This is a genomic window from Pseudomonas japonica, assembly GCF_013522925.1.
GTDB classification, from domain to species: Bacteria; Pseudomonadota; Gammaproteobacteria; order Pseudomonadales; family Pseudomonadaceae; genus Aquipseudomonas; species Aquipseudomonas japonica_A.
The window spans coordinates 57,384-115,054 of sequence record NZ_JAAMQU010000014.1; the positions used below are offsets into that span (position 1 = coordinate 57,384).

The following is a 57,671-nucleotide window of genomic DNA, read 5'->3' on the forward strand; positions in this document are numbered from 1 at the left end:
AGAGATCGAAGCGGCCTACCTCGATGCCGGCGCGGACATCCTGGAAACCAACACCTTCAACGCCACGCGCGTCTCCCAGGCCGATTACGGCATGGAGACCCTGGTGTATGAATTGAACGTGGAAGGCGCCCGTGTCGCACGGCGCGTCGCGGATGCCAAAACCCTGCAAACGCCCGACAAGCCGCGCTTCGTTGCTGGCGTACTGGGCCCTACCAGCCGTACTTGCTCGCTGTCCCCGGACGTGAACAACCCTGGCTACCGCAACGTTACCTTCGACGGACTGGTGGAAAACTACACCGAGGCCACGCGCGGGCTGATCGAGGGCGGCGCGGACCTGATCCTGATCGAAACTATCTTCGACACGCTGAACGCCAAGGCGGCAATCTTCGCAGTGCAAGTCGTATTCGATGAGCTCGGCTTCGAGTTGCCGATCATGCTGTCGGGGACCATCACCGACGCTTCCGGCCGCACGCTCTCGGGGCAAACCACCGAGGCGTTCTGGAACTCTGTGCGACATGCCAACCCCATCTCCGTGGGCCTGAACTGCGCACTGGGCGCTCGCGAGCTGCGCCCGTATCTGGAAGAACTGTCCAACAAGGCCGATACGCACGTATCCGCGCACCCCAACGCCGGCCTGCCCAACGCCTTCGGTGAATACGACGAAACCCCGGAGCAAATGGCCGAAACGGTCGAGGAATTTGCCCGCAGCGGCTTCCTCAATATCGTCGGCGGCTGCTGCGGCACCACCCCTGCCCATATCGCCGCCATTGCCAAGGCCGTGGCCGCGCACCCACCACGGGCCATTCCGGACATTCCACGAGCCTGCAGGCTGTCGGGCCTGGAGCCGTTCACCATCGATCGGCAGTCACTGTTCGTGAACGTGGGCGAGCGTACCAACATCACCGGCTCGGCACGTTTCGCCCGCCTGATCCGCGAGGAGAACTACACCGAAGCGCTGGAAGTGGCCCTGCAACAGGTGGAAGCCGGCGCCCAGGTGATCGACATCAACATGGATGAGGGCATGCTGGACTCCCAGAAAGCCATGGTGACGTTCCTCAACCTGATCGCAGGCGAGCCGGACATCTCCCGGGTGCCAATCATGATCGACTCCTCCAAATGGGACGTGATCGAAGCAGGCCTCAAGTGCATCCAGGGCAAGGGGATCGTCAACTCCATCAGCATGAAGGAAGGCGTGGATGCCTTCATCCACCATGCGCGCCTGTGCAAGCGCTACGGCGCGGCGGTCGTGGTAATGGCGTTTGATGAAGACGGCCAGGCGGATACCGAGAAGCGCAAGGTGGAAATCTGCACGCGTTCCTATGACATCCTGGTGAACCAGGTAGGCTTCCCGCCGGAAGACATTATTTTTGACCCGAACATATTCGCGGTCGCCACGGGCATCGAAGAACACAACAACTATGCCGTGGACTTCATCAACGCCTGCGGCTGGATACGCGACAACCTGCCGTACGCGCTCACTTCCGGCGGCGTGTCGAACGTATCTTTCTCGTTCCGTGGCAATAACCCGGTGCGCGAAGCCATCCACTCGGTGTTCCTGCTGCATGCGATCCGCAATGGCCTGACCATGGGTATCGTCAACGCAGGCCAGTTGGAAATCTACGACGAAATCCCCGCTGCCCTGCGCGACCGGGTGGAAGACGTGGTGCTCAACCGCAGCAGCGAAGCCACCGAGGCCTTGCTGGCCGTTGCCGATCAGTACCGCGGAGATGGCAGCACCAAGGAAGCGGAAACCGAAGAGTGGCGTGGCTGGGACGTGAACAAGCGGCTCGAACATGCCCTGGTCAAAGGCATCACCACCTACATCGTGGAAGACACCGAGCTGTCTCGTCAGGGCTTCGCCCGGCCTATCGAGGTGATCGAAGGGCCCTTGATGAACGGCATGAACGTGGTGGGTGACCTGTTCGGCGCGGGCAAGATGTTCCTGCCGCAGGTGGTGAAGTCTGCCCGGGTAATGAAGCAGGCGGTGGCACACCTCATTCCGTTCATCGAAGCCGAGAAGGGCGACAAGCCCGAAGCCAAGGGTAAAATCCTCATGGCCACGGTGAAGGGCGACGTCCACGACATCGGCAAGAACATCGTAGGCGTGGTGTTGGGCTGCAACGGCTACGACATCGTCGACCTGGGGGTGATGGTGCCGGCGGAGAAAATCCTGCAAGTGGCCCGCGAGGAAAAGTGCGACATCATCGGGCTGTCGGGCCTGATCACCCCGTCCCTGGACGAGATGGTCCATGTTGCCCGGGAGATGCAGCGCCAGGATTTCCACCTGCCCCTGATGATCGGCGGCGCCACCACCTCCAAGGCGCACACGGCGGTGAAGATCGAACCCCGCTACAGCAACGATGCCGTGGTGTACGTCACCGACGCCTCGCGGGCGGTGGGCGTGGCTACCCAGCTGCTGTCCAAGGAGCTCAAGCCTGGCTTTGTGGAGCGCACTCGCAAGGATTATGTCGAAGTACGCGAACGCACCGCCGCGCGAGGCAACCGCACCGAGCGTCTGAGTTATGCCCAGGCCGTGGCCGCCAAGCCGAAATGGGACTACCAGCCGGTGAAGCCGACCTTTACCGGGGCGCGGGTGCTGGACGACATCGACTTGGACGTGCTGGCCGAATTCATCGACTGGACGCCGTTCTTCATTTCATGGGACCTGGCGGGCAAGTACCCGCGCATTCTCACTGACGAAGTAGTGGGTGAAGCGGCAACGGCGCTGTTTGCCGACGCCCAGGCCATGCTGCGCAAGCTTATCGACGAAAAGTTGATCAAGGCCCGCGCCGTGTTCGGCTTCTGGCCCGCCAACCAGGTGGCTGATGACGATATCGAGGTGTACGGCGATGACGGCCAGCCGCTCGCCATGCTGCATCATCTGCGCCAGCAGACCATCAAGCCTGACGGCAAGCCGAACTTCAGCCTGGCCGATTTCGTGGCGCCGAAGGCCAGCGGCGTCACCGACTATATGGGCGGGTTCATTACCACGGCAGGCATCGGCGCCGAGGAAGTGGCCAAGGCTTATCAGGACGCTGGCGACGACTACAACTCGATCATGGTCAAGGCCCTGGCCGACCGCCTTGCCGAGGCCTGCGCCGAATGGTTGCACCAGCAGGTGCGCAAGGAGTATTGGGGCTATGCCCACGACGAAGCACTGGACAACGATGCGTTGATCCGCGAGCAATACCGCGGCATCCGCCCTGCCCCGGGCTACCCGGCCTGCCCGGACCACACCGAAAAAGGAACGCTGTTCGAATTGCTCGACCCACAGGGTAACAGCGGCGTGACGCTCACCGAGCACTTCGCCATGTTCCCCACGGCAGCCGTGAGCGGCTGGTACTTCGCGCATCCACAGGCGCAATATTTTGCCGTGGGCAAGGTGGACCGTGACCAGGTGGAAAGCTACTCGCAGCGCAAACGCCAGTCGCAAGCGGTGAGCGAGCGCTGGCTGTCGCCCAACCTCGGGTATGAGCCAAGCTGAGGCCCGGGTATCAGTGCGCGATCGCCCAGAAGGCGATCGCCGCTATCACCAGGACTACCATGAAGGCAGTCGCCCAAGTATCGATGTTCCGAGGGGTCTTCTTGTGCTTCACGGAAAGAGGGCGCATGAAAAAGGCTACCTTTATTGTTATGGAAGTACGTTCGTCCCAGTGAATTGGACGTAATCCACAGTCAAGCGCACCATGGCCGGTAACGCCAACTCATCCCGTCGGAACTTCAGCAGCGTTCTATATCGGTATTAGCTATTTCCTTATAAAAAAACTTCGCTTTAGTGGATAAGGCAAACCGGGTATCTTCCGTCGGCTCTGAAAAGAGTGCGCAACCGTGAGCGCAGACCAGCCTGAAGACAGGACACCTATGTACGTTTACGACGAGTACGATCAACGGATCATCGAGGACCGCGTAAAGCAGTTCCGTGACCAGACCCGCCGCTACCTCGCCGGCGAACTCAGCGAAGAAGAATTCCGCCCGCTGCGCCTGCAGAATGGCCTGTATATCCAGCGCTTCGCGCCCATGCTGCGCGTGGCGGTGCCCTACGGCCAGCTGACCTCGCGCCAGGCGCGCATGCTGGCGAAGATCGCTCGCGACTACGACAAGGGTTACGCCCACATCAGTACCCGCCAGAACGTGCAGTTCAACTGGCCGGCGCTCGAAGACGTGCCCGAGATTCTCGCCGAGCTGGCTACCGTGCAAATGCACGCCATCCAGACCAGCGGCAACTGCCTTCGCAACGTGACCACCGATCAGTTCGCCGGCGTCGCCGCCGATGAGGTGGTGGACCCGCGCCCATGGTGCGAAATCGTTCGACAGTGGACCACCTTCCACCCGGAGTTTGCGTACCTGCCGCGCAAGTTCAAGATTGCCGTCAACGGCGCCAACAGCGACCGCGCAGCGATCGAAGTGCACGACATCGGCCTGGAGCCCGTGCGCAATGCTGCCGGCGAGCTAGGCTTCCGTGTACTGGTGGGTGGCGGCCTGGGTCGCACCCCGATCGTGGGCGCGTTCATCAATGAATTCCTGCCCTGGCAGGACCTCATCAGCTACCTCGACGCCATCCTGCGGGTGTACAACCGCTACGGCCGCCGGGACAACAAGTACAAGGCCCGGATCAAGATCCTGGTCAAGGCGCTCACTCCGCAAGTGTTCGCGCAGAAAGTAGAAGCCGAAATGGCGCACCTGCGCGGTGGCGAAACCACGCTGACCGAAGCGGAAGTGGCCCGTGTCGCCGGCCACTTCGTGGACCCGGACTACAAAACCCTCGAAGACATCCCGCAGGTACTGGCCCAGCTCGAAGCTGAACATCCAGGCTTCGCTCGCTGGCGTCAACGCAACGTGTTCGCCCACAAGCGCCCCGGGTATGTCGCGGTCACGCTTTCGCTCAAGCCGACCGGTGTGGCCCCTGGCGACCTGACCGACAAGCAGCTCGACGCGATTGCCGACATGGCCGATCGCTACAGCTTTGGCCAGTTGCGTACCTCCCACGAGCAGAACGTGATACTGGCCGACGTGGAGCAGTCCCAACTGCATGCCCTGTGGCTGGAAGCCCGTGAATCGGGCTTCGCGACGCCGAACATCGGATTACTGACGGACATCATCTGCTGCCCTGGCGGCGACTTCTGCTCGCTCGCCAACGCCAAGTCCATCCCGATTGCCGAGTCCATCCAGCGCCGCTTCGACGACCTGGATTACCTGTTCGACATCGGCGAGATCGACCTGAACATCTCCGGCTGCATGAACGCCTGCGGTCACCACCACGTAGGCCATATCGGCATTCTGGGTGTGGACAAGAAAGGCGAAGAGTTCTATCAGGTGTCCTTGGGTGGCAGTGCCAGTCGAGACGCCAGCATCGGCAAGATCCTGGGCCCCTCCTTCGCTCAGGACGACATGGCCGACGTGATCGACAAACTGATCGATGTCTATGTGGAAAAGCGCACCGAAGACGAGCGCTTCATCGATACCTACCAGCGGATCGGCATCGAACCCTTCAAGGAGCGCGTCTATGCAGCGAATCATTAAGAACAACCAGGTCGTCGACGAAACCTGGCACCTGCTGCCCAAGGACGTGACCCTGGACGAACTGAGCAATTGCGACGACTACATTGTGCCGCTGAACCTGTGGCGCGAGCATGCTCATGCGCTCAAGGCACGTGATGGTGGCTTGGGCGTGTGGCTCGATGCGGATGAAGAAGCTGAAGAAATCGGCGAAGACGCAGCCCAGTTCCAGGTGATCGCCTTGAACTTCCCGGCGTTCACTGATGGACGCAGCTACTCCAATGCCCGCCTGTTGCGCGACCGCTACGCGTTCAAGGGGGAGCTTCGGGCCATTGGCGACGTACTGCGAGACCAGCTGTTCTACATGCACCGCTGTGGCTTCGATGCCTTTGCCGTTCGCCCGGACAAAGACCCGTACGAAGCGCTGGAAAGCCTGAAGGACTTTTCAGTGACCTACCAGGCCGCCAGCGACGAACCCCGCCCGCTGTTCCGTCGCCGTCACGGCTAAGGCCAGGAAGGCGGGGCCACCTTCAGCGTGCTGAACCGGAAGGCCCCGGCTGCTCAAGGCTCAGCAACTGGCGAGTCAACGTCAACGCGAGCGCGTCCAATGCTCGCTCGCGTTGCTGGCTGATCCAGTCATAGGCCTGCCGCAGTTGTTGCTCGTTCAAGGTCGGCAACGGTTGGCCGCTTTCCCACTGAAGCTCCGGCATTGCCTGGCGCAGGCCGTCGAGCGCAGCCGGCACGCTGGGTAGCGCTTGAGGGTTTTCGCCAGACGCTGAAAACAGATAGTCGGCCGCGTCCTGCCAGCGTTCGCGCAGCGGCTCGAACGCAGCAACCCTGGCGTTTTCCAGGTACGTTCGGAAACTGGGCTGTTCTGCTACCCACGTTGCAAACGCTTCGTCGGTGTCTTGCTGCAGTACCTCCACCCCAACCCGTTGCACCGTGGCACCGCTTACCCGAGTGGTATAACGCATGCCCCGAGCGGGCGGTAGCCACAGTGGTCCCTCAAGCCTCTCGAGCAGGTAGAACCGCACCTCCACTTCGTCCAGGCCATGTTCGAGCGCATCGTCGGGCAGGTCGTCGAGGGGATCAAGCACCGGCGCTGTGTCAGGGTCATTCAGGCCCGCACTGCGAGCGACACGGGCCCGGGTAATGCGACGTGCCAGGTTGTCCACCAAGGCACGGCGCCATAACCCGCGCTGATACGTCAGCAGATCCAGTAAGGGCGCATCTCCGCCACCTGGCGCGTCCGCCACCCGGCGCCACGCCTCAACCTCGAATTCCATCTCATCCAACGTAAGGGCTACCCCGTCGCCACAGGTGCCTTGGGTGTCCTGGGCCATGGAGAATAGCCGCTCGCGTAATGCCTCCAGTCCGGGCCTGGCGTTCTGCCCTGGGCTAAGCCAGGTTTCCACCAGTTCCCACGCACGACCCAGGGTAGCTGCCGCATTGTTCAGATAATCAGCGGTATCCACCACATGGCTAAGCAGCTGGTAGAACTCAGCGGCCTCAGGCAGCGCGCGCTCAGACCTGATCAGCGCCGCCAGCGCTGGAGGACAATCGGTCAACCACCGCTCGGGATCATGCTGCGCGCCCGCGATGTCCATGTCTGCGTCCTCGAAAAACGGAATGCTGGAGCGGCGCAATTCAGCGCGCCCCTCTTCCGAAAGAGGGTTCCCATCGAGGTTCAAAGACATGCCGTAATACGGCGACTCCACATCGTCAAGGGCTGCCCTGGCCAATCGCACAAAATGGGTATCCGCCAGCACTGGCAGCTCTTCGATGTCATTTTCCGAGAGGTCGACCTCCAACAGGCAAAGCGGGTCTCGGTTCATGAGTGTGACCAGCTCGGGCGGGAACGTGGTGAGGTGCGCCTGGCTCATTTCCAACCATCTCAAGTTGTGCAGGCTAGCCAGCGCGGGAGCACGCCCCAGGGGATTGCCGGCAAGGTTAAGCTCTTCCAGGCGGGTCAACTGGTTGAAACCGGTGACAGTTTCGTCGGTAAGGGTGATGAGGTTATCTTCAAGCCCCAGCGAGGTGAGCTGAGGTAGCCGGCGCAGCAGCTCGAAATCCGACGGGGCCAGGTCGAAGCCGCTACCGGCCACGCCAAGGTAATTAAGTGTTGTGGAGAGTGGCATGATGGTATCTACCACCTGAGCCAGGCTACGTTGCCCGGTGTAGTCCAGCCTCAGGCGGCTCAGGCGATTCAACTGCCCCAGCCTCGAAGGCAACTCGGTCAGCGTATTGAAACTCAGGTCCAGCAAGGAAATCTCAGGGAAGCTCGCCAGGAACCCATCGTTTACGCTGCTAAGGCGCATGTCCGCAAGCGTAAGGCGCTGAACGTGGGGGAGCCGGACATTGAGCGTGGGCAACTCACGCACCTGCAGGCCGCGCAGGTCCAGCCCATAACCCAGCCCGCCTATGGCATAAGCCGACTCGCGTCGTTGCCACACGTCAATGATTCGTCGGCTTACGGTCTCGCGAGCCAGGCGCTCTTGAACAGCGCCTTCGCCAACTACGTCCCTGGCCCGCGCGACCCAGGCCTGGAGGTCAAACCTCAGCCGGGCGAAATCGGCATTCAAAGCCTCCAGGGCTACCGTCGCAGCTTCACCGTGGCCGAGGCTGGCACGCAGTTCGGTTATCTCGGCCTCGCTGACCTCCGGATACAGCGCGCGCAGCGCGATCACGAAGGGGTGCATTCCGCCCCGAGGGGTGCCCAGCAACCGGCCGCGGCCGCTGAGCGCATAGCCCACGGCACCGTTGGCTTGCCGTGTGGGGGGGCGGAAAAAGTGTCGATTATCAGAACGCAACCCCAGTAAAGGGCGCACGGCATCCCGATCGGCCAGCGCCAGGTCCAGCAAGGCCTTGCGCAACCCGGCGGCATCCCGAACCTGCGCAGTGAACGCCTGGCGCAAGTCGTCCGGCACAGTGGCCACCAGGGCATTTTCCAAAGAAGTCGATGGACTCAGCTCAAGCCCTTTGTCGTCGAACGCCTGGTAGCGCTCGCCCTTGCGTACGATGACCCAGCGCGGCAGCTCGGCCCCCCCTGCTTCCTGTAGCAATGCCCCCTGGAAGTGAGCGTTGCGCAACTCCAGTCGCATGGACTGGGCCCAGCCGCCCAGGCGCGGCCAGAGCGCCATTGCCAGCCGCTCCCGATCGGCACTGAAGCTGGCGTGCGCCAGCGCATCCAATGCACTCGTCACCCGCCACTGGCGCAGACTTTCAGCCGCCAGCTCAGCCATCGCCGGCGGGACCCTGCCGGCAGCCAGTGCCAGGTGCTCTCCCCCGGTTTGCCCTCTTAGCAGTGCTTCCATGGCTTGCGTCGTCAGCCCTGGAAACTGCCGTCGCAAGGTTTGGCGTTCAGCGTCGGTAACGGCCGGGTCAGGTACAAGCTCGGCGGCCAGGGATCCCCGCCGGTTCTCCAGCTCGCCGGCCCAACTGTCCGCGAGCACTTGATACGCTGGCTCCGGCGGCACCAGAGACGTCTCGATCCCCAGCAGCGCCCCTGTCGCATCGCTTCCTAGCTGAGCAAACAGGCGACGGGCCCATGTACCGTCCGCGAGCATTTGATCGGTCAATTGCACGGGCGTACCCTCGCTCGGCCCGAACACACGGGTGGCCTCGCCCTCTTGATACGCCAGCCCCCGGTCTGCCGGCCAGCCAGGCAGGTCCCGCAGCGCAGAAACCAGCAATGCCGGAATGGCACCGGGACGTCTTGAGCCCCGTAGCGCGGCAATAGCCATGTCCATTTCACGCTCGGCCAGGCGGTACTGAAGCAAGCGCGCCAGCGGCGCTGGCGTACCGCTGGCATCCAGATGCGCGCGCCTGAGTTGGCCGTCGCTGATACCGGCAAGCCGCTGCGCCTCGATCAATGTACTGTCAGCAAGGGCCTCATAGCTTGGGTTGAACCGTCGAATCAATGTAGTGCTTTCCCATTGCGCGGGGTTCTCGTAGGGTGCCCGCCACGCCCCGGCGCCATCCCCGCGCAAGGGCAGTGTGTAGCCGTGGCCGCGGGGGTGGACCAGCGGGGCGTGCGACGAGCCCGACGCGGCGTCGACTTCATGCAAGCGGCCATCCATTCGGACCCAGGCGCGCCCCGCGTGGCGATAAATACCAGCCGATTCAGGTTGTACGCTGTTGGGGGGCAGCTCTCGCGCAGCGAAGTCGTCAAGGTCGGGCTGCCACAACCGCACTTGACCATCGGCGCCCGTGACTGGCACCAATTCCCCGTCGAATTCGACTGCTGCCGGCGTGGGTTTCGGGCGCTTGCCCATCCCCAGGAACGTCGCGTTCTCGACCGCGCCGAACAGATGATCAAGGGCCGCATGAGCGTCGCCTTCCCGCCACGCCTGTATGCCTTCATAGGCGCTTTGGATGCTTTGGGCGAGCACGATGCCATCCACCACGACATTTATCCCTGGCAGCGCCGATCCCACCATGAGCGTTAAGCTGATCCCCAACTGTTCTCCGATCTGGACCCAGTGGGCATAGCGCTCCGTGGTTTCGCGATGATCCAGCTGGGCCGTGGGTACGGCCACGGCCGCCGCCTCGGCCAGAGTCTGCTGTGCCCAGGTCCGATAGGCTTCGGCAAACGGGTCACCGGCCAACGGCAACGGCGTCCAGGAGAGGTGCCCGGGTAACCAGGCACCTGGCGCCAATGCCCCTTGCACTGTGGCGATAAAGTCCAGGCGGCGGGGCAAAGGCACGAAACGGGAGAAAGCCTTCAAATACTCTTCGTCATTCAGCCTTGCCCGTAGCGCCGCAGCGAAAGCCTGAGCGTGGGCGTACTGGCGTACCGAGCCATCTGGGTCGCCGGGCACGTAGGCGACAACCGGTTGAGTTGTGTTGCCGGCGGCCTGCGCCGTAAATACCATCACCCCGGACAAAGAGAAACCGAGCAATTCAAGCCGATTGGCAAATGCGGGTGTGGTAACCGTGGCCGGCGCTAACCCCCAGTACGCGAGCAAAGAATGGCCCGGCCCACCCAGCGCGCTTTTCAAGGAAGCAACGCAGGCTTGGGTTTCGAACGCCTTGCGTTGGCAATCGAAAACCTGCCAGGGCAATGACCGAGCGCCATCATCGTCTTCGGTTCGAGCAGGCAGTTTGGCTGGGATATGCTGTGCCAGTTCCGACTGGAAGCGCCCACCGATATCCAGGGCGCGGCACCGCTGCGCGAATGCCGCCGGGGTAAGCGGCAATGGGCGGCTGGTATCCGGCTGACCGTCTGCGGTCAGCCCGCCGAACAACCCGGAGCCGGCGCCCCAGGCACCAGGCGCGGTATCCCGGGAATGAAAGTTCATCAGCGCGGCCTCCAGCAATGTGCGGTGGAACGGCGGGCGCTTACTGTTCGGATCTACCCAATACACTACCGCTTGGGTAGGGTCGATGGTTTCACCGGCCACGGACGCCAACTCGGCTCGCAAGTGCTCCAGGGCAAAGGGCTGCAATTGAGGCAACACCGTGCTGGCTTGCTTGAGGCGGTGGCGGGCGGTTTCGGCGGCCAGCGCAAGGGCATGGAGGCCCTGACGCTCTGCCGGGGTGGCCTGACGAAGCCAGGCGGGTACCCGCGCGGTGACAAACCCTTCATGGGCAAGTTGTGTTGGTGTTGCCGAGGAGCTGGATGAGTCAGTCATTGGAGCCTCCTTGATGGAGGCCCGATGTTAGGAACGGCCTGTCACGCCAGGAGGTAAATAAGGCTCACCAGAATCGCGCGCCGCCCAGCTTGCTCCACAGGCGCACGAACGCTTGTTCGACAGACCCGCTGGCAGCCAGCCCTACCCGCTCAGTCAAGCTCTTGCGCTCGGCATAATGCAAATGGAACAGCTCCGAGGTTCGCGCCTTCTCCGCCAGGTATTCATCGCTGGTTTTGATCTCGTCCACCAGCTTTCGCTCCAGCGCCGCGACGCCCAGCCACACCTCGCCGGTGGCAACCTCGTCGATCGACAGCTGCGGGCGGTAATGCACCACGAAGTTCTTGAACAACCGGTGGGTGATGTCCAGGTCTTGCTGGAACTTTTCCCGGCCTTTTTCGGTGTTTTCGCCAAACACGGTCAATGTGCGTTTGTACTCTCCGGCCGTGTGCATTTCCACGTCGATATCATGCTTGCGCAAGAGGCGATGAAGGTTGGGCAATTGAGCGACCACACCGATGGAGCCCAGAACAGCGAAGGGCGCACTGACAATCTTTTCGCCGATACAGGCCATCATGTAGCCACCACTGGCTGCGACCTTGTCCACGCACACGGTCAGTGGCACGCCGGCCTGGCGGATGCGAGCCAGTTGGGAGCTGGCCAGCCCGTAGCTATGGACCATGCCGCCACCGCTTTCCAGGCGCAGCACCACTTCGTCCTTCGGCGTGGCAAGGGTGAGCAGCGCGGTAATTTCGTGCCGCAGGCTTTCGGTGGCCGACGCCTTGATGTCGCCATCGAAGTCGAGCACGAACACCCGCCCGCGGACCTCCGCACCCTTGGTTTTTGCCTTGGCCTTGCGCTCGGCCTTTTCGGCCCTCGCCTGTTGTTTGCGCAGGCGCTTGAGGCCATCCTTGTCAACCAATGCAGCCTCGAGGCGTTCGCGCAGCCCCTTGTACAGGTCATTCAAACGAGTGACTTGAAGCTGCCCGCCCCCCTTGCGCCGGCCCTTGCCCCGCAAGGAGGCGATGCCGGCGAGCACAACGAGCACAGCGATGACCAAGGTGACGGTGCGGGCCAGAAAACCCAAGTATTCGGAGAGAAACTCCACGGCGACTCCTGCAGCAAATTGAAAACGTGCACCAGCATACCGGCGAGCGTGACGGGACGATAGCAGGCGCGGGTACACGGTCGCTTGTCCGCCCATCCCAACCAGGCCTGAGGTCGTGAAACGCTCTTTTGAAACGGGCGTATGAATTTCCGTTGACAGCCTTATCCTTCGCTTCTAACCTGCCCCCAATTGCATTGCACAACGGCGGCAACAGCGGTGGGCACAGCACGTGGGTAACCTCTACCTGATCCGGCATGGCCAGGCGTCATTCGGCGCCAGCGACTACGACGTACTTTCCCCCATAGGTCAACGTCAGGCTGAGCTGCTGGGTGCGTTTCTGGCGGATACCGGGGTACGGTTGGACCATTGCTTCGCAGGGAGCCTGCGCCGCCAGCAGGACACCGCTCGCCACGCCCTTGCCCAGCTTCAGAATGCCCCCGCGCTTTGTACATTGGATGGCTTCAACGAGTTCGATGCTCAAGGCGTCATCAAGGCCCTGTTGCCCGGTTTGCTCCCTGGTGAGCCCGATGCGCTGAGCATCATGCGTAACGCGTCGGAGCACCCGGCGGCGTTTCAGCGATTGTTCGAGCGGATCGTAGGGCTCTGGCTGGAAGGTGCCGCCGGCACCGAAACGACCGAAGACTGGGCTGGCTTCCTGTCGCGCACCGGCAGTGCGCTCGAAGCCGCGCTGCAACGTGCCGCGCCGGGTGAAAACATCGCGGTGTTCACGTCGGGCGGGGTCATCACTGCATTGCTGCACCGTTATACCGGCCTCGCTCCAGCCGAAGCCTTTCGACTCAACTGGCAGATCTACAACAGCTCGATAAGCCACCTGCGTTTTCACGGCGCTGATGTGACCCTGGCTTCCTTCAACAGCCATGCGCACCTGCAGCTGGCGAAGGCGCCGGAGCTGATTACCTGGCGCTAGCGCCCCCTACTCACCTGACTCAACAGGACCTTCCCATGAGCGACGTAAACAAAGCTATCGAAACCATGAAATCGAAGTTCAACCCAGCGGCCGCAGCTGGCCTGGACCTGGTGTTCGGCTTCCGCATCGATGACACCAAGCACTACAACCTGATCGTCAAGGACGGCACCTGTGATATCCAGGAAGGCGAAAACCCGGACGCCAATGTTACTTTGGTAATGGATAGCGAGACCCTGGAAGGTATCGTAAGCGGCGACACCGATGGCATGCAGGCATTCATGCAAGGCAAATTGCGCGCCGAGGGCGACATGATGCTGGCCATGAAGCTGAGCGAGCTGTTCCCGGTTTAAAAACCAGAAGGCGCCCGCGCCACGCCTGCGGGCGCCTTCCCTGCTCAGTCGAGTAACGCGCGAGTCAGCCGCAGGCGCAATGCATCCATTGCCCGCGTGCAGCGCTGGTTCAGGCTGTTACTCAGCACATAGGCCTGCTGCTCGCTCAGTGTGGGCTGGCTGGGAGCGCCGTCTGGGCGCTGCCACTCCACCTCTGGTTCCACAGCTTCGAGCGCAGCCAGCGCCGCAGGCGATAACGGGTCGGTGACCACTTCGCCCGCCGCCAATGCCAATATGTGTGCCAATGCCTCGTCGTAAGGCGCCCGCTCCCTCTCGAATTCGCTCGCATGGTAGCGCTCCAGCGTGGATCGCCAGGTCTGTTGATGATCGATCAGCCATTGGGCAAAGGCGCCTGGGGTGTCCAGTGCACGAACCTGTCTGGCGACGGCCGCCGCGGTTGTATCGCTGACCAGCGCCTCGTACAGCCGCTCGCTGACAGCGGGCAGGTCCAGCTCCTCGCGTAGCCGCTGGCGCAAAACCAGGCGCACTTCCACTTCATCCAGCCCCATGTCCAACTGGTCGGCAGGCAGGTCATCCGCCAGATCTGTTGCCGGATCGGCCGCTACCTGGTCGTTGCTCCTCGCCTGGCGTGCACGCACCAGGCGCTGGGCCTGCGCATCCAGCAATGCCAGGCGGAATTGCCTGCGCGCTACAGTGGCCGCTGCGCCCATAGCGACAGTAGACGTACCTTCGGCTGCGCCCGCGATGGCCTCCCAGACCGCGACTTCACCTTCGAACTGGTCCAGGGTAAGCGCCACGCCATCACCGCATGTCGCCAGCGCCTCGCGCGCCATGTCATACAATCGATCCCGTAGTTCAGTGATCCCCGGCAACGGCTGCCCCTCGACAGGCAGGAACCGCTCGGCCAGGGCCCAGGCCCGGCTTGTCACTTCCCGCCGTTGTTCTCCCGTTCGCGCACGCACGTAGGTGGCAGTGCGTACGACTTCGCTAAGCACCTGGAAGAAGCTTCGCGCTTCGGGCTCGTCCCTCGCCTGGCTGATGCGCGCCTGTAGAGGCTCCGGGCACCCTTCCAACCACCGGTTGGTACTATCCGTACCCTCGGCAGGGTCGAACTCCAACCCGGTTTGATCGAGCTGGGCCACTGCCGCTTCATTCAGCGGGTTACCGTCCAGGTTGAAGTAGAGAAAGGTAGCCCGGTGATCTCCGCGGCGGGCACGGCGGAAGAACTCGCTCGCCTGCAGGTCAGGTAACTCGGTAATGCGGTTGCCCGCCAGATTGACATAGGTCAGGCGCAGCTCTGGCGCCGCAAGCAATTGCTGAAGGCCAGCCGGCAACGCCGACAGACCGGCATCCGCGATGGACAGCCACTGAAGCCGTGACAGCCCCTCCAGGCTGGGGGGCAACCGCAGCGGATTCCGATCCAGGGAGAGCGACACCAGATTGGTCAGGGCAGTAAACACAGTCTGCCGTTCAGCGGTAAGTTCGATACCGTTGTCATCCAGCTCAAGGTCTCTGAGCGCCGTGAAACGTGAGATGCGCTCAAGCAATGTCACGTTCGGTATCGCAGGGTTGGCCGAGAGATCAAGGCCCTGCAAGGTGGCCGCGCTGGGCTGCAACCAATCGAGCACGGTCTCGGCACTCTGCATACCCAGGTCCCGCAGCCTTACCTCGCGCAGCTGGCTCAGCCAGGCAGGGCCACTGGGCAGCTCACGCAGGGGGTTGCCCGAGAGCGAGAGAACCCGCGCGTTGGGGAACAGCTCCAGAAAGGCTGGGGCAACCTGTGCCATGTTCATGTCGGTGAGATCCAGTTCGAGCACATGGGGGAATGGCACCGAAAGCGCCGGCAGGTTGGCGCCCACATGCAAGTGCCTGAGGCTGAGACTATGGCGGGTGGCGCCATCGGCAACCTGTGCCTGGGTCGCAACGTAGCGCCGTTGCCAGCCCTGGATGATGGCCCCCGCCGCGACTTCCCGGATGGTCTGATCCGTAGACGAGCTTGATGCGGTATGGTCCAGGCTGGCCAGCCACTGGCCGAGTTGAAGGCGTAGCTCGTTCGCCTCCGTATGACGTCGAGCCAGTTCCTGCAGCGCAGCCGTGCCTTCACCTAACTCCTGGCGCAATGCCTGCAGGGTTCCATAGTCGGTGTCCGGGTAGAGCTGACGCAGCAGTTGGCCGATAACATCAGCAGACAACAGGCCATAGCCCCGACCGCTCAATGGGTAACCCAGCCGACCGTCGGCCTGCACTAACGGCGCACGGAAAAAGGGCCGTGTGTCGGCGGCCATGCCCAGAAGCGGGCGAAGCGCCGCGCGGCGGGTCAACGCAAGGTTCACCAGGCGGCTACGCAAGCCCGTGGCGTTCCATGGCAGGTCCGCCGGTGCCAGGTTTGAACGCGCTACAGCCTCTACAATCGCGGCCTCAAGGCTATCGAAGGCGCCGGAGGGCTGCCCGGTTGTCGCGTAAGTATTCTGTGCTGACCGTTCGATACGAAGGGCGGCGCCGTCCGCTGGGCCCGCGCGATGCACTAAAAGACCGCCCGAGCCCTGGCTGCGCAATTCGATGGCAAGGCTCTCGGGCCAGCCTTCGACCGCAGGGAGCAGCCCGATCAGCAGGGCATCCCGGTCGGCGCTGGGTGTGCCATTGGCCAGTGCTTCGCAGGCGAGGCTCAGGCGCACATCGCGCTGGGCGCCCGCGGCAAGTTCCGCCACGGCCAATGGCACCCTGCCCGCCTGAAGTTGATTCAGCCCGCCACCGTCGCATGCCCGCACCAGCTCGTTCAGGATCTGGGGAGGCAGGCTTGGGAACTGTCGGGCGATCGGTGCTGCCACTGTCTGGGCTTGTTCTCCCACCGTCCAGCCATCGATGATTTGCGCCCCCCGTGCCTCGAGCACTTCGGCCCACCGGTCGGCAAGGGCATGCCCTGCCGTTTCGAGTGTGCTCCAGTCTCCGATCATCGGGGCCAGGTCAGCGGTCGAGAGCTCACGGACGAGCCCGGACAACCAATCACCCTGGGTAAATGCCGTGGCCTCCAGGCGCACCGACCGTAGCGCTGTGGGATGCAACGTACGGGCTTGGCCGTCCGGCCATGCCAGCTCTATTCCCATGTCCTCCGGCCATCCTGGTACCTCTGCAAGGGTGCGCACGATGTTGGGGTGCGCGGCTGCCAGGCCCTGCCGCGCAATCAGCGCAGCGGTAGCTTGATCCACGGCCAGGGCAGCAGCCCGGCGGTGAAGCAGCAAACGCAGCACACCGGGCAATGGCTCGCCGCGTGATGCCCTGCCTTGGAGTTCGGTAACGGAAACGTCGGCCATACTCAGCGCGAGGGAAACGTCGGTGTCGCTGACTCCGTTCGCCTCCACACCTCCACGGCGGACCAGCGTTATTGCATTCCAGCCCCCCGGCTGTTCGAATTCGCCCCGCCATCCCCCGTGCCCATTGCTCAGTAACCGCGGAACCACGCCCCGGTACCCTGCCGGTGCCAGCAGGGTAGCTTGCCAAGGGGTAACGTCCGGGGACACGCCAACGTACCGGTCGTCCAGCCGGACCCAAGCCTGTTGCCCGGCCCGCACGATGCCATCGGCTGACAGCGGCCCGGCGCCTTCAGGAGGTGCGTCACTGCCCAGCTGGGCCATGTCGGGCAGCCACAAACGGGTCGTACCGTCGGGGTGGGTAATCAACTGCAGGCGATCGGCGAAGGCTTCGGTCTCGGTCACACCGGGTTGCTCCGGGCTCGCCAACAACGTGCCTGCGTTTTCGGCCGCCCCCAGCAGGAGCGCTCGCGCCAGGCGCTCGTCTCCACGCCCGAGCGCGCGGGAAGCATCAAACACGGTATGGAGCAACTGCACCATCGAATAGACCCCGATGGCTTGGCCCACACCCGGAATAAAGGAAAGCACCAAGAGCCCGAGTTGCTCGCCCAATGCCACCCAGCGCTGATGCCGTGCCAGAACGGCCGCCCGGTCAATGCGCTCTGTTGGAACGGCGAGCACTGCGGCATCCGCGAGGGTTTGCCTGACCCAGGCGGCGTACCGTTCAGGAAACAGATCGTTGATCGATACAAAACCTGTAGCAATGACTGGCCGTGGGAATGGCGTCTCGTGATCAATCAGCCGGACAGCCAGTTCCAAGGCCTGCAAGGGGCTAACCACCGTACCGTACAAATGATCGAAATCCTCGACGGCTGGCCCTTTCACCGCGCGGATAAACGCTTGTTCGTGTTCGAGGCCAACGAAACCAGCCATGAAACGAAGGTACGCAGGTTGCCCCAGGCGTGTTCGCAGGTGCGCTGACATCGCATCGGCATTATCGAACTGGCACAGAGGGGCTTGCGGGTCGTTTGGTATGTACAGTAAACAGGCGCGGCCATGGGGGCCGTTATCATCGGCCATGATCACCAGCACACGGTCGAGTTCGAAGCCAGCCAGGCGCAACTGCCTTGCGCGTGCTGGCACGGCGGCCACCGCCTGACTGGCCAGCCCCCAGTTGGCAAGCATCGCCTCACCTTGCGTGTCCAGCTTGCCTTTCATGCGGGCAATGCACGCCTCCACACGAAGCGCGTCCTTATCCGCTTCAATGAACCGGCTGGGCAATGTCGAGATTGCTGGCGGGGACGCCTCGTGCTGCGCCTCAGGCAGCCGAGTTGCAAGCAGCCTCGCATAACCCGCCCCCACATCAGCCGCTCGACAGGCCCGCGCGAAGGCCCAGGGCTCGAGTGCCAGCCGCTTGGCGGGGTCAGGGGTCGAGGCACCAAGACTGTCACGGTAAAGCCCGGAGCCCGGGCCGAAGGCTTCGGATTTAGCGTCCTCTTCGGTGAAGTTGCGCAGCGCTGCCTGCAGCAACGTGCAGGTCAATGGTTCGCTGTCAGAATCGGTGCTTACCCAATGGAGCACCGCAGTAGAGGGGTCCACCTCCGTTTCGCCGGCGTTCGCCAGCAGTTGGTTCAACGCGGCGGTCGCATACGGCTGGAATTGCGGTAAGCCCTGCGCGGCAGACTCCAGTGCAGCTCGCGAGGCCTGCGCCTGGGCACTAAGGGTATGCAAGCGCTGCAGGTCGTCGCCTGTTGCCTTGGCGAGCCAAGCGGGCAGGCGATCGGCAATTACGCCCTGGTAGAGGGTGCGGGATGTGGAGTGGGTTGGCATCGAAACAGCTCCTTGGCAGAGGGAGCGCCAAGGCTAAGGAGCGACACGCGCCAGGCGTGGTATTTATTGAGGGTTTGGGAGCAAAGGAGCGGCGCAGGCGGCGCCGCTCGAGAAGACAGGTATCAGAAAGCGCGCGCTCGGTGCGACATATGCCCGCCAAGCGCGGCGCCACGGCCGAACGCGGGGCTTTCAAGCTGAGTGCGCAGCTCGGCGATCAAGTTGCTGATATCACGACTGCTGGCGAAACGGTCCGGCGATACGCCGTCAGCCACCAGGCACACCTTGCCGGTGTGGAGGTCTTCGATACGAACGGTGAAACATTCGTCTGCCGATTGCTCACACGTACAAGCGAGGGGCAGAAATGCCCGTTCGACGATGCCGCGGATCTCCAGCGGGCTGAGGCCTATGGTTTTCATGATGTAACTCCTCGGGGCAGTGGCCGGGACCGCGAAGGCGATGAAGCGAAACGGCGCATCAATTCCCGGGCTTGCCTTCAAGTTATAGACCTGGTGCCACCGCGGGGCAAACCCCAGCGATGCCTCTAGCCCCTGCCTGCCAGCGTCGCGCGCTGGAAGCTTTTGCGATGACCGCAAGGTAACCTCGCATAAGCCTTTCAGCACGTCTGTTGCGCACGTGTTCGAAGAGGGCCCACTGGTCGAAAAAATTCCTGGTCAGATGAAGCCGCTACACAGGCCTGGAACCCGGCATGTATAGCCTACGTCAGGAGCGCCGGATGCCTTGACCAGCACGCCGTTCATCAAGATACGCCGCCAGCGCCCGGGCGCCCGCCTCGGCGCTGGCGCTGTGGCCGGCCCAGGCGCATGCCAGCATCAGGTTGCGAGGCAGCGCGAAGTCTTCGACGGTGATACCCTGAGCATCATGGCCCAGTGCATCGCAGGGAATCTGCTCGCGCAGGCTACCTTGTGGCTTGAACCATGCCCATACCGGTTTGCCCAGGGCCGTTGCCATGCCGACCTCGAACACGGTACCGGAATCTGGCTCCAGCCCGCGAAACGGATTCAGGTTCGCCAACACGGCATCGCTGCGGTGGATCAGCGCAACGTTCTGCTCGTATATCCACTGCGCCGCCGCTGGCCCGGCGAGGCCTGGGGGAAGCTGATTATCAAGCGGGTACAAGCCTTCGAGGCCCGCCTCGGCGCACAGGGCCTTGAGATAACTCCCGCGCTCGAGCGCATCCAGCTGAAAAACGTCGAAGCCGGCCAGGTAGACCGTTGGCATGATTTTCCCTCTCGAGGAACAGGATGGAGTGCCGGGTTAAAATAGCCCGTCCGCTGGCGGCTCGCCCGGTACGGTCGTCAGGCCGTGTTCCAGGCGCAGCCGGCTCAGCAAGGCACGCGCATCATAGGGCGCATGTACCTTCACGTCGTTATCGAAAAAACAGAACACATCACGGCTTTTCCGTGGCCGCGGCCGAGCCGGGCTGAGGTTTTTTGCATCCTTCACTTGCCGCCCCTGGCTCCACGTATCAATCCGCGCCTGCCAACGGTCCAGTGCATCCTCCGAATAGCCGCTTTCATACAGCTTGGCGTCTCCGTGCAAGCGGATGTACACAAAGTCCGCGGTAAGGTCTTCCGCGTAAGGCCACTTGCCGGCCGTGTCGGCGACCACCAAAGCCACGTTGTGGCGCCTCAGCAGCGCCACAAATTCTGGCGTGGCGAAGCTCTCATGGCGAATTTCCACCGCATGACGCAGCGCGCCGCGTTTCGGAATGTCCAGGTATCCGGGCTTGTGCAAGCGCGCCTCGGCCTTCTCTGCCAGGGCCCTGGCCTGGGCGCCTGTGCGGGGCAGCAGCTGCAAAAACGCCTCGAACCGTTCGGGATCGAAACGGAAGTTGGGTGGGAACTGCCACAGAAACGGCCCCAGCTTTTCTTTAAGCTGAAACATCCCGGAGGCATAAAAATTGGCCAGTGGGGTTTCGATTTCTTTCAACCGGCGTGTATGGGTGATGTACCGCGGCCCTTTAACGCTGAACATGAAGCCTTCGGGGGTCGCGGCATACCATTCGGCATAACGATCCGGGGCTTGCAGCGCATAGAACGAGCCGTTGATCTCGATCCCTCTCACTGCCCGGGAAGCGAAGGCCAGTTCGTTGGCCTGGATCAGGCCTTTGGGGTAGAAGTCGCCGCGCCAGGGCGTGTAACGCCAGCCGGAGATGCCGATACGGATGTCAGCCACGAAGGTTTTGCTCCTGCGATGGGTTGCTCAATCGGACCGATGGCGCAGGCGCGCGGTTCAACCTGGGGAACTCCCCGCGCTGTGAACGGACAGTAAAAGGAACCCCTGCCAAGCGAGGCCGTAATGGAACCGCCCTTCGACCTGAAACGATTCCACGATGCCCAGACGCCGGTGTACGCCCAGGCGTTGAAAGAGCTACGCGCCGGCCGCAAAAGTAGCCACTGGATGTGGTTCGTTTTCCCGCAACTGCGCGGCCTGGGCCGCAGCGACACGGCGCACTTCTACGGCATCAGCGGCTCGGCCGAAGCCGTGGCCTACCTGGCTGACCCTGTGCTCGGCGCCCGTTTGCAAGAATGCTGTAGCGCGCTGTTGGACCATCGCGGCAAGCCTGCGGAGGCCATTTTTGGCGAACTTGACGCGCTCAAGCTGCATTCGAGCCTTACCCTTTTCTCACGTGCTTCCCATGGCGACCCATTGTTCGCCGCCGTGCTTGAGCAATATTTCTACGGCGAAGAAGACCCCAAAACGCTGGAACTGCTGGTTTCCTGAACGCGCATCGCGCGCCACGCTTCCTATCGTCACCCTCGACGGAGCCGTTGGATTCTCATGAGTATTTCAACCAAGCCACTCGCTACGCCCCCCTGTGCCCTTGCCGGCGCCCTGCTCGAGCGATACGTTGCCGTGCGCCAACACAGCGAGCGCCTGGCGGTGCCGCTTACCGCCGAGGACATGGCCGCGCAGTCCATGCCCGATGCCAGCCCGACCAAATGGCACCTTGGCCATACTGCCTGGTTCTTTGAAACCTTCCTGCTTACGCCAGGGCTGCCGGGCTATCGCCCGTTCGACCCGGCCTTCGCTTATCTCTTCAATTCTTACTACGAAGCGGTCGGCCCGCGCCAGCCTCGGCCGCAGCGGGGCATGCTTACGCGGCCCCCGGTGGAGCATGTGCTCGCCTACCGCAAGCACGTCGACCTCCACATGTCCACGTTGCTGGCAACCGACCTGAGCGCTGAGCAACGGTCGATGGTGGAACTGGGCTTACAGCATGAGCAGCAACATCAGGAGCTGATCCTGATGGACATCCTTCACCTGTTCAGCCTTTCGCCACTGGCGCCCGCCTATGATCCGGCCTGGCCCAAGGCGCCGGTTGGCCGGCCCGGGCGTTTCCGCGCCCATGCTGGCGGCCTGGTGGAAATCGGCCACGACGGCACTGGCTTCGCCTTCGACAACGAGGGGCCCCGGCACCGGCAATGGCTGGAGCCCTTTGAAATCAGCGACCGGCTGGTGACCAACGGCCAGTGGCTGGATTTTATCGCCGCAGGGGGCTACCGCACTCCGGCGCTGTGGCTGTCGGAAGGCTGGGCCACCGTGCAAGCCCAGGCCTGGGAGGCCCCCGCCTACTGGCGACGGCAACCCGACGCCCGGGAAGACATTGCCGCTGGCTGGCAGGTGATGACCTTGCGCGGCCTGCAGCCCCTGGACCCCAACACAGCGGTCACCCATGTGAGCTATGTGGAGGCAGCAGCCTTTGCCGAATGGGCTGGTGCTCGGCTGCCCAGCGAGGCCGAGTGGGAAGTCGCAGCCACGGCCGGGTTGCTGGAGCAGGCACACGAGGTGGCGTGGCAATGGACGCGCAGCCCGTATACCGCCTACCCAGGCTTTCGCGCGGCGGCCGGCGCGGTGGGCGAGTACAACGGCAAGTTCATGGTCAACCAGATGGTGCTTCGTGGCGGCGCCAACATCACGCCGCCAGGGCACAGCCGCGAAACGTATCGTAACTTCTTCCCGTCCAGCGCCCGCTGGGCCTTCAGCGGGCTGCGGCTGGCACGCGACAGCCGCAGCCCACGCTCACTGGGCGGGGCGCGGGACACCTTGGCCGAGGTGCCGCAACCGGTGTCGGAGCACACCGAAGACGCCGGCCTGCAGGCCGATGTGCTGACGGCTATGCGGTCGAATCCGCGCCAGCTTTCGCCCAAGTATTTTTATGACGAAGCGGGCTCCCGGCTGTTCGAAGACATCTGCAATACCCCTGAGTACTACCCTACCCGGGCCGAGATCGACCTGCTGCAACGGTGCGCTGGCGAAATTGCCTCACTGTTGCCGCCAGGCGCCGCGCTGGTGGAGTTTGGTGCCGGTGCAAGTGAGAAAATTCGCCTGCTGCTGGATGCCGCGCCGCACCTTGCCGCTTACGTACCCATCGATATCTGCGCCGATGCGCTGCAGCGAGCCAGCAATCAGCTGCGCGAGGCTTACCCCTCCCTGAAGCTGATACCGCTGGTGGACGACTTCACTCGCGCCCTGCGCTTGCCCGAGCAGATCGGCAAATGCCCCTGCGTGGGTTTTTTCCCCGGGTCGACGCTTGGCAATTTCACGCCCGATGAGGCGGTCGCTTTCCTGCGTGGTGCGCGGCGATTGCTTGGCCGTGGCGCCAGCTTCATCGTCGGTGTGGACCTGGTCAAGGCCCCCGAGATTCTTGAAGCCGCGTACGACGATGCCGCTCAGGTCACAGCCAGGTTCAACAAAAACCTGCTGGTGCGAATCAACCGGGAGCTTGGCGCGGATTTCAACCTGGACCAGTTCCGACACGAGGCGCGGTGGAACAGCGCTGCTCAGCGGATTGAAATGCATCTGGTGAGCACGACGGACCAGGCGGTGACCATTGCCGGTGAACGCTTCATGTTTGCGGCACAGGAGAGCCTTCACACGGAAAACTGCCACAAGTTTACCCCGGCCTCGTTGGCCGGGCTGGCGGCGCGGGCCGGGTGGAAGGTGAGCCATCAGTGGGTCAGTGATGCGCCGGAAGTTGCCCTCTTCCGCCTGGTATAGATTGTTAACAAGGACGGTTGGCCACTAACGGCCGATCGTCCGACAATCCGATTGAATTTTTTGCGTCCGTGGCTTTCTGTAGGTCATAGAGGGAGGAAAAAGTCACCCATGAGCGCAAAACTGTTCGTCATCGATTACACCCAGCACGGTACATCCAAGTCTTTCATCATACGGGCCGACAGCATGGATAATGCTGAAGCCTGGCATTGGGCAAGTTGTGACGCCGGTGTGGGCCGCATCGGCCGCTACGGCCTGGAAAAAGTGCGCAAGACCAGCAAACCGATGGCCGAAAAGTTCGGCATTGAAGGCGTGGTCTGGCGCCAGGCCTGAACGCCTCGATCTTCCTCCACGCCCGCATAACGGCGCTTTTTATTCGGCACACATCGGCCGTCCGATCAGAACAACCACGGATGATGCTCGGGCAACTCACCGGTTTCCAATGCCCGTATCAACTGCTGGGGGTGAAACACCCAAGCCTTGCGATCGAAGGCTTGCTGCAGCTCTCGCCAACTCACCCGTGGCCCACAACAGCAGAACTCCAGGTTGGGCAATAACGCTGGAACCACATGCATGCCTTTTTCGGCAGCCAACAATTCGAACTGGAACCGTTCCGCGGCAGTAAAGCCCAGGAAGTAAATCCTGGGGCTGGAGCCGCCTTTGCTCCTTGCCAGTGGGTCTGGCGCCTCAGGGGCGGCAGCCTCTTCGAGCCAATCTGCGCCAACCTGTACCTCCACGATTCGCGCCTTGGAAAAACTGGCGAATGCGCCGGTGTGCTCGCGGCCTTGCACGCCGACTGTATTGTGCTGCCAATAAAGCAGGCTGTGCTGGGTGGTATCCCCGCGCAGGCTTTGGTAGGCGAAGGTAATGGGCGGCGCCTGGCGGCGGTGTTGATAACGCATGTCCATGCCGAAACTGTCGCCTTCAATTGAAATTGCAGATGAAGGTATAGGCGCCAGTACCGCCATTTCAAAGGCTTTAAGCCTTAAATAGTTGTAGGAAAATTCACCGAAGCCAGCGCACGCCGCCGCAGAGCCATCACTCAAGAACCGGAAAGATAAATAGCCACTTGCCATCATCTGGGCGATCAGGCATAAAAGGCGCCGTTTTCTCCAAGGATGGCCGTGATGCGCGTTGTTTCCTGGGTGTTTGGCACCCTGCTTGTAGCCCTGCTGGCGTTGCTAGGTGTGGTGCTGTATTTCACCGCGTGGCCGAACTTGCCGGCCTACAGCCCACCTTCACGGGTGGAATATCTGCCCCAGTGGAGCGAGGCCGACCGCCAGGCCTATTACTTCACGCCACAGGGAACACAAGTCAAAGGCTTGCGCTATCAATGGTTCACGGCGCTGGAACAACCGTTTTCCGCAACGCCGTTCGCGCTTCAGGCTAACCTGGGGCGATTTGGCTTTCTCTTCGATACCCAGCGCAGCGCCGCCAACACAGGCCGCTTGCCAGTGGGGTTCACTCAACATGTGAACCCTGCCGATGGCCAGCGTTACCTGGACATCACCTGTGCGGCCTGCCATACCGGCGAGCTGCGCTACCAAGGCACCGCGGTGCGAATCGACGGCGGCACCGCCCAACACGTACTGCCTTCTACCGTACCTACCCTGCGCGGCGGCAGCTTCGGCCAGGCCTTGGTGGCAAGCCTGGCGGCCACGGCCTACGTTCCCTGGAAGTTTGACCGCTTCGCCCGCAAGGTGCTGGGGGATGGCTACCCGCATGGCAAGAACGAATTGCGAAGCCAGCTTCGCCAAACACTGTTCACCTTCCTGAAGGCGGCCTGGAACGACACGCACCGCGGCCTGTATCCGGTGCAGGAAGGCCCCGGGCGCACCGATGCGTTCGGGCGCATCGCCAACGCGGCCTTCGGCGACGGGCTTACGCCAGCCAATTACCGCCAGGGGAACGCCCCAGTGGACTACCCCCAGCTGTGGGACATCTGGACGTTCGACTGGGTGCAATGGAACGGCTCTGCCCAGCAGCCGATGGCACGTAATATCGGCGAATCCCTCGGCGTGGGCGCCACCCTGGAGTACCGGGACGCGCAAGGCCAGCCACACACCGGCGATGACCGCTACCCCTCCAGCGTGCGCGTGAACGATCTGCACCTGATCGAGGAAACGCTGCAACGGCTGGCACCTCCAGCCTGGCCTGAGGACGTGCTTGGGCATGTGGATCTGGCCCTTGCCAACCAAGGGCGTGCGCTGTTCGAGGAAAATTGCCACACCTGCCACGTGCCTCACACTGAGATGAAGAATGGCCGCCCGGTGGCGACGCTGCGCATGCTACCCACTCAGGTGATCGGCACCGACCCCACGGCCGCCGATAACATTGCCGACCACCGCTTCGATTTGAGCAGCCTGAACTGGACCGCTGAAGACCTGGCTGGCCTGAACGTGGTAACTGCACCCCAGCAAGTGGACCTTCATAGTGTGTCCGTCGCCATGGGCCTGGCCTGGGTGACCGCCTTCGTCGAGCGCCGCGCCTACGCGGACGCGGGTATCCCCCTCGACCTGCAAGGGCGGATGAACGGCTTCGACCTGCCCATCGGCGTACGCGAGCTGCGCGCCTACAAGGCGCGGCCACTGGCCGGCGTATGGGCAACCCCGCCCTTCTTGCATAACGGCTCAGTACCTACGATTTATCAATTGCTGTCCCCCCAGGACGAGCGCGCCATCACCTTCTACCGGGGCACGTTCGACTACGACCCGCAGCACCTCGGCTACAAGACCGAGGCGTTTGCGGGTGGCTTCCTGTTCGACACACGCATCGCTGGCAACCGTAACAGCGGCCACGAATTCCGCGACGGCCCCCAGGGGAATGGGGTGATCGGCCGGCTGCTGCAGCCCAGCGAGCGCTGGGCCTTGCTCGAATACCTGAAAGTGCTTGGTGGCCCGCTGGAGAAACACCTGCCATGACCGAACGTACGTTGTTCCTTTCGCGCAAACGCGGCCGCATCGTTGCCGCCTGGTTGTGGTTTGGCCGAGTGCTGGCCTGGCTGCTGGCAACGCTGTTGATACTGGGTGCGATCGGCTGGGCTGGTAGTGCGCTCTGGTATGCCTGGAAGTTCTCCGGGCCCGTGGCTGCGGTGGAACAGGTGCCGCCGGGCGAAGCGGCGATGACCCAGGACATTATCCAGACCGCCATACGGATCGTGGACAAATACCGTACCGACACTCGCTACCTGCGCGACGCCCATGCCAAAGCCCATGGCTGCGTGCGCGCCGAGTTGAGCGTGGACGGCGACCTTCCCGCTCAGTGGCGCCAAGGGGTATTCAGCGAACCGGGTAAAACCTGGCAGGCTTGGATGCGGCTCTCTAACGGCAATGCCTACCCCCAGTTCGATAACATTTCCGACGCACGCGGCATGGCGATCAAGCTGCTGGATGTGCCGGGCACGCCCTTGCTGGCCAGCCAACAGGCGCGCCATGAGCAAGACTTCGTCATGTTCAACCACCCCAACTTCTTCGTCAGTGACGTGGCAGAGTACCGGCAGAACATTGCCGCGCAAGCCGAGGGCAAGCGCGCCATGGCCTTCTTCCCGTCGTGGGACCCGCGCACCTGGCAGATCCGCCATGTGTTCATTGCCTTCGCCACCCTGAGCAAGGCGCCCGACTCCCCGGCCGACGCCACCTACTACTCCGTGGCCCCCTACCGTTATGGCAACGCCAACGCCAAGTTCCGGGTAATTCCCGAGCCGTCGGCGTGCCCTGCCTACAACCTGCCGGCCATGAACCGGGACCAGCCCAACTTCCTCCGAGGCGCGTTGTATCAGCAGTTGTCCACGGACCGCCAGCCTGCCTGTTTCGCCTTGCAGGTCCAATTGCAGGACGCCAACCGTTACATGCCGCTGGAGGACACCAGCGTGGAGTGGAAAGAAAGCGATTCGGCCTTCCGCACTGTGGGCCATCTGCGCCTGCCACCGCAGGACTTCGACACGCCGGAGCAGAACCTGGCCTGCGACAACATGCGCTTCAGCCCCTGGCACGGCATCGAAGCGCATCAGCCGCTGGGCGGCATCAATCGCCTGCGCAAGGCGGTATACGAAGCCGTGGCCGACTACCGCAACGCCCGCAACGCAGCCCAACAGTAGCAGCCGGGGGCCGGCCTTCCGGCGCTGCCGGCCAACGTTGCACTGGCGTCACAGGCTCGCCAGAATGGCACCTTTCAACCTGTTGACCGGTGCCAGCATGATCGAAGTAACCGAAGTGTCCATCGCCCAGTTGCGGGCGGCGCTCGAAGCGGGGACAACCACCGCCGTCGAGCTGGTGCAGGCATACCTGGCCCGCATCGAGGCCTATGACGGCCCGGCCACTGCCACCCGGCTCAACGCGGTGGTGGTGCACAACCCCGAGGCGCTGGCCGAAGCGCAGGCCAGCGATGAGCGTCGGCGCCGTGGCGAAACCCTCGGCCCGCTGGATGGCATACCCTACACCGCCAAGGACAGTTACTTGGTCAAAGGGCTGACCGCCGCGTCTGGCAGCCCTGCCTTTGCCGACCTGGTGGCCTATCGCGATGCCTTCACCATCGAGCGTTTGCGCGGTGCAGGGTCGATCTGCCTGGGCAAGACCAACATGCCGCCCATGGCCAACGGAGGTATGCAGCGGGGCGTATACGGCAGGGCCGAAAGCCCTTACAACGGTGATTACCTCACTGCCCCATTCGCCTCGGGATCCTCCAACGGCGCCGGCACGGCGACTGCAGCCAGCTTTGCCGCCTTCGGCCTGGCCGAAGAAACCTGGTCCAGCGGTCGCGGCCCGGCCTCGAACAACGGCTTGTGCGCCTACACGCCTTCGCGCGGAGTAATCTCGGTGCGCGGCAACTGGCCGCTTACGCCCACCATGGATGTGGTGGTGCCGTTCGCGCGGACCATGGCCGACCTGCTGGAAGTGCTGGACGTGATCGTGGCCGTGGATACCGATACCCGTGGCGACCTCTGGCGCTTGCAGCCTTGGGTGCCCATTCCATCCGTAGCCGACGTGCGCCCCGCCTCTTATTCGGCACTGGCCGCTGAACAGGGCGCGCTGGCCGGCAAGCGTTTCGGCGTACCGCGCATGTATATCAATGCCGACCCGCAGGCGGGCACCAGCGAAGCGCCGGGCATCGGCGGCCCTACTGGGCAACGCATTCATACGCGGCCTACGGTGATCGACCTGTGGGAGCAAGCCCGCCAGGCTCTGGAAGCTGCTGGCGCCAAGGTAGTGGAAGTGGACTTCCCCCTGGTGTCCAATTGCGAAGGCGACCGCCCCGGCGCGCCCACGGTGTTCAACCGAGGGCTGGTATCGAAAGAGTTCCTCCACCACGAACTCTGGGATCTCACCGCCTGGGCGTTCGACGATTTCCTGCAGGCCAACGGCGACCCGAAGCTGAACCGGCTGGTAGACGTCAACGGCCCGCTGATCTTCCCCCACGACCCGGGCACCCTGCCCAACCGTGAGGGCGACCTGGCGGCCGGCATGGATGAATACGTGCGCATGGCCGAGCGCGGCATCACCCCGTGGGACCAGATCCCTACCGTGCCCGACGGCCTGCGCGCCCTGGAGGCCACCCGCAAAGCCGACCTTGAAGATTGGATGGCAGAGCGAGGGCTGGATGCCGTGGTGTTCCCCACCGTGGCCGATGTTGCACCCGCCGATGCCGACGTAAACCCAGCCGCGGCTGACATTGCCTGGAGCAACGGCGTATGGGTGGCAAACGGCAACCTCGCCATCCGCCACCTCGGCGTGCCTACCGTGACAGTGCCCATGGGGCTAATGGCTGACATCGGCATGCCCGTAGGGCTGACCTTCGCTGGCCGCGCGTACGACGACACCGCGCTGTTGCGTTTTGCCGCCGCGTTCGAAGCCACCGGCAACCGCCGCCGCATCCCGCCGCGTACGCCGCCGCTTGCCTGAGACGGGCGCTGAACCACCGTTTTGCCTACGCTTGCACGACAACACTGGCCATGATTGCCGAGGTAGCTCAATGCAAATGCCTGTAAACCGTTTCAAAGCCCGCTTGGCGTCCCGCGAGCCGCAATACGGCCTGTGGGCCGGTTTCGCCAATGGCTATGCCGCCGAAATAGCGGCCAGTGTGGGCTATGACTGGCTGCTGATCGATGGCGAGCACGCGCCCAATGGGGTGGCCAGCGTGCTGGCCCAGTTGCAGGCTGTTGCGCCGTATGCCAGCGCGCCGGTGGTGCGCTCGGTCAACAGCGACCCCGCGCTGATCAAGCAGTTGCTGGACATCGGTGTGCAAACGCTCATGGTGCCCATGGTGGAAACGGCCGAGCAGGCACGGGCCATCGTGCGTGCCATGCGCTATCCACCGGCAGGCATCCGCGGCGTGGGCGGCGGCCTCACCCGCGCCACCCGCTGGGATGGAGTGGACAATTACCTGGCCACCGCCCATGAGCAGCTGTGCCTGATTGTGCAGGTAGAGTCGCGCCTGGGCGTAGCCAATGCCGCTGAAATCGCTGCGGTCGAGGGTGTGGACGCGGTATTCGTAGGGCCCGCCGACCTGTCTATCGGCCTGGGCCACCCGGGCAACCCGCTGCATCCAGAGGTGCAGGCGCAGATCCGCCACGCCATCGACGCCACCCTTCACGCCGGCAAGGCGTCAGGGATCCTCGCGCCAGTGGAAGCCGACGCGCGCCGCTATCGGGAATGGGGCTGCAACTTCATTGCGGTGGGCATCGACATCAGCCTGCTGCGCACCGCCGCTCGCGCCAACCTTGCGTTGTACCGTGACGAGGAATTACCGACGGTATCTTCGAGCACCTACTAAGTGCGCAGAACGATCCAGCATGGCCTTACCGTGTACCACCGCCTATGAATTGGTCCGGGGTGATGGCAGGGAGGCCAAGCGGGGGCGCTTGCTAACGCAAGGAAGTCAGGACCTGAAGAAGGCGGGAATAAAATTGGTAAAAGCTGGGCATTGCATCCGCCAGCCGCTCGCCGTCGAAGTTATTGCCTGCAAGCCAATGAATGAGCGCGTCTGCAGTGGCTTCGGTACCAAGCACTGCAGCAAGCATCGCTTTGGCCGAATTGGGGGAGCGATCATTGCCCGGTAATTCCTCCAGTTGCTCGCACCCTTGGTAAGGATTGTCTTTTGCCGCGCAAATGAACCAGGCCTCCGATTTAGGCATAGGCAGCATTGCAACACCACGATCGAAACCTGCCCGGTCAAAACCAGCCTCAATTGAATCGAGTTTGGTCTCCCATAGCGTGCGATCCGAGGTATTGGTGCCGTCTGTATCACGAAAGAAAACCGCGACCACAGCGTCGTTTTCCAGACGCTCCAGTTCCAACGCCGCCTCGCCAAGCATCCAGGCACTGATATAGAAAAAACCGGTTTCCACCGGGCGCTTCCTGCCTGCGAGAGCGAAACGGCGCTGACGCTTACGTTCGGCAGCCTTATCGGCAAGGGCGGATTCAGAATGATAGTGGTAGGTGTCGGGGCAGGCGTCTCTAGGGCTATACCCTAATACCGCATGAATCACATTATCAACAACGATTGCCAAAGGGCCCAAGCGATAATCTACGCCCCTGCAAGCTGAAGTTGATAGAGCACAACACCCCAGATCGCTTACGCCTTCTCCACTAAATAACACATGCATTCTACTGCCCAGCCTCTAGGCCAGATTCTTCGGCATCCAGGCGATGGCACTCGGCGATCAAGGCGCTAAGGCTAGTATCAACAAAAGCTTCCCCTGGCCCCATCACACCCAACTTGGCTCTCATTCGGGGAAGTGCAAAAAGTGGGCGACTACATGTGGAACCGCCCGTTGAACGGTACACGAAGCGAACCGACTCCGCAGCTACATCATCGTCCAGATAGTTCAGGATCATTGGGCTATGCGTAGTTACAATTACCTGATGAGGCGAATTCTGCAACAACTCCACCAAACGCTCCACTATTTCGGGATTCACTCCATTTTCAACTTCATCAAAGATTAGCAAAGAGGGCTCGGTCGCTGACTGGGCAATGATGGCCAATATCCGCAACAGGCCATCATTTATATGTTTTGCCTCGGTTTCGACCAAGATATCGCCATACGACTCTATCACCTGCAGCTTTTTCCAGCCTGCGCGCTCTTGCTTTACCTTGAAATCCACAACGGCGGGGTAAAACCCTTTCAGTAGCTCAAGTAATTTTTCCCTTTTTTCGCCCTTGAGCGAGTAAAGGAAGGAAGCGAGCTTCTCCCCACCGGGACCGACATCATCGGCCGTGTCTCTCAACGAAGAGCGCATCAAGTGAGGAGACAGCAACTCTAGTGATTTGATCCTCAGCATGGCCTGCTTTACTTCAAGCACTTCCGGCGGCAACAGGCTTTCCTTCAAACCGGTCAGTATGGAGCCGTTGTAAATAAAATCTATCCGCTCCGGAGCGCTATCGCCAATGTAGTACCTGCCCCGGTGTACCCTAAACAGCACGGAATCATCGCTATCCCGTTCAACACGTTCGGACGTGCAGCTATTGGAAAACCTGTTATAGGCACCAACCCAACGGTATTTTTCCCCTGAAGAGATAACAACATCCAAGCCGAGTGCAATGTTCGAGGAATGCGTGAACTTGGAACCAAGATCCGTTGCAGACCATCCCCTTTTCTGCAACCATTGCTCCACATCGCCACGCATGATATGCGAACAAAAATCAAGCAATTGCAGTATCGTACTCTTGCCTGCGCCGTTCAGGCCAACCAGGCAGGTAAACCGGCCAAGATCATCAAGGGTAAAATTTGCCAGCGACTTAAACCCCTGAGCTCCGAAAGCAGTGATCATTGTTTATCCTTGAGTTCGAGGCAGCGTTCAGCTCATTAGTTGCGATCATCCTACCTTAAATCACGAGTGGTCGGCCACGCTGCCCCGATCGTTACGCTGTTGACCTGCCACCCAAGTCTGAGCCCTCTAACCTACCCTCGCTGTCATGAATGGGGCTTTTACACGTGGATCCTTGCACCGGCTCAGCGTGCAGGTAACCTATGCCTGTGTTCGGGCCAGTGCTGGCCCATTGCATAAGGAATGCACCGTGGCATTGCGAGTATTGGTGGTAGGCGCGTATGGGAATTTTGGGCGGATCATCAGCAACCACTTGAATCGTATTCCCGGGCTTGAGCTGGTGATCACCGGCCGGGACCCCCGTAAGCTCGACGCCCGCCTTCGCGAGCTGGAATTGGCATCCGGCGTTCGCCACGCCGGATGGTGTGGCGATGTACTGCTTCCCGGTTTCGCCCACGCCTTGCCCGGGTTGAAGGTCGATTGGGTCATTCACACCGGCGGGCCGTTCCAGGGGCAGCTTTACAGCGTTGCCGAGGCCTGCATTGCCGCCGGGGTGAACTATTGCGACCTGGCGGACTGCCGGTCTTTCGTCAACGGTATCGGCACGCTCGATGAGCAGGCACGTAACGCCGGCGTAGCGATACTGAGCGGTTGCAGCTCGGTGCCAAGCCTTTCGTGTGCCATTCTCGACCACGCCAAGGAGCGCTTCTGGCGAATTGACTCGATCGAACATGGCATTTCATCCTCAGCCAAAATGCCTGGGCTCTCGACCGTAGAAGGAGTGCTGGCCTACGCGGGGCGGCCAATCACCCAGTTGCGCGGGGGTAGCGTTTACCCGGTGACCGGCTGGCTGGGCCTGACGTTCAAGCGTTTACCCAAACTGGGGTGGCGGCTGGTCTCCAATGTGGACGTACCTGACATGGATATTCTCGCCAGCCGTTACGGCGCACGTCGGCTTGCCTTCAAGGCGGGGCCGGGCCTTATGCTGGGCGCAATCGCCAATGGGTTATTGGCCATGGCCATCAAGGCTGGATTGCTAAGCAACCCTCTTCGCTGGGCAAGGCGCCTGCACCGCCTGGGTACCCGCTTCGAAGGCCTGGGCGATGGCAAAAGCGCCATGTACCTGGACGTAAGCGGCGTAGGCACGAACGGGCAGCCGGTGTTGCTCCAGTCACAAGTGACCGCCTACGACGACAAGGGCCCGGAAATCCCTAGTTGCGCCGCTGTTGCGTTGATGATCAAGGTTGCTGCTGGCTATCGTCCCCACCCGGGCGCGCGGCCCTGCGTAGGTGAAATCACCTTGAACGAGTACCTCGATGCCATCGCTGCGCCCGAACAGGTGCGCTTCGACCTCCGCTACACCCGGCAGCGGCCCTGACATGATTTACCTTTGGGTGAAGTACCTGCACATCATCGCCGCCGTGTTTCTGTTCGGTTTCAGCATGGGTTCGTTTCTCTACCTGATCGCCGCACGCCGCACCGGCGATGCCAGGCTGGTCGCCGGTGTAGCGACATGGGTGGTGCGGTTCGATAACTGGATCACCACCCCTGCCGGTGTGCTGCAACTGGCTACGGGGTATGCGCTGGCCAGCATGGCTGGTTGGCGCCTGAGTCAAGGCTGGCTACTTGCGGGCCTGGTGATTCTCTTCAGCGTAGGAGCACTTTGGCTGCCAGTGCTGATGCTGCAAAAGCGCATGCAGCAACTTGCGGCAAGCGCTGCGCTGTCGGGTGCCCCTCTGTGCGAACGGTTCGACATGCTGTATCGGCGCTGGTTCTGGCTGGGGGTGGCGGGCTTTGCCGGCATGTTCCTCATTGTGCTGGTGATGACCACCAGAACGCTGCCCTGGGCCTGGTAGCGCACAAGCCCCGGGGCTCACATCGGTGGGGTAATCCCGTCCTTGCCCACCAGTACCGATTGCGCCTGAGCACCGCCGTGGTCATCCGGCACGGCGAACACGATCACATGAGCCTTGGCGGGCGCGCTGGCGGTGAGCAGCGAAGTGTCCGCCGGGTCGATGCGCACAATCGGCACGCCGTCCGGCACCACGATGGTTTTCTCGCCGTCGGGGTAGGTGACCGTCAACCGGCGGCCTTGGGCAACCTTCACCGCGCCCACGGTTCCGTTGGTCATGGTGGCCTGGGCGCCTTCGGCGCTTTGCCATGGCCGGTGCCCTTCGCCGCTGCCGCGCAGGCTGGGCGCGAATACGTGTACCTCCAATGCCTTCAGGGTGCCGTCGGGTTGCGGGACTGCGGCGGTCCCGATGTAGCTATCGGCCGTGATGTCCGCAGGGCTGGCCAATGCGATGCTGCGCACCGTGGTTTGCGGCGTGAGCGCCACGGTGATGGCCTGGCCGGCGGCGGTGGTCATTCTCAGCTGGTTGTTGTCTACCGCATCCAGCGTACCGCGGACCTTTTCAACCATACCCGGGGGCGCGGCCAGGGCCGCTGTAGAGAGCAACAAGGCAAGCAAGGGGGCCAGACGCATGATCTTCCTCTTTCGAATATGGCCGAGGGCTAGGGCTAGCCCCTGTCGCCAGTGATACGCACCAACTCGTCACCTTCGAACCGCAGGTAGTGATACATCCCCGAATTGGGGCCGTAGGTCCACTCCTCCACGGGCAGCTCCAGCCGACGGCCAGCGCCAGCGCTCACACGCACCGAGCCCTGAGGGGAACGGCTGGTGGGCTCGCCACATTTGCGCAGCACCTCGCCCATGCGGTCGTGAACAGAAATGAGCGCACTGTTGCAGCGTAGCGTGTCATCGGCCCAAGCGAAGCCGGCGCAGAACAACAATGCGCTGGCGAGCAGGGAAAGAGAGGGCTTCATGAGTCACCGGTCAGGTCAGGAACACCACGCCATCTTAACCGCTACTGCTGCTGGCTTCAGCTTTGGGCGACATTCACGCCCGCACCGCTTGGTAAAGCGCGCGGATCAAATCCGATTGGGTGATGATCCCCACCAGCCGCTGCCCTTCGTCGATGATCGGGATGTGCCGATGGCCGTTCTCGGAGAACACCGGCACCAGGTCGATCAGCAAGCGGTCATGGCTGGCCACGCGAACGGTGCGGGTCATGATCTGGCCAACCGTGCGTGCGTGCGCAGGCTTGGGGCGCACCAGCGAGCGAAGGCGCCAGGCCATGCCCTCGTGCACGTCCAGGTCGATCTGCCGCATAAAGTCGGCAACCGTTACGATGCCCAGCAGGTGCTGACGCCCATCCACCACTGGCAAGGCCTTGATCCGGTGCTTACGCATGAGGGCCCAGGCGTCGCGCAGCGGCATTTCCACCCGCGCGGCCACCGGGTTTGCGCTCATCACGTCGGCGCAACGCACCTTGCCCATGGTGCGCTGATAAGCCAGCGCCTCCACTTCTTCGAGCAGGGCCTCGAGATCATCCCGACTGATGTCCAGCACTTCATTGTGGCGGGCCAGCACGGCGTCGAGGTCACTGCGCTGCAACCGGGTGCCCCCCTCGCCCGCAGCCGGTGCAGGCGGCGCGGCTCGATGAAGGTGCGGCCAGGGGCGACGGGTAAGGTTGTTGTACAGCAGGCCCGCGGCCACCAGCAGCAGCGAATCGAGCAGTACAGGCGTGACGGCAAACATGAACCGGTCGCAGCCGGTCAGCACCATTAGCAACGCCGACGCGCCGCCCGGTGGGTGCAGGCAGCGCAGGGCAAGCATCACTGCAATCGCCATCCCCACCGCCAGCCCAGCAGCCAGCGAGGCATCGGGCACCCACTTCACGCAGGCGATGCCTACCAGCGCCGACAGGGTATTACCGCCCACCACCGACCAGGGTTGTGCAAGCGGGCTTGAGGGCACCGCAAACACCAGCACCGCGCTGGCCCCCAGCGGTGCTACCAGGGCAAGGGCTAGCAGGCTGTGTTCATGGGCCAGGCCACCTTCGACCCAACTCGCGGCCAGGAAGGCTACCAGCAAAACGCCTAACGCGGCGCCGAGGCTGGCCCGCAGTTTTTCGCGACGGTTGATGGGTTGCGGCGCAGGCCACAACGCCCGGGCCAAAGCCAGCAGGCGCCACTGGCGCGAGGGAGGTTGGGGGTGTTCGGGAACAGGGGCAGGCATAGGCAACCAACATGAAAGACGAAGACAACCGGGGAGAGCCGCCAGTGGACCTGGCTGTGCCGGCGTAGCGGCGGGGATTTTAGCGTGGATGGAGATTGTCGGCACCTGCCGGGCTCAGTCGCCGCGCTATGCATTTCCCGCCGCCCGGATTCAGGAGCCGGCGAAACTGGCGAAACCCTCAGCGGGCAGTCGCGGTCAGCACCACCACGGCGATGCGCTCGGCGGTGGCGTAACCTTCCAGCTCCAAGTCTTCGCCGAACACATCCGGGTCGATTTCTTCGTAGTGCCAGTCGCCCTCGAAGCCTTCGAGCACCTGGCGAGCGCCTTCCAGGAACGGGTCCTGGCCCTTGACGATGGCCACACCGGTATACAGCAATACTGTTCCGCCAGTGGCCAGGCGCGGCAGTGATTCGGCCAGGATGCGCAGGGACAATGCACTGCCGAGCCCCGCGCCGCCGTCCCGGTAGGCCCGGCCTTTCGGGTCCTGCATATAAGGCGGGTTGGCGACGATAAGGTCGAACACCCCCTCTACCCTGCTCAGTACATCGCTGGGCTGTACCTGCAAGTTATCGGCCCCGGCCAGTTGCGCATTGATCCCGGCCAGGCGCAGGGCGCCCGGGTTGATGTCGGTTCCCCATACCTGGGCGTTCGGGCATGCCTTGGCGATCACCAGCGCCCCCGCACCGCTGCCAGTACCGATGTCTACCGCCCGCGCGGGCGGCGCGGCTCGTTGTGCCAGATGCGTCTGGATAGCGCGCGCGAAGCGGTAAGTGTCTGGCCCGAAGAACACGGCATCGGCAGCGTCTGTGGGGTAGCCCGAGTGCAACAGGCGTTGATCGCCCAAGGTTGAGCATCGCAGCGTGCTGCGCCAGAAGCCGGGGGTATCCGCCACTATCACGCCCTCGGCACGCAGAGCCTCCAACAGCGCGGCGGGCAGGAGGCTGGCCGCAAACGGGCGGTTCCAGCCAAACGCATCGCGCAAATCCGAACCCGGGCCGGGATCGCGATTCAGGTTGCGTTGGTGAGTCAAGGGCGTCGGGGTAATGAAGCGGTAACGCTGCTCTGCCAGGTAGCGCCCCAAGGCAAAGATGGCGCCGCCCTCTTCTACAGGCGCCAACCCTTCAAACACCTGCGCCATGGTCATCGGCCTACCCCCGGTTCACCGGCCAGTTCGCGGGCATACAAGCGCGTGGCATAAAGGCCCGCCGGGGTAGCGTGGCATTGGGGCGACAGGAAAGGAATCAGGCGCTCCAGGCGTGGCAATGGCCCGGGCTCAGCGAGGGCTGCCTGCACCTGGGTGCGCTCTTCAACGCTGGGGCCGGCCGCCTGAGCCAACGAGGTGGCCAAGGGGTGCTGCCGAAACTTCAGGCGGAACGGGTTATCGGCCCCGCGGCGCTGGTTATTCTCAGGCACATACCCATCGGCGATCCAGTCAGCCAGCAGTTGCTTTTCGTAGGCGCTGAACACGCCGAACATCGCCGCGCCCGGGCCATCGATCAGCTGCCAGAAGCGGCTTTCGCCTGGATCAGCCTTGCGCTTGATCCACCCCTTGCGCTCAAGCGCCGCAAGGAACGGGCGAATGCCCCCTGGCTCGGCCAGCCATTGGTTCACCGTTCTGCCTTCAACCTTGCAGTAATCGGAATGCATATGCTGGGCGAACACCTGCTTGCGTTCGAGCATCGCGACCAATTCTTCTTCGAGGTCGAACGCCGCGATGGCTGCGGTAGTACCCGTGCCCAATTCATTGAGCTGATAGCCGGCACGCACGCGCCGAATGAAATCCTCTTGCCCAACCGTGGGCATCAGTTCAAGCAGGCTGTGGGCGGCCTTTTGAGCATGCCCGGTACTGGCGTTATCAATGGTGACGTGCAATGTGAAGTAATACGGGTCGATCCCTAGCTCGTTCAGCTCGAAGGAGGTGATCAACAGGTGCAGCGGCAACTGTTCGTAGCCCAGGTTGAAGCCGATCACTTCGGGCATCAGGTCTTTGCCGAGCGCGCCAAGCGCCAGTTGGATGGCACCCTGCACGTAGCAGTCATCGTCCAGATCGGCGTGCGGCTCGCACTCCAGGTCGGCGATCAGTTTGCGGTACAGCACCACATGGTTCTGAGCAGGCTCGCCGTCGCCCAGCTCTTCGAGGTAGGTACGGATCAGCCCATGGTAGCGGCCGTCAGCCCAGTGGCTGAGCGTGCCGTACAGCCACGCACCGTCCACCAGCTTGGTGGGTGCCACCGCCCGCAGGAAATACAACGCGTGGGCGCGGCAGGTGAAGAACCGTCGCGGCGCGCCCTCGTGGCGTGCTTTGAGGTAACTGGCGTACTGCTCTGCCACACGGGCAGCATTGTCGGCCACCCACTGCTCGAGCGTATCGAAATGCCCGGGCAAGCCGCCCGGCACTTGCGCGGCTTCTTCGAGCCGGTCGCTCAGGTAGGCTCGCGCTGCGTCAAGCGTGTCGCCTTCAGGATGACGCATCAGGGCTTGATAAAGGTCCCTCGCCGGCGTGGTAGCCGGCAAGGCATGGGAGTTCGAGCAGACAAGGTTTTGCAAGGCAGTCATAGAGCAACTCGAATACGCTTTATAGTGCACGTTCGAGCGCCGCCGCCCTCAGGAATTCCTTGCCCGGCGACGATGGCGGATGAATGGCCGCTTCTCTTTCGTTCCGTGATTACTCGAAAATAGCCACGGCGCGCACGAACCCGGCGCTGGCTTTCTTGATCTTGTAAGGGAAGCAGCTCACGGTAAATCCAAAGGCAGGCAGCGTGTCCAGGTTCGCCAGCTTTTCCATCTGACCGTAGCCAATATCCCGGCCCGCCTTGTGCCCCTCCCAGATGAGCGAAGCGTCGCCGGTGGCGGCAAACCGCTCCCGCGTGTACTTGAACGGCGCGTCCCAGCTCCAGGCATCGGTGCCTACCACGCGCACGCCGCGGTCCAGCAGGTAAAGGGTGGCCTCGCGCCCCATGCCTACGCCTGCATCCAGGTAGCCTGGCTGGCCGAACAACGCCCCGGCCCGGGTATTCACCAGCACGATGTCCAGCGGTTGCAGCGTATGGCCGATACGGGCAAGTTCCGCCTCCACTTCGGCAGCCGTGACCACGTGGCCGTCTTCCATGGCACGGAAATCCAGTTTCACCCCCGGCCGCAGGCACCAATCCAGGGGCAGTTCGTCGATGCCCCAGGCGGACGTGCCTCCATCGGTGGTGGACGCGTAATGCCAGGGCGCGTCCATGTGGGTGCCACTATGAGTAGTGATCTGCAGACGCTCGGCGGCCCAGCTTTCGGCCCCCGGCATCTGGTCGATGGTGAGGCCGGGGAACATGGCGGCCATTTCCGGCCAGCCTTGCTGGTGGTCCATGTATTCGATGTGCGGCAACAACGGCGGTGGGTCGGTGTAAGGGTTATTTTCAAGGGTGACGGACAAGTCAACAAAGCGACGTTCAGACGTCATGTCACTGAACTCCATGCAAGGCGCGTTTCGACGCCGGGGTAAGGTTAAGGGCATTACGCACCAGCGCGCTGGCGGTGCCATCGTGACGCAGGCCCAAGGCTCTGGCCCGCGGTGCCCGCAGCACGGGGTAGGCGCCAAACAGGCGTTCAAGCTCCGGGTCGGGCTCATAACGCAACCGTGCGCGGCCCGCCTCACCGTAGCGGTCGGCTAGCGCATCCACTACCTCGGCGATGGACAGCCGCAACACGGGCAACTGCCACACGCGGCCGGCATCGGCTGGCACGCCTGCAACTTCGGCGGCGCGTATGAGGTTGTCGGCGCAACAGTTCACCGACATCCACCAGGCCGTGGCCTGGGGCGATACGGGGCAAGTGTACGGTTGCCCCGCCGCATAGCTGTGCAACAGCTCACTCATGAACGCCGAGCGCAGGCCGTTGGGTGCCGGCGGGCGAGCGACGATGCCGGGCAGGCGCAAGGCGCGGCCATCCACATCACCCCGCCGGGCGAGGTCTTCGATGGCGATCTCGATCATGCGCTTGTGCGCGCCGTAGCTCAGCGCCGGATGGGCCGGCGCCTGTTCGTCCATACGCGCTGGCAGCGCCGCGCCGTATACCGCCACGCTACTGGCAAATACCAGCACCGGGACGTTGCTCGCCTGGCGCAATTGCTCGAGCAGTTCCAGGCTGGCGAGCAGGTTCACCTGATAACCCAGCGGGTAATCGCGCTCTGCCGTGCCGCCGGCAATGCTCACCAGATGGAACACCACATCGATGCCGTCGGCCAGCACGCGGCGCAGCAACGCGGCGTCCGCAACGCTGCCCTCATGCCGGCGGACCCGGGAGTCCTCCACAGCGGTGTCAAACCCGGTATCGAGCAAGCGCAGCAGCGCCAGACGCTCGCCCCGCACATGCCCCTGAGCGAGCAGGCGGCGGGTCAGCGCCTGGCCCACAAAGCCGTTGGCGCCGGTGATCAATACACGCATGGGTCGCTCCTCAGGCCTGAGCCACCCGTTGCTCGATGGCCCCGAACAGCAGGCTACCGTCGGCGCCACACGCCTCCATGCGTACGCGGTCACCGAAACGCATAAAGCCGGTGACAGGCGCGCCGGACGCAATCATCTCGATGGCGCGGCGCTCGGCAATGCACGCCGAGCCTACGTCCCGGTTGCGATTGGAGACGGTGCCAGAGCCGATCAATGTGCCGGGGCCAAGGCGGCGCGTGAACGCGGCGTGGGCAATCAACTGATCGAAACCGAAGGTCATCTGGCCGCCGTGGGGGTGGCCGAACCATTGTTCGTTCCACTCCACCCGCAACGGCAACTGCACCCGGCCGTCGCGCCAGGCATCGCCCAACTCGTCGGGTGTAACGGCCAGCGGCGCGAAGGCCGAGGACGGCTTGGCCTGGAGGAAGCCGAAGCCGGTAGTCATTTCCCGCGGCGCCAAGGCACGCAGGCTCACATCGTTGAGCTGCAGGATCAGCTTCACATGGCCAAGCGCGTTTTCGGCCGGGCAGCCCAGCGGCACCTCGTCCACCAGCACGGCGAACTCACCCTCGAAGTCAATGCCGTGGCTTTCGCTGGGCAGCCGAATGTCGTCGTGCGGTCCCTGGAAATCATCGCCCGCGCCCTGGTACATCAAAGGGATGCGGTCTGCACCTTCGATAGGGGGAAGGTTGAAGGCTTTTTGCATCAGCTCGCCATGGCTCATGAAGGCCGAGCCATCGCACCATTGATAGGCCCGGGGCAAGGGTGCCATGGCCTGCCGCGGCTCGAAAGCGAACGCACCCGAACAGGCGCCGTGTTCCAGTTGCGCGGCCAGGGCCCGTAAGGCCGGCTCGCATTCATCCCAGCGCTCGATGGCCTGTTGCAAGGTTGCGGCAATGGGGGCTGCATCCACCGCCTTTGTCATGTCACGGCTTACCACTACAAGGCGCCCGTCGGCGCGGCCGTTTTTCAGCGTTGCGAGTTTCATCGGGCAACCTCCACGTTAACCAGCTCATCGGCATAGCGGCCATCGAGCAGCACGAACAGCATGCGAGCAGGCTGCTCGGTCCGGTTGCTCCAGGCATGGTTGGTGCCGCGCTGTACCACCACATCACCCCGCGTGAGGTGAATTTCTTCGTCGTCCAGCACCAGCCACACCTCCCCCTCCAGCACCACGCCGTAGTCGAGGGTTTCAGTGCGGTGCATCAGGGCATGGCGTGAGGTTGCATGACCGGTGCCCGCCTGGGCCTGGCCGATTTCGGCAAACGCTGCGGCGGCCGCTTCAGGCGACAGGCCGCTATGCTGGCTGTCCGGCGGAATGTCCACAACGCGCAACACGCTGCCCTGGGGGGCCGGGCCGAGCTTCAGGGGGCGGTCGCAGGGGTCCCCGGCGTTATCGATAGGCACGGGGCTTCCCTGGCTGTTCCACAGTTCATGGAACACAGTGCCGGGCACCGCTTGCAAAGGGAATACATGGGGCGTGGGTGCCGCGTCGATAGCGACAGCGCGGCCCCGGGCATCGTGCCCGGTGATCACACGCTTGAACGTAGGCAAGGCAGGCATGACGTGTCCTTGTTGTTATAAAGGGGTGTGAGTACCGGGTTGAGAGCTTCCCGGGGCGCTGCCGCTACGAACAGCGTGAAAGGTCTGATTATCGGTAGCGGGCACCTGGCTTTCCGGCACCGAATGCAAGCCCTGGCTCAACTTCAAACAGCACAGCCCGATCAGCACCTGCACCCCGGCGACCACCAGCAAGGCCATGGGCAAGCTGGCAGGCACGCCACCGGTAAGCGCGAGCACGACCAAAGGGCTGGCAAATTCGCCGGCGAAGATGGATGCGGTAAACAGCCCGCTGGCCCTGCCCCGCTGGGCAAAGGGCACCCGGACCATGATGGCGCCGATCAGGTTGGGCAGCATCATGCCTACCCCTACACCGTTCAGCGTGACCGCCGCAGCCACTTGTCCAGGGCTACCGGCCAGGGCCAGCCAGGCACCACCAGCACCGGCGCATACAAACGCCAGCAACAACGCCCGGCGGGTGTGTTGGCCCAGCCAGCGGTAGCTCAAGGCGCCAACCACCACGCCCAACTGGTTGGCCGCCATGGTGGCGCCGATCTGCGCCGGATTGTCTACGCCCAGCAATGCCAAGCGAAAGCCGCCCTGGATAGGCACAATGAACAGGCTTACCCCGGCGATCACCGCCAGCAGGTAGAACGCCTGCAAGCCGGACCAGGCGCTGCCGCCCTCCACAGGGTTGCCCGGCTGCATAGCCCCGGCGCGTGGCTCCCACAGCAGGCGCAGCACCAGCGGCAGGAAAATTACCCCGCTGGCATACAGCCAGAACGGCGTGCGCCAGTTCTGCTCACCCAGTGCCCCACCGATGCCCATGAACAGCGCGGCGGACAGCGAAGTGGCGACCATTTGCAAGGCGAACAGGCGTTGCCGCCGCGTGCCGCTGTAGTAGTCCCCCATGAGGGTGGTGCAAGCGGTCATGATTGCCGCCTCGGCCAGGCCAATGCCGGCACGGCTGGCCACGATTGCCGGCAGCGATGGCAGCCACAGAGGTAACAACCCGCACAGGCTATAGAGCATCAGCGCCAGGCACAGCAGCGGCTTGCGCCCGAAGCGGTCAGCCATCAGCCCGGCGAACGGCGCCAGCACGGCGACTACCAGCGCAGGCAGCGTAAGGCTCAAAGGCACCAGCACAGCGGCGCCCGGCACGTCGGCGAAGTGGGCCTGCATGCGAGGCAGCACGGGTGCCAGCAGCACCGCGCCCAGCACCGGCAAACAACTACCAAGCAACAACAGGGCTGACTGTGGCCAGCCGGCCACGCGCTCACCGTTCATGGGTGGCCTCCAGGGCTTTGGGTGGAAGGGGCAGACGGCGCTCGGTACGTGGTGCTTCCCGACTGGCCTGTGCCAGCGTCTGAGCCTGGCCTTGGCGGGCCTTCGGCAACAGGAAGCAGGCCAGTGCCGGCAGCAACACCAGTGCGCCCACCATGTTCAGCACGAACATGAAGGCCAGCAGCACGCCCATGTCCGCCTGGAACTTGATCGGCGAGAACATCCAGGTGCCCACTGCCACCGCCAGGGTGATGCCGGTAAGCATCACCACCCGCCCGGTGAAGCGCAGGGCCCGCTGATAGGCTTGCGACAGAGTGGCGCCCTGGCGCATTTCAGCCAACACGATGGTCATCACATAGAGGGCGTAGTCCACGCCAATGCCCACGCCCAGGGCGATCACCGGCAAGGTAGCGACCTTGATGCCTATGCCCAGCCACACCATCAGTGCCTCACAGAGGATGGAGGTGAGCGCCAGCGGCAGCACCGCGCACACCACTGCGCGCCACGAACGGAAGGTCACCAGGCACAGCAACACCACCGCGCCATACACCCACCACAGCATTTCCCGGCTAGCCTGGTGCACCACGATGTTGGTGGCCGCCTCGATCCCGGCGTTGCCCGCTGCCAACAGGAACTGCGCGTTCTCGTTGTCGTTGTCGCGGGCGAACTGCTGCACGCTGTCTACTACCCGGGCAAGGGTGTCGGCCTTGTGGTCGGTAAGGTAGGCATACAGGGTGAGCAGGCTGCAGTCTTCGTTGTACAGGCCGCGCGGCGCGCCAGCGGTGACCATGTTCAGGGTGGCCTGGTTGTTCACCAGTTCGTACCACTTCGGGCTGCCTTCGGAGAGGCCTACCAGCACACGGCGGTTGAGTAGCGCCAGCGAGTTGGTGGAATCCACGCCCTCCAGCCCGCGCAGGCGCCAGTCGAGCTGGTCGACCCGGCGCAGGGTGTCGTAGCTGGAGCAACCACCTTGCGGGGTTTTAACCATCACTGCGAACACGTCGCTGCTGGCGCCGTAGTGGTCGGTCATGTAGGCGCTGTCACGGTTGTAGCGTGAGTCGGCGCGCAGTTCGGGCGCGCCGGCATCCAGGTCACCGACTTTGAGGTGCAAGCTGGTGAGGTAGCCGCCGATGGCCATCACTGCCGCCACCGCGACCGCCGCCATTGCCCAGCGCGGGTGGGTGAAACGGTCCAGGACCGCCCACAGCCCCTTTATCTCCCCGTCCTCGGCCGCGCTTTCGCCGCGCAGGCTGCGTTGCGCCGCATGAGCGCTCACGCCCAGGTACGACAGCAGCACCGGCAGCAGAATCAGGTTGGTGAAGATCAGCACCGCCACGCCCAGGCTGGCGATCAGCGCCAGGTCCTGAATCACCTGGATCTTGATCACCATCAGCACGGCAAAGCCCACTGCGTCACACAGCAGCGCGGTAAGCCCTGCAAGGAACAGGCGGCGGAAGGTGTAGCGGGCTGCGACCAGGCGATGCATGCCTCGGCCTACGTCCTGCATGATGCCGTTCATTTTCTGCGCGCCGTGGCTGATGCCGATCGCGAACACGAGGAACGGTACCAGCACCGAGTACGGGTCCAGCGCATAGCCGAGCATCGGCAACAAGCCCAGTTGCCAGATCACCGCTACCAACGAGCAGCACAACACCAGCAAGGTGCTACGCAGGCAGCGGGTATAGGCGAACAGCACCACGGCCGTGATCACGATGGCGGCGGCAAAGAAGGCAAGGATCTGCACCAGCCCGTCGATGAGGTCGCCCACCACCTTGGCAAAGCCGGTGATGCGCACCTCGGTATGGGCGTTTTGGTATTTAGCCCGCAGCGCTTCCAGTTGGCTGGCAAACGCGTGGTAGTCCAGCGGCTTGCCGTCAGCGGTGGTGGTCAGCAGCGGTACATACACAATGCTCGAGCGTTGGTCGAACGCCACCAGTTGGCCGATTTCGTTGGAGCGCTGCACGTTTTGCCGCAGCGCCGCCAGGCTGGCCGCCGCGCCGTCGTAGCCGTCAGGGATCACCGGGCCGCCTTCCAGGCCCTCTTCGGTCACGCCTACCCAACGTACCGACGGCGTCCAGAGGGAACGCATGTACGCGCGGTCCACGCCGGGAAGCAGGTACACCTCGTCGTTGAGCTTTTGCAGGGTGGCCAGGTAGCCGGGGCTGTAGATATCGCCGTCGCGGTTGGCCACACTGATCCGCACCGCGTTGCCCAGGCCCGACAGCTCCTGGCGGTGCTCCAGATAGTTGGCAATGAAAGGATGGCCAGACGGGATCATCTTCTCGAAGCTGGCATTGAGCGTAAGCCGCGTGGCCTGCCAGCCCAGCAGTGCCGTGACCAGCAGGCACAGCAACAACACCAGCCGCCGGTGGTTGAACAGTGCGCGCTCCAGCCAGGAACCGGACGCTGCGTCGAAGTCTTCCAGGCGCCCGCTTTCAGGGCTGGCGCCGGTGGGGGAATGGCTCAGCATCGGTTACTCCGTAGAAGGCTGGGTGGCTGAAGGCAAAGCAATGCGGGCCGGGCCGCCGAAACCTACGGCCACCAGGTTGCCGTCACGGGCCTCGATGGCCGCGGTCAAGGGTGGCCCGGGCTGGCTACCCAGGGGCCGCGCCACGCCCTCTGCGCTGACTTGAAGTAGCCCGCCGGCCTGATTGATCACCAGCGTGCCTGCAGGCCGGGACACCAAGGCGTTCACCGAGACGGTAATGGGATTGGTCAGGGTGTCGAACTGTTCGGTGCGGGGATCGAACACCAGCAGGCTGCCACGCAAACCGCCCAGCAAAATGCGCTGGTCCGGCAACGCGCTCAAGGCAAAGAAACTGCCTTCGTAGGGGGTGGGTACCGCGTCGAAGTGCGCGCCGTCGTCTGCCGAACGGAGGAACAAGCCTTGCTCGCCAGCGACGTACAGGGCGGCGCCTTGCCGTTGTACCGCGTACAGGTGCAGCCCTTGCGGGTTAGGCAAGCGGCCCATCCAGGACTGCCAGGTCGCACCGCCATCTTCGGTCGCCATGGCCAGGCCGTAGGCGCCCACCACCACACCATGGCGGGCGTCACTGAAGTTCAGCGCCAGCCACGGCTTGTCGGCGCCATCTGCCACCAGCCGTTTTGCGGCGCCCAGCCGGGCCTCGTCGCCGCTGGCCTGAGCGGCGTTCAGCTCCAGCCGCGCTGCCTCGGTGCCGTCCAGCTGCAGGGCCCAGTGCTCCCCACCATCGTCGCTGTGCAACACCACACCCGCGTGGCCGATGGCCCAGCCCTGGCGGTTGTCGACAAAGCGAACGGCGGTCAAGGTATTGGTCACTGGCACCGTGGCCGGGCGCCAGCCATTACCGTTGTCGTCGGACAGCAGCACGGTGCCCCGCTCGCCCACAGCCACCAAGCGGTCGCCGGCGCGGGTGATGTCCAGCAACACGGCATGCAAGCCCTGAGCGGTGGCGGGTGCAGGCGCCGCCGCAGTGCTGGCAGCCTGTACGGGGCTTGTGACCAGTGCGCCCGCGAGTACGGCAAGGGCGATCAGCCTGTTGGCGTTCATCTCAGCGCACGCCTTCGCCGGCGAGGGCATCAGGAGTGAACACGCTGTCCTTGTAGGCATTCACTACCCGGTACTGCTCACTCTTGCCGGCAAAGATGTCACCGGTAAACCAGGCGCCCGAGAGCAGGTCGTAGAAGCCGTTGGTGAGGGTGACCACGCCTGGCAGGTCTGGCAGCACTACCGGAGTGGTCCAGAGCGCCTTGGCCAGCTGGTTCTGCGCATCGTAGCGCTCGCCCAGCACCGCAGCCCAGGTGTCTTCGTCCACGTAGTAGGTGCTGCGCGGCATCACATGGCGCTTACCCGCCTTGAGGGTGGCTTCCACTACCCACACACGGTGCAATTCCCAGCGCAGCGCGGAGGGGTTCAAATGGTGCTCGCCCAGCAGGTCGGTAGGGTTGGCGGCCGTGAACACCTTGTTTGCGTTGTAAGGGATGTAGAGCTCCTTCTTGCCTACCAGCTTCCAGTCGAAGCGGTCCAGCCGGCCGTTGAACACATACAGCTCATCGAAGCTCATTACACCGGCCGTGGCCGGGGTAGGCGTGTCGCAGCAGGCGTTGGGCAGGCGGCGCACCCGGCGCTGACCTGGCAGGTAGGTCCATACACCGGCATTGTCGGCGTTGATGTTTTCCCGCCCGGTGATGGCCTCGCCGGCGCGCAGGGGCGGGCCATCGTTCACCATGCGAATCGACCAGAAGGTGCCGTCCTTCTTGCCGCCATCAGGCAGGTACCACGGCATTTGCATGTCCGCGCGCGAGTCGTTGGTGAGTACGTGCTTGCCGTCGGCGGTGGTCAGGTACTGGGTGAAGTTGGCGTGCCAGGACGCACCGCGCCAGCGCAGCAGGTGGTTCCACATCACCTCCACCCCTGCCTTGGGGATCGGGAACGGAATACCGCCCTGGGCGTTTTCGGGCATGGCGCCGGCAGAGCCTTCGGTCAGCTTCGCGCCTGTGGCGTTGGCATAGGTAGCGTCATACACCGCCTGGGGCGCGGCGGCGGTGCGGTGGGTGGCATACACGTCGAGCTTGTAGCTGTCAGGGTACTTCTTGAGCATGGCCTTGGTGCCTTCGGACAGTTTGTCCGCGTACTGGGCCATGTTCTGGGCAGTAATGGTCAACAGCGGCTTTTCGCTTGCGAAGGGATCGCTGCGCTTGCCATCGCCGCCACCGGCCTGCACCAGCCCGCCGGTCCAGGCCGGGATGCTGCCGTCGGCGTTGCCGGAGCGCTCGGCGCCCAGAGGCGTGAGGGTGGTTTTCAAGGTGTCGGCTTCGGCGGCGCTGACGGCGGCCTGCACCGGATTGGCCAGGCAGGCGGCAGCCAGTAAAGCGACCGACAAGGCACTCAGGCGGTGGCGAAGGTTCATGGACAATCCCCTTTATTGTTAGAAAGTACGGCTGACGCTGAAGGCCAGGAAGTCACGGTCAATCAGGCTTTGTTCGAAGGTGTAATTGCTGCTGGCGTCCAGGAAGGTGTCGCTGCGGCCGTAGTAGTGCGTGTAGGTCAGGCCCACGTTCCAGGTATTGAGGTAGTTGCCCTTGATACCAATGTTCAGGTCGCCGCCACGGTTGGCGCCAAAGCCGGTGCCCAGTGCCATCGAGGCACCGTGGGTGTAGCTGGCACCGATCGGCACACTCACGTCCCAGCCCGGGAAAGCCTGGCGGTACATGGGCTCATACACGGTGCGCAGGCTCCAGGCGTCGCGGTCGGCGTTGGGGTCTACGGCGTCGGCATTTCGGGTTACGCTGAGCACGCGGTTCCAGGCGATTTCGCCCACGAAACTGGCTTCCTGGGACACAAACGACGGGCCCAGGCTCGCTAACCATGAGAGGTTGGCGTGCAACGTATGGCCGGTGGCATACACCGCGTCGTCGGCGTCGTTGGATACGCCCTCGCCCGCTATCAGGCTGTGCTGGAGCGTGGAGGCCAGCGGCTGGTGCCAGCGGGTGGACAGCTCGCCCGCGATGTTGAATTCCTCCAGGGTGGTGGAGAAGCTCGTGCCCACTGCCTCGATCCCTTCCGGGTAAGCCCAGTAGTAGTTACCGGCGTAACCGCTCACCGGGTTGAGGTTGGCGAAGTCTGGCCGCACGATCAGCTGCGGGCTTTTGTCGTGGAAGCGAATGGCATAAAAGCCGAAGTCGTAGTTGTCGGTGCGCCAGCGCAGTTGCACCCCGCCCTGCCCCCCGTCCTTGGCCTGCTTGGTACTTCCACGGTAGAACGCCAGCGGCGCGGCCCCGGGGAACAACGGTGCGCCCACGAACAAGCGTTCGTTGCCGTCAGCGAAGAAGTCGTCGGTAGAGAAGTAGCTTCCTGAAGCCGGCAGACGGTTGGCTTCCCACTCGAACTGGTAATAGGCGCCGATGCTCACGTCGGGCGTGAGCTGCAGCTGGCCGGACATCTGCTTGACCGGACGGATCAGTTCCTTGAACTGGGTATTGGGCACCGACAACCCCTTCACCACGTCGATCGGGGCCATGCCGCCGGCAATGCCGTTCATGCCGTAGAACAGGCTTTCACCCCACTGCATGGCGTACTGGCCCAGGCGCGCGGAGGCCGGCATTTCGCCCAGGTCACCTTTGGCGAACACGAAAGCGTCAAGCAGCTCGGCCTTGCGCCCGTGGAGGGTGCGGGTGGCGTCAGGGAAGTCATCACCGTCGAAGCTGTTGATGCGATCGGCGGCGTTGTTGTCGGTGTTGCGGTTATAGGCATCGTCGTACCAGGCCGCGCCGCTTATCCGGGCGCCGACGTTCTGGTAGGTGATGTCCATTTCCGACAGCACGTCCACACGGCTGGAGATCAGCCCCTTGTCGAAATTGCGGTCGCCGTCATCCAGGTTCAGCGAGGTGCTGCCTTCGGTCAGCCGGTCAGACTGCCCCTCGGTACGCCAGGCGGCACTGTACTTGAGGGTGTTGTCCCAGCGAATGCGCAGGTCCGGGTTGCCCGCGTCGAACTCGAATGCCTGGCTGTGCCCGGACGTGCCTAACAGGGCGACCGCCACCAGCGCGGCGGCCGGGGTAAGCGCGCAGCCAGCCCCTGCCCCGCGCAGCCCGAGCCGCGCGGCGGATATACGAAGTGCCATGGTGATTCCCTCGTTTTTTTATTCTTTTAAGGCTTTTCACCCTGTGGGAAGCGGGCGCCAGCTCGCGAATAGATTTATGGCCCCATATTCGCGAGCTGGCGCCCGCTTCCCACAAAGCTAGGCTGCCAGGCTCTCAGGCGGCTCAGACAGGCTGCGCGGTGAGCTCCAGCATCCGTTTCACCAGCCCTATCCGGTCGAACGCCCGGTCCTGTTGCATTTCCTTGTCGCCGGCCAGCACCGATTGCTCGCTGATGAACTTGCAGCGTTCGAAGCGCCGCGCCATGAAGCGCTGAAGTTGCTCTTCCAGGGTGCCGCCGGCGGTGAGCTCCTCGCCCAATACCACAGCGTCTTCAATGGCCATGCCAGCGCCTTGGCCCAGGTGGGGTGTGGTGGCGTGGGCGGCGTCGCCGATCAGCAGCACGCGGCCGCTGTACCAGGGCTCGTCCACGAACACCACTTCCATGGGCTTGTAAACCACTTGGCTGCTGTCCACGATCTGCTCGCGCAGCTCGCCGATGATCCCGCCAAAGCCGGCCAGCCGGGCACGCATCTGCTCGGCCAAGGTGCTGGCGTCCATCCAAGGGTTTTCGGGTTCATGGGAGGTCAGGAACAGGTACATCAGGTCGCCGGCCAGTGGCACCAGCCCGGCGTTGCCGGCAGCGCTCTGGAAGTTGGCCAGGTGGTCGATGTGCGGCGCCCGGGGGAAGTTGTGGCGCCACACGGCTTGCCCGGTGAAACGCGGCGTGTAGCGCTCGCCGAACAGCAGGCCGCGGATCTGCGAGTACAGCCCATCGGCGCCGACCACCAGGTCGTAGCGGCCGCTGCTGCCGTCGGTGAACAGCACATCGACGCCGTCCGCGTCCTGGTTCAGGGTTTCCACGGCCAGGCCCAGGCGGATGTTCGCGCCCAGGTTGGCGGCGGTGTCGCTGAGCACATGGTGCAGTGCCAGGCGCGAGATACCCACGTTCGCCGGGTACTGTGGGCCGGCCAGGCGCTGGCCGGGAATGCGCGCCAGGGTTTGCCCTTCAGGGCCGTAGATGGCGACGTCCTCGAAGGGATAGGCCGCGTCCAGGTAGGCATCGAGTACGCCCAGCCGGGACATTTCCCGCACTACGTTGCTCTGCTGGATGATCCCTACACCGTACACGGTCCACTCGGGCTTGAGCTCGATCAGGTCGACCTTAAACCCCTGCCGGCGGAGCGAAATGGCCGTACACAGGCCACCGATCCCACCGCCCACGACCAGAACACTGTTCACTGAACTCATGGCTTGACTCGCTTGTTTTTATTGTGGGTCGTTGATGCCAGCCTTGGCACCGCGCCGTTTGATCGGCATTACGGCGTATCTGGCACCGATTTGACTAATCGCATGTTCGGATGGGATGTATCGCCGTTCGCGATACCTCAGCCGTTCCGTTTATTCAGGTTTCCAGCCACACGTCATCACCTTCGATGCGGTGGCGTAGCGCCGTCAGGTGCTCATCCAGGCACGGCCCGTACACACAGCGGCCATCCACCGGATCGAAGCGCGCGCCGTGGGCGTAGCAGATGATCCAGGCGCCGTCGGCCGAGAGGTAACGGTCCTTGCGGTATTCCAGCGGTACATCCAGGTGCGGGCAGCTGTTGCGATATACCCGCACCTGGCCTTGATGCAGCAATGCGAACACCTGATCGTGGCCGGCGCCCCAAGGGTCGAACCCTCGGGACTGGCCTTCGCTCAGCTGCGCCAGCGCACACAGGCGCGTTGCCACTGCCATGGCGCTTAGCCTTGCTTGGGTGGCGGGCCGCTCGGCGCCCACTTCTCACGGCTGGATAACAGGAACAGCTGCGAGTTATCCGCGGACATCGGCGCAAACCGCGCAGCCCAGGCATCGTCATGCTTGTCCATGTCGGCGTCGTACTCGATGTGGCATCCCAGCGGGCTGTTGAAGTACCAGAACCAGTTCGAGCCGAACAGGTGACGCCCCGGCCCCCAGAAGCTGGTCCAGCCCTTGGCCGCGAAGCGTTGGCCCGCGAGCAAAACTTCAGTCCCGCTGCCCATATGGAAGGTGAAATGCTCGCACCCTTTCATATGCGGCGGAGTTTGAATCATGAACAGGCAATGGTGATCGTCCGAGCCTGCCGGGCGCATGAACGGCCCTACCCCCTCGAAGGTGTCGGTGATGCGAAAGCCCAGGCGATCGGCATAGAACGCGCCGGCCTTGGTGGAATCGGGCACGAAGTACACCACATGGGACAGCGTGCGCGGCTTGGCTTCCATGTCCGGGGAAATACCTACCTGGTTCAGCGGCCGCTGGGGCTCGCTGCCAGGGGCGTTGGTGAGGTCTGCCGGGGCGCTGAACGGCCGCCGCTGCGCTACCTGGAACGCAATATGAAAGCCCATGTCGTCCACGCTGTGCAGGCTGCCGTCGGCATCGCGGCGTACTTCGCGGTCACGGGCCAGTTCGTCCTCGATGGCCGCCAGGTCTTCTGCGCTGGCCACTGCATAAATGGTTTCACGCAGCGACGGCGCCGGGCCGATGGCCGGCGGCAGGCTCGCATCATCGGCCCGGCGAATGATAATGGCGGTACCGTCCAGCGCTTCGAATCGCCCGCCGTTGCCGTCCAGCCCTACGGGGTCCAACCCGTAGTCACGCAGGCAATCAGTACAGGCCTGGATGTCGTCGACACCGAAGACCAGTGCGTCTAGGCCGATGATATTCATACGAACCACTCCGTTCTTGTAATTGGAATCGGCGCCTGGCCGACTTGGAACAGAGCCTGAACGGTGGGCGATCAGCTGACCAATCGTGTGTAAGGATGCGATGTATCGCGTGGGGCGATACCTGCGGCAAGCCGCTGACCCAACCCGAAGGAGTAGGCGCCACTCTGCTAACCGCTACGCCCCAACGAAATCAACCTAGTGCCCCACGCGATACCTCCTATCCCCGGATACGATTGGCAGCGATACCCCGGCCTTCCTTATGGTGCAGGGATGGCGCGCCTGCCTTTTCAGCGCGCGGCCCTTTCGCAACGCACAAGGACAACAAGAAATGTTCAAGTACTTCCCCACCAATTACGTGTGGAACCTCTCTGTAGACCTGGCCATTGAAATGGGCGCGCGCATGGGCGAGATCGAGGAGATGTGCGCGCCGCTGCAAGAAGCCGCCAAACAGCCGGACAAAGCCGGTACCGAGGCGTTCCGCGAAACCTGGGCGAAGATGGCCGACAAGCTGTGCGGCTTGGCCGAGGAAGACGAAAGCGCCGGGCGGTTGCTGTCGGCTGGCGAAAAGTATAATCGCGCGGCCACCTACTACCTCACCTGCGAGCGCCTGCAGGCCCACGGCGCGCCAGGGCGTGCGGACTTGTACCAGCGTTTTCTCAGCACCTTTGCCCGCGGCATTGCGCTGTCGAAAGAGAACTGCGAGCGGGTGGAAATCCCCTACGAAGGCGCTCACATCTCGGGCTTGCTCGTTCGAGCCGAAGGCGTGGACGGCCCGGCACCACTGCTGGTGCAGGTGAACGGCCTGGACTCCACCAAGGAAATGAAATACCGCGTGGGGCTGCCGGCATGGCTGGCCAAGCGTGGCGTGTCCTCGCTGATCATTGACCAGCCAGGCACCGGCGAAGCGCTGCGCCTGCACAACCTCACCGCCCGTTTCGACAGTGAACACTGGGCCAGCCGGGTGGTGGACTGGCTGGAAACCCGCGCGGACGTAGACCCCAAGCGCATCGGCATGGAAGGTGTGTCGCTGGGTGGTTATTACTGCCCTCGCGCCGTGGCCTTCGAGCCGCGCTTCGCTTGTGGCGTGGTGTGGGGCGCCAACCACGACTGGCGCGACGTGCAGAAGCGCCGGCTGGAAAAGGAAGGCGACTTCCCGGTACCGCACTACTGGGCCCACGTACGCTGGGTGTGGGGCGCCAAGGATCAGGACGACTTCATGGCCATCGCCGAGAACGTGCACCTGGACGGCGTGCTGGATCGCATCAAAGTGCCCTTCCTGGTCACCCACGGCGAAAAAGACTCGCAGATCCCGCTCAAGTGGGCACATCGTACCTATGAGCAGCTGGTCAACAGCCCTCGCCGGGAGTTGAAGGTGTTCACTGCCCGTGAAGGCGGCGTGCAGCATTCCAGCTTCGACAACAGCATAAATGCCGGGCAATACATCGCTGACTGGGTGGCTGAAGTGTTGGGCGGACGGGTGGCGTAAGGACGATCGATTGGCGGGCCTCGTTCGCAGGCTGGCGCCTGCTCCTACCAGGCCGGCGCTGGACCTGTGCGAACGGTCGTCACCGCGGACACTCGGCATTCACCCAGCCTCTTGGGTCTGCTAAGGTGGCGCCCCTTATTCATGCCAGCACACAGGGGGCCCCTTGGCCGCGCTCGAAACCCTCACCGCCGACCTTTTCGAAGTGGACAAGCGCCTGTCGCTCAAGCCCGTCACCGATTTCAACGCCTACCTGCGCGAGGCCTTCGGTGACGGCCCTTGCAGCTGCGTGCGCTGCCAGCAAAACGGCGGCAATGACAGCGGCTACACCCTGCGTCATACCTTCATGTTCTCGGGTGCCCAAACCCACCGCCGCTTCGCCAATACCAGTGCCAGCGACGTGCTGTTGATGCTGAAGAAGGCGTGGCTGTCCTACACCAAGGCCGAGCTGCCTGTTACCGGCGCGCTGGACGTTGATACCGTACAAAGCTTCGTGGAGCCTGGCCTGCATGAACGGCTGCTGCCGTTGTTACAGGCCAGTGGGTTGGTCAGCCAGGTAGACGGCGAGTTGATGTTGAACAAGCCGGTGGAAGGGTAAGGGCGAAGCACGTGCGGGAACGGATTCGGGTCTAGTAGTCCATCTGACGTGGGCCTGACCTGCCGAGGCTATCCCTTTCAATTTCGACCATGGTAACCAGGCTCCCAACAGTCTTCGCTTGCGCTACCATGTCATCCGAGAGAACTACGTCGAACTTATTCTCTATACTTTTTATTATCTCCGTGAGGCTGACTATATCCGTCAGCCTATCTGTAAGAGCGGTTTTACTAGTTATAGCGCTGCCAAGTTTCGCTATGAAAAGTTCTTGTATATCTGATTCCAGGGACATGGCTCTTCTCCTCCGACGTGGTAGCTAGATCCTGGCCTAGCCGCCCGCTCCATAACACTGGCAACTCTGCCAGGTTTTCGCGCCGCCCGTCGCCTCACCCCTCATCCATCCCCAACGCCTTCAAGCGCCGATAAAGCGTGCGCTCACTCAGCCCCAAATGTATCGCCAGCGCCTTGCGCGAACCGCGAAAGCCAGCCAGCGCCTGGGCAAGCTTGTGCTGCTCGCTGGGCAGGGATGCCAGCGTCGGCTCGTCCAGGGGCAAGTCCCGCCGGTGAATCACACCATCGCTGGCCATCAACTGTGCGCGCTCCAGCACATTGCGCAGCTCTCGGATGTTTCCTGGGTAGTGATAGGCCTGTAGCCAGGCCATCGCGTCGGGGGCGACCCGCCATGGCGTGCCCTGTGCCGTGCGGCGAAGAAGGCTGTCGATCAGCAAGGGGAGGTCTTCGGCGCGCTCGCGCAAGGCCGGCAAGCGCAAGGTGAAGGCATTGATGCGGTAATACAGGTCCTGACGGAAGCTGCCGTTGGCCACCATCTCTGCCAGCGGCTTGTGGGTCGCAGCTACCAGGCGAAAGTCCGAATGCAGGGTGCGCAAGCTACCCACGGGCCGAAAGCTGCCTGATTCGATCAACCGCAGCAGCTTGGCCTGGGTGGCCAGCGGCACTTCGCCGATCTCGTCGAGGAACAACGTGCCACCATGGGCAGCTTCGGCCAGGCCCGTCTTGCGCGTAGCGGCGCCGGTGAACGCGCCCTTTTCATGGCCGAACAACTCGCTCTCGAACAGGGTCTCGCTCAACCCCGTGCAGTCGACCACCACCAAGGGCCCGCCTGCCCTGGGGCTGGCCGCATGCAGGGCGCGGGCGAACAGTTCCTTGCCCGTGCCGGATTCACCCTGCAGCAATACCGGGATTTGCGATGGCGCGGCCCGTTCCAGGTCGGCAAGCGCACGCTGGAAGGCGGGTGCGCGCCCTACCAGGCCGTGCTCACTGGGCTGGGCCGCCGCCACCGCCAGGGAACGCAGCCGCTCTACGTAACCCAGCAACTCCCCGCCCTCGCCATACAGCGGGCGCAGCTCTACATCCACGTGCTCTGGCCCGCGTGGCGTGTGGTGAACATGCAACACACGCTCCGGCAAGCGTGTTTCCCGTGCCTTGCGCATGGGGCAATGCTCGCCGGCACGGTCGCAGGGCACGTTGTAACCATGGGACACCTGGTGGCAGGTGTGGCCGATCGGCGCCTGGCCGCGTTGGCCGAACTGCTGCCGGTAGGCGCGGTTGGCAGCAACGATATGGTAGGCCGTGTCCAGCACGATGGCAGGCAGCGGGTCATGTTCCAGGTAGGCGTTCAACGCCAGTGGGTCGAAGGTGGCCACGGGGGCTCCAGCAGCAGGCAGGCCGGGAAATACTGCCATTGACTGCCACCCACTGCCAGCACCGCTGACGAACGTGGCAGTTCCACGGAGCGGAGTAGCCGCGTGGCCCAGCAAATACTGCCTTGGCGCGCTGGCACGGATATTGAGTTACCCGACCATTGGCTGCGGTCGCCCTCGCCGTTTTGGAGCCCTCATGATGCACCTGCAAACCGACGCCTACCGGGTGGAAGCGTTCTTCGACCAGGCCACGTCCAGCCTGAGCTATCTGCTGCTCGACCGCGCCAGCCAAGCCTGTGCGCTGATCGATGCCGTGCTCGATTACCAGCCCGCCACTGGCCATACCTCTTCAGTGAACGCCGACAGAATGATTGCGCGGGTGGGCGATCTGGGGGCCCAGGTTGAATGGATACTCGAAACCCATGTGCATGCCGACCACCTGAGCGCCGCCAGTTACCTCAAAAAGGCCCTGGGCGGGCGAATCGGTATCGGTGCGCGCGTGGTCGAGGTGCAGGCAGCTTTCAGCCGCTGGTTCCCAGGTGCTGCCGAAACAGCCACCTTCGACGCCCTGCTCGGCGACGGCGAAAATCTCAAGCTGGGCGACCTCTCGATTCAGGTACTGCACACGCCCGGGCATACACCGGCGTGCGTTACTTACCTGCTCGACAACCCCGAACAGCCCCTGGCATTCGTGGGCGACACACTGTTCACCCCAGACTACGGCACTGCTCGATGTGACTTCCCGGGTGGCGATGCCCGCGCACTGTACCGGTCGATTCAGCGGTTGCTCTGCCTGCCCGACCACACCCAGCTGTTGTTGTGCCATGACTACCGGCCGCAAGG

45 protein-coding genes (2 of these 45 cut by a window edge) are annotated in these 57,671 nt (G+C 63.3%); 17 read left to right on the forward strand and 28 right to left on the reverse strand.

The genetic code is table 11. The annotated features are described in order from the left end of the window. The 3 genes from metH to G7016_RS20790 all read left to right on the forward strand — a co-directional run. Nucleotides 1–3,484, forward strand: the 3' portion of a protein-coding gene (metH, locus tag G7016_RS20780) for a methionine synthase (RefSeq protein ID WP_181117607.1). Its footprint begins 203 nt before the window's first position; only the last 3,484 of its 3,687 coding nucleotides appear in the window; the start codon falls outside the window, past its left edge; its stop codon occupies nt 3,482–3,484. A 377-nt stretch (nt 3,485–3,861) separates the two neighbouring features. Then, on the forward strand, nt 3,862–5,520 hold the full coding sequence (locus G7016_RS20785) for a nitrite/sulfite reductase (RefSeq protein ID WP_181117608.1): 1,659 nt from the start codon (nt 3,862–3,864) through the stop codon (nt 5,518–5,520). Next, complete coding sequence (locus G7016_RS20790) at nt 5,504–6,004, forward strand: DUF934 domain-containing protein (protein WP_181117609.1); 501 nt, start codon at nt 5,504–5,506, stop codon at nt 6,002–6,004. The genes G7016_RS20785 and G7016_RS20790 overlap by 17 nt, the downstream gene beginning before the upstream one ends. Nucleotides 6,005–6,026: 22 nt before the next feature. On the opposite strand, the gene G7016_RS20795 is transcribed toward G7016_RS20790, so the two are convergent. Both G7016_RS20795 and sohB read right to left on the reverse strand, forming a co-directional pair. Further along, nucleotides 6,027–11,129 carry a dermonecrotic toxin domain-containing protein gene (locus G7016_RS20795; RefSeq protein ID WP_181117610.1) on the reverse strand — a complete coding sequence of 1,701 codons (5,103 nt, stop codon included), beginning with the start codon at nt 11,127–11,129 and terminating at the stop codon, nt 6,027–6,029. Nucleotides 11,130–11,193: 64 nt separating this feature from the next. Next, on the reverse strand, nt 11,194–12,234 hold the full coding sequence (gene sohB, locus G7016_RS20800) for a protease SohB (protein ID WP_181117611.1): 1,041 nt from the start codon (nt 12,232–12,234) through the stop codon (nt 11,194–11,196). A 229-nt stretch (nt 12,235–12,463) separates the two neighbouring features. Here sohB and G7016_RS20805 point away from each other — a divergent pair, with 229 nt between their 5' ends. Both G7016_RS20805 and G7016_RS20810 read left to right on the forward strand, forming a co-directional pair. Continuing rightward, complete coding sequence (locus tag G7016_RS20805; RefSeq protein WP_181117612.1) at nt 12,464–13,162, forward strand: histidine phosphatase family protein; 699 nt, start codon at nt 12,464–12,466, stop codon at nt 13,160–13,162. A gap of 35 nt (nt 13,163–13,197) precedes the next feature. Continuing rightward, nucleotides 13,198–13,512 carry an SCP2 sterol-binding domain-containing protein gene (locus G7016_RS20810; RefSeq protein ID WP_181117613.1) on the forward strand — a complete coding sequence of 105 codons (315 nt, stop codon included), beginning with the start codon at nt 13,198–13,200 and terminating at the stop codon, nt 13,510–13,512. Nucleotides 13,513–13,556: 44 nt separating this feature from the next. Here G7016_RS20810 and G7016_RS20815 read toward each other — a convergent pair whose 3' ends face one another. The 4 genes from G7016_RS20815 to G7016_RS20830 all read right to left on the reverse strand — a co-directional run bounded on the left by G7016_RS20815 (nt 13,557) and on the right by G7016_RS20830 (nt 20,846). Further along, a complete protein-coding gene (locus G7016_RS20815; RefSeq protein WP_181117614.1) occupies nt 13,557–18,650 on the reverse strand; it encodes a dermonecrotic toxin domain-containing protein in 5,094 nt (1,697 codons plus the stop codon). Between the two features lie 122 nt (nt 18,651–18,772). Further along, nucleotides 18,773–19,066: a DUF1652 domain-containing protein gene (locus G7016_RS20820; RefSeq protein ID WP_181117615.1), complete on the reverse strand. Its 294-nt coding sequence runs from the start codon at nt 19,064–19,066 to the stop codon at nt 18,773–18,775. Nucleotides 19,067–19,370: 304 nt separating this feature from the next. Further along, entirely contained in the window at nt 19,371–19,889 is a 519-nt protein-coding gene (locus tag G7016_RS20825; RefSeq protein ID WP_181117616.1) for a nucleoside 2-deoxyribosyltransferase, read from the reverse strand. Between the two features lie 36 nt (nt 19,890–19,925). Then, complete coding sequence (locus G7016_RS20830) at nt 19,926–20,846, reverse strand: DUF72 domain-containing protein (RefSeq protein ID WP_181117617.1); 921 nt, start codon at nt 20,844–20,846, stop codon at nt 19,926–19,928. Nucleotides 20,847–20,969: 123 nt separating this feature from the next. Between G7016_RS20830 and G7016_RS20835 the strand changes: the two genes are divergently transcribed. The 3 genes from G7016_RS20835 (at nt 20,970) to G7016_RS20845 (ending at nt 24,002) form a co-directional block, all read left to right on the forward strand. After that, nucleotides 20,970–21,395, forward strand: coding sequence for a DUF1810 domain-containing protein (locus G7016_RS20835; protein WP_181117618.1), 426 nt, complete (start codon nt 20,970–20,972; stop codon nt 21,393–21,395). 57 nt (nt 21,396–21,452) lie between these two features. Further along, nucleotides 21,453–23,672 carry an ergothioneine biosynthesis protein EgtB gene (gene egtB / locus G7016_RS20840; RefSeq protein ID WP_181117619.1) on the forward strand — a complete coding sequence of 740 codons (2,220 nt, stop codon included), beginning with the start codon at nt 21,453–21,455 and terminating at the stop codon, nt 23,670–23,672. A gap of 108 nt (nt 23,673–23,780) precedes the next feature. Next, nucleotides 23,781–24,002 carry a DUF6555 family protein gene (locus tag G7016_RS20845; RefSeq protein ID WP_181117620.1) on the forward strand — a complete coding sequence of 74 codons (222 nt, stop codon included), beginning with the start codon at nt 23,781–23,783 and terminating at the stop codon, nt 24,000–24,002. 65 nt (nt 24,003–24,067) lie between these two features. Here the strand turns inward: G7016_RS20845 and G7016_RS20850 are convergent, their stop codons facing one another. Continuing rightward, a complete protein-coding gene (locus G7016_RS20850; RefSeq protein WP_181117621.1) occupies nt 24,068–24,577 on the reverse strand; it encodes a hypothetical protein in 510 nt (169 codons plus the stop codon). Nucleotides 24,578–24,796: 219 nt separating this feature from the next. Between G7016_RS20850 and G7016_RS20855 the strand changes: the two genes are divergently transcribed. The 4 genes from G7016_RS20855 to G7016_RS20870 all read left to right on the forward strand — a co-directional run bounded on the left by G7016_RS20855 (nt 24,797) and on the right by G7016_RS20870 (nt 30,437). Continuing rightward, a complete protein-coding gene (locus tag G7016_RS20855) occupies nt 24,797–26,590 on the forward strand; it encodes a di-heme-cytochrome C peroxidase (protein WP_181117622.1) in 1,794 nt (597 codons plus the stop codon). Beyond that, a complete protein-coding gene (locus tag G7016_RS20860) occupies nt 26,587–27,765 on the forward strand; it encodes a catalase family protein (protein ID WP_181117623.1) in 1,179 nt (392 codons plus the stop codon). Before G7016_RS20855 ends, G7016_RS20860 begins: the two co-directional genes overlap by 4 nt. Nucleotides 27,766–27,862: 97 nt before the next feature. Then, complete coding sequence (locus tag G7016_RS20865) at nt 27,863–29,566, forward strand: amidase (protein ID WP_181117668.1); 1,704 nt, start codon at nt 27,863–27,865, stop codon at nt 29,564–29,566. A 70-nt stretch (nt 29,567–29,636) separates the two neighbouring features. Then, entirely contained in the window at nt 29,637–30,437 is an 801-nt protein-coding gene (locus G7016_RS20870; protein ID WP_181117624.1) for an HpcH/HpaI aldolase family protein, read from the forward strand. 91 nt (nt 30,438–30,528) lie between these two features. Here G7016_RS20870 and G7016_RS20875 read toward each other — a convergent pair whose 3' ends face one another. Together G7016_RS20875 and G7016_RS20880 are read right to left on the reverse strand one after the other, a co-directional pair. Next, nucleotides 30,529–31,182, reverse strand: coding sequence for a hypothetical protein (locus G7016_RS20875; protein WP_181117625.1), 654 nt, complete (start codon nt 31,180–31,182; stop codon nt 30,529–30,531). 88 nt (nt 31,183–31,270) lie between these two features. After that, entirely contained in the window at nt 31,271–32,434 is a 1,164-nt protein-coding gene (locus G7016_RS20880) for an AAA family ATPase (RefSeq protein ID WP_181117626.1), read from the reverse strand. A gap of 247 nt (nt 32,435–32,681) precedes the next feature. On the opposite strand from G7016_RS20880, the gene G7016_RS20885 reads away from it, so the two are divergent. Both G7016_RS20885 and G7016_RS20890 read left to right on the forward strand, forming a co-directional pair. Beyond that, a complete protein-coding gene (locus tag G7016_RS20885) occupies nt 32,682–33,809 on the forward strand; it encodes a saccharopine dehydrogenase family protein (RefSeq protein ID WP_181117627.1) in 1,128 nt (375 codons plus the stop codon). A 1-nt stretch (nt 33,810) separates the two neighbouring features. Beyond that, the gene (locus G7016_RS20890; RefSeq protein WP_181117628.1) at nt 33,811–34,287 is read left to right on the forward strand and encodes a DUF2269 family protein; all 477 of its coding nucleotides are present in this window, start codon (nt 33,811–33,813) and stop codon (nt 34,285–34,287) included. 17 nt (nt 34,288–34,304) lie between these two features. On the opposite strand, the gene G7016_RS20895 is transcribed toward G7016_RS20890, so the two are convergent. The 17 genes from G7016_RS20895 to G7016_RS20975 form a co-directional block, all read right to left on the reverse strand. Continuing rightward, nucleotides 34,305–34,919 (reverse strand): hypothetical protein, encoded by a 615-nt coding sequence (locus tag G7016_RS20895; RefSeq protein WP_375139225.1) that lies wholly within the window; start codon nt 34,917–34,919, stop codon nt 34,305–34,307. Nucleotides 34,920–34,951: 32 nt separating this feature from the next. Then, nucleotides 34,952–35,257, reverse strand: a complete 306-nt coding sequence (locus G7016_RS20900; RefSeq protein ID WP_181117630.1) for a DUF2845 domain-containing protein — start codon at nt 35,255–35,257, stop codon at nt 34,952–34,954. Between the two features lie 73 nt (nt 35,258–35,330). Further along, on the reverse strand, nt 35,331–36,512 hold the full coding sequence (locus tag G7016_RS20905) for an HPP family protein (RefSeq protein WP_181117631.1): 1,182 nt from the start codon (nt 36,510–36,512) through the stop codon (nt 35,331–35,333). Between the two features lie 178 nt (nt 36,513–36,690). Then, complete coding sequence (locus G7016_RS20910; RefSeq protein ID WP_258195267.1) at nt 36,691–37,656, reverse strand: class I SAM-dependent methyltransferase; 966 nt, start codon at nt 37,654–37,656, stop codon at nt 36,691–36,693. Continuing rightward, complete coding sequence (locus G7016_RS20915) at nt 37,653–39,068, reverse strand: iron-containing redox enzyme family protein (RefSeq protein WP_181117632.1); 1,416 nt, start codon at nt 39,066–39,068, stop codon at nt 37,653–37,655. Before G7016_RS20915 ends, G7016_RS20910 begins: the two co-directional genes overlap by 4 nt. Nucleotides 39,069–39,177: 109 nt before the next feature. After that, the gene (locus G7016_RS20920) at nt 39,178–39,957 is read right to left on the reverse strand and encodes a cyclase family protein (RefSeq protein ID WP_181117633.1); all 780 of its coding nucleotides are present in this window, start codon (nt 39,955–39,957) and stop codon (nt 39,178–39,180) included. A gap of 1 nt (nt 39,958) precedes the next feature. Next, nucleotides 39,959–40,939 (reverse strand): NAD-dependent epimerase/dehydratase family protein, encoded by a 981-nt coding sequence (locus G7016_RS20925; RefSeq protein WP_181117634.1) that lies wholly within the window; start codon nt 40,937–40,939, stop codon nt 39,959–39,961. A 10-nt stretch (nt 40,940–40,949) separates the two neighbouring features. Further along, entirely contained in the window at nt 40,950–41,927 is a 978-nt protein-coding gene (locus G7016_RS20930; RefSeq protein WP_181117635.1) for a fumarylacetoacetate hydrolase family protein, read from the reverse strand. Then, a complete protein-coding gene (locus tag G7016_RS20935; protein WP_181117636.1) occupies nt 41,924–42,502 on the reverse strand; it encodes a cupin domain-containing protein in 579 nt (192 codons plus the stop codon). The genes G7016_RS20930 and G7016_RS20935 overlap by 4 nt, the downstream gene beginning before the upstream one ends. Before the next feature lie 15 nt (nt 42,503–42,517). Next, nucleotides 42,518–43,786: an MFS transporter gene (locus tag G7016_RS20940; protein WP_181117637.1), complete on the reverse strand. Its 1,269-nt coding sequence runs from the start codon at nt 43,784–43,786 to the stop codon at nt 42,518–42,520. Further along, complete coding sequence (locus tag G7016_RS20945) at nt 43,776–46,253, reverse strand: efflux RND transporter permease subunit (protein ID WP_181117638.1); 2,478 nt, start codon at nt 46,251–46,253, stop codon at nt 43,776–43,778. The genes G7016_RS20940 and G7016_RS20945 overlap by 11 nt, the downstream gene beginning before the upstream one ends. A gap of 3 nt (nt 46,254–46,256) precedes the next feature. Beyond that, complete coding sequence (locus G7016_RS20950; protein ID WP_258195268.1) at nt 46,257–47,312, reverse strand: YCF48-related protein; 1,056 nt, start codon at nt 47,310–47,312, stop codon at nt 46,257–46,259. 1 nt (nt 47,313) lies between these two features. Then, nucleotides 47,314–48,672 (reverse strand): DUF1329 domain-containing protein, encoded by a 1,359-nt coding sequence (locus G7016_RS20955; RefSeq protein ID WP_181117640.1) that lies wholly within the window; start codon nt 48,670–48,672, stop codon nt 47,314–47,316. 18 nt (nt 48,673–48,690) lie between these two features. Beyond that, a complete protein-coding gene (locus G7016_RS20960) occupies nt 48,691–50,385 on the reverse strand; it encodes a DUF1302 domain-containing protein (protein ID WP_181117641.1) in 1,695 nt (564 codons plus the stop codon). 142 nt (nt 50,386–50,527) lie between these two features. Beyond that, on the reverse strand, nt 50,528–51,652 hold the full coding sequence (locus G7016_RS20965; protein ID WP_181117642.1) for an FAD-dependent oxidoreductase: 1,125 nt from the start codon (nt 51,650–51,652) through the stop codon (nt 50,528–50,530). Between the two features lie 154 nt (nt 51,653–51,806). Continuing rightward, nucleotides 51,807–52,142 (reverse strand): Rieske (2Fe-2S) protein, encoded by a 336-nt coding sequence (locus G7016_RS20970; protein ID WP_181117643.1) that lies wholly within the window; start codon nt 52,140–52,142, stop codon nt 51,807–51,809. Between the two features lie 5 nt (nt 52,143–52,147). Then, nucleotides 52,148–53,089: a VOC family protein gene (locus G7016_RS20975; protein WP_181117644.1), complete on the reverse strand. Its 942-nt coding sequence runs from the start codon at nt 53,087–53,089 to the stop codon at nt 52,148–52,150. 328 nt (nt 53,090–53,417) lie between these two features. On the opposite strand from G7016_RS20975, the gene G7016_RS20980 reads away from it, so the two are divergent. After that, nucleotides 53,418–54,575 carry an alpha/beta hydrolase family protein gene (locus G7016_RS20980; RefSeq protein ID WP_181117645.1) on the forward strand — a complete coding sequence of 386 codons (1,158 nt, stop codon included), beginning with the start codon at nt 53,418–53,420 and terminating at the stop codon, nt 54,573–54,575. A gap of 163 nt (nt 54,576–54,738) precedes the next feature. Further along, nucleotides 54,739–55,170: a hypothetical protein gene (locus tag G7016_RS20985; RefSeq protein WP_181117646.1), complete on the forward strand. Its 432-nt coding sequence runs from the start codon at nt 54,739–54,741 to the stop codon at nt 55,168–55,170. A gap of 31 nt (nt 55,171–55,201) precedes the next feature. Here the strand turns inward: G7016_RS20985 and G7016_RS20990 are convergent, their stop codons facing one another. Continuing rightward, nucleotides 55,202–55,459 (reverse strand): phosphopantetheine-binding protein, encoded by a 258-nt coding sequence (locus G7016_RS20990; protein WP_181117647.1) that lies wholly within the window; start codon nt 55,457–55,459, stop codon nt 55,202–55,204. 94 nt (nt 55,460–55,553) lie between these two features. Next, a complete protein-coding gene (locus G7016_RS20995; protein WP_308812201.1) occupies nt 55,554–56,831 on the reverse strand; it encodes a sigma-54 interaction domain-containing protein in 1,278 nt (425 codons plus the stop codon). 193 nt (nt 56,832–57,024) lie between these two features. On the opposite strand from G7016_RS20995, the gene G7016_RS21000 reads away from it, so the two are divergent. Next, nucleotides 57,025–57,671: the 5' portion of an MBL fold metallo-hydrolase gene (locus G7016_RS21000; RefSeq protein ID WP_375139708.1), read on the forward strand. 244 nt of this gene lie beyond the right edge of the window; 647 of the gene's 891 nt are visible here — the first part of the coding sequence; the start codon lies at nt 57,025–57,027; its stop codon lies beyond the right edge, outside the window.

What these genes read in the sequence shown, in the direction of transcription:
- G7016_RS20785 (WP_181117608.1), top strand. Translation starts at nt 3,862, where the DNA reads ATGTACGTTTACGACGAGTACGATCAACGGATCATCGAGGACCGCGTA.
- G7016_RS20790 (WP_181117609.1), top strand. Translation starts at nt 5,504, where the DNA reads ATGCAGCGAATCATTAAGAACAACCAGGTCGTCGACGAAACCTGGCAC.
- G7016_RS20795 (WP_181117610.1), bottom strand. Translation starts at nt 11,129, where the DNA reads ATGACTGACTCATCCAGCTCCTCGGCAACACCAACACAACTTGCCCAT.
- G7016_RS20810 (WP_181117613.1), top strand. Translation starts at nt 13,198, where the DNA reads ATGAGCGACGTAAACAAAGCTATCGAAACCATGAAATCGAAGTTCAAC.
- G7016_RS20815 (WP_181117614.1), bottom strand. Translation starts at nt 18,650, where the DNA reads ATGCCAACCCACTCCACATCCCGCACCCTCTACCAGGGCGTAATTGCC.
- G7016_RS20820 (WP_181117615.1), bottom strand. Translation starts at nt 19,066, where the DNA reads ATGAAAACCATAGGCCTCAGCCCGCTGGAGATCCGCGGCATCGTCGAA.
- G7016_RS20825 (WP_181117616.1), bottom strand. Translation starts at nt 19,889, where the DNA reads ATGCCAACGGTCTACCTGGCCGGCTTCGACGTTTTTCAGCTGGATGCG.
- G7016_RS20835 (WP_181117618.1), top strand. Translation starts at nt 20,970, where the DNA reads ATGGAACCGCCCTTCGACCTGAAACGATTCCACGATGCCCAGACGCCG.
- egtB (WP_181117619.1), top strand. Translation starts at nt 21,453, where the DNA reads ATGAGTATTTCAACCAAGCCACTCGCTACGCCCCCCTGTGCCCTTGCC.
- G7016_RS20845 (WP_181117620.1), top strand. Translation starts at nt 23,781, where the DNA reads ATGAGCGCAAAACTGTTCGTCATCGATTACACCCAGCACGGTACATCC.
- G7016_RS20850 (WP_181117621.1), bottom strand. Translation starts at nt 24,577, where the DNA reads ATGGACATGCGTTATCAACACCGCCGCCAGGCGCCGCCCATTACCTTC.
- G7016_RS20855 (WP_181117622.1), top strand. Translation starts at nt 24,797, where the DNA reads ATGCGCGTTGTTTCCTGGGTGTTTGGCACCCTGCTTGTAGCCCTGCTG.
- G7016_RS20860 (WP_181117623.1), top strand. Translation starts at nt 26,587, where the DNA reads ATGACCGAACGTACGTTGTTCCTTTCGCGCAAACGCGGCCGCATCGTT.
- G7016_RS20865 (WP_181117668.1), top strand. Translation starts at nt 27,863, where the DNA reads ATGATCGAAGTAACCGAAGTGTCCATCGCCCAGTTGCGGGCGGCGCTC.
- G7016_RS20870 (WP_181117624.1), top strand. Translation starts at nt 29,637, where the DNA reads ATGCAAATGCCTGTAAACCGTTTCAAAGCCCGCTTGGCGTCCCGCGAG.
- G7016_RS20880 (WP_181117626.1), bottom strand. Translation starts at nt 32,434, where the DNA reads ATGATCACTGCTTTCGGAGCTCAGGGGTTTAAGTCGCTGGCAAATTTT.
- G7016_RS20890 (WP_181117628.1), top strand. Translation starts at nt 33,811, where the DNA reads ATGATTTACCTTTGGGTGAAGTACCTGCACATCATCGCCGCCGTGTTT.
- G7016_RS20900 (WP_181117630.1), bottom strand. Translation starts at nt 35,257, where the DNA reads ATGAAGCCCTCTCTTTCCCTGCTCGCCAGCGCATTGTTGTTCTGCGCC.
- G7016_RS20905 (WP_181117631.1), bottom strand. Translation starts at nt 36,512, where the DNA reads ATGCCTGCCCCTGTTCCCGAACACCCCCAACCTCCCTCGCGCCAGTGG.
- G7016_RS20910 (WP_258195267.1), bottom strand. Translation starts at nt 37,656, where the DNA reads ATGACCATGGCGCAGGTGTTTGAAGGGTTGGCGCCTGTAGAAGAGGGC.
- G7016_RS20915 (WP_181117632.1), bottom strand. Translation starts at nt 39,068, where the DNA reads ATGACTGCCTTGCAAAACCTTGTCTGCTCGAACTCCCATGCCTTGCCG.
- G7016_RS20920 (WP_181117633.1), bottom strand. Translation starts at nt 39,957, where the DNA reads ATGACGTCTGAACGTCGCTTTGTTGACTTGTCCGTCACCCTTGAAAAT.
- G7016_RS20925 (WP_181117634.1), bottom strand. Translation starts at nt 40,939, where the DNA reads ATGCGTGTATTGATCACCGGCGCCAACGGCTTTGTGGGCCAGGCGCTG.
- G7016_RS20930 (WP_181117635.1), bottom strand. Translation starts at nt 41,927, where the DNA reads ATGAAACTCGCAACGCTGAAAAACGGCCGCGCCGACGGGCGCCTTGTA.
- G7016_RS20935 (WP_181117636.1), bottom strand. Translation starts at nt 42,502, where the DNA reads ATGCCTGCCTTGCCTACGTTCAAGCGTGTGATCACCGGGCACGATGCC.
- G7016_RS20940 (WP_181117637.1), bottom strand. Translation starts at nt 43,786, where the DNA reads ATGAACGGTGAGCGCGTGGCCGGCTGGCCACAGTCAGCCCTGTTGTTG.
- G7016_RS20945 (WP_181117638.1), bottom strand. Translation starts at nt 46,253, where the DNA reads ATGCTGAGCCATTCCCCCACCGGCGCCAGCCCTGAAAGCGGGCGCCTG.
- G7016_RS20950 (WP_258195268.1), bottom strand. Translation starts at nt 47,312, where the DNA reads ATGAACGCCAACAGGCTGATCGCCCTTGCCGTACTCGCGGGCGCACTG.
- G7016_RS20955 (WP_181117640.1), bottom strand. Translation starts at nt 48,672, where the DNA reads ATGAACCTTCGCCACCGCCTGAGTGCCTTGTCGGTCGCTTTACTGGCT.
- G7016_RS20960 (WP_181117641.1), bottom strand. Translation starts at nt 50,385, where the DNA reads ATGGCACTTCGTATATCCGCCGCGCGGCTCGGGCTGCGCGGGGCAGGG.
- G7016_RS20965 (WP_181117642.1), bottom strand. Translation starts at nt 51,652, where the DNA reads ATGAGTTCAGTGAACAGTGTTCTGGTCGTGGGCGGTGGGATCGGTGGC.
- G7016_RS20970 (WP_181117643.1), bottom strand. Translation starts at nt 52,142, where the DNA reads ATGGCAGTGGCAACGCGCCTGTGTGCGCTGGCGCAGCTGAGCGAAGGC.
- G7016_RS20975 (WP_181117644.1), bottom strand. Translation starts at nt 53,089, where the DNA reads ATGAATATCATCGGCCTAGACGCACTGGTCTTCGGTGTCGACGACATC.
- G7016_RS20980 (WP_181117645.1), top strand. Translation starts at nt 53,418, where the DNA reads ATGTTCAAGTACTTCCCCACCAATTACGTGTGGAACCTCTCTGTAGAC.
- G7016_RS20990 (WP_181117647.1), bottom strand. Translation starts at nt 55,459, where the DNA reads ATGTCCCTGGAATCAGATATACAAGAACTTTTCATAGCGAAACTTGGC.